We start from the raw sequence: 57,671 nt of genomic DNA, 5'->3' as shown, positions 1-57,671 counted from the left end.
CGGTGTGCAGAGACACTGCTTTAGGGTTAAACCCCGCTTTACCAAGAATTTAACCGTCTGAAAAAAAATAAGTTTCTGTATCTTAGACGGCATTATTTTCTCTGTATGTATATAATGGTAAATATACTTATCCTTACCGGAACCTTTATCACCATGGAGGCGTGGGCATGGTTTTCTCATAAATATCTTTTGCACGGGCCGTTATGGTTTCTCCACCGCTCGCACCATCGCGCCCGTAAAAGCTGGTTTGAGTGGAACGATCTCGTTTCTCTTATCTACGCAGCAATCGCTGCCGGCCTGATTCTCAAAGGTGGCCCTACAGGCAGCTGGCATTTGTGGGTGGGCATCGGAATTGCCGGTTATGGAATATTCTATTTTCTTTTCCACGATATGATTATCCACCAGCGGATCAGATTCAAACGCAATTTCAGGAATGCGTATATCCGCCGGTTGATCCGTGCCCATAAACAACATCACAGGCACGGCGCTAAAAATCCCGGAGAAGCTTATGGCTTTCTCTACGCACATAAAAAATATTCAGTAAAATGAAGGTAAAAAAAGGCGTCATCACCGCCGCTGCGCGGGGAGCACGGTTGTACCCCGTCGCGGATACCGTGCAAAAAGCCATGCTCCCATTTGTTGACAAAGACGGCGTAACCAAACCCGTGATCCAGATCATTGCCGAAGAAGCGCTGGCAGCCGGAGTAGAAGAAATCTGCATTGTATGTGCACCCGGAGATGAAGACCGGTATTTACAGGCATTCCACTCTCTCAGGGAAAATCTGATCCGGGCATATGAGGGTATAGATTGGGCAGAAGCTGAAGTTGCGCATATTTCAGCCCTACTGGAGTGCCTGAGTTTTTCAGTCCAGGAAAAAGAAGGCGGATACGGGGATGCGGTATTATGTGCCGAAAAATTTGTCGGAGATGAGCCATTTTTACTGCTATTGGGCGATCATTTTTACCACTGTATGCATGGTACGAAGCGCTGTTCTCAACAATTGATCGCTGCTGCAGATTTTTCCAAAGGGATTTCCGTTTCTGCCGTAAATGCTACCTCCGGCCATCTGATCAATCACTACGGTACACTGGCAGGAAAGCCTACCGGCGAGGCGGGTTTGTTTCAGGTCGAGCGTATCGTCGAAAAACCCTCCCTCAGCTTCGCTGAGGTCGAACTCATGACCCCAGGCCTGCGGATGGGATATTTTCTCTGTGTCTTTGGCATGCATATCCTTCAGCCAGATATATTCAGCATCCTTCGAAACCAGGCACAGACACTAACCGCTGGCCAGGAACTTCAACTCACCCCTGCCCTACAGGTTCTGGCCGACAAAAAGCTCCTGCTCGCCAGCGAACTCAAAGGCACGCGTTTTGACCTGAGCGATTCCTATGGCTTGTTTCAGGCGCAACTTGCCTTCGGACTCGCCGGGCAAAATCGCGACGAAATCATTAATTATGTGGTTCAAATACTGGGAGAATCTTCACGCAGATCATGACAAATCCATTTCTGGAAACCATTGTCAGTAATGACAGGGAAAAGCAAAACCAGTCGTTTTTCAGTCTGGCCGCTCAAATGCCGCTCCCGCAATTGCTGCAATCCCTTGCCGAAGTCGATCAGTTTCGTATGCATTCGGAAAGCCTTTACCACCGGGTAAGGGCGTGTCTGTTTCTATATGCCGGATACCGGTTTTTTGTGCAGGAACACCCGGACTTGCCCCGGACAGGCAACCTGCCGTCTGAAGGTTTTGCGGATCTCCTGCAAAGAAGATTTGAATACGCAATTACTGCATTTCATCGCGATGCCGCAGATTCGGGGATGAATGGCAACCTAGCCAGTGGGCTGGCTGAAGCCTATCACCATCTCTCTTTCCAAATTCTGAGTGATCAGGTGCGCAAAAGTGTAAGGGCCAGCAAAGGCAACCAATGGCTGTTTCGCGGGGGCAATATCGCCGAACACCCGATACGCTTTCATTCGCTCTTATTGAAAAGGGAGGGAGACAGACATTTTTTCCCCATACTTACCGAACATACCCCGGTGCGCCTGGATCTGAGTCACAGTTGCTGGTCTGATATTTTTTTCCTGGGAATGGACTATCCCGAAGGTGCCCGGGTCATAAATATTTCGGTAGATCTGGGCGTGTTTGGCAGAGATCGCGAGGTAAAACCGCCAATCTCTACGCACATACGCGTGATTGCAGAACCCCTGATCCGGTTGACAAGCATTGACCTCAACACTACCAGGGATATCACCGACCTTAAGGACCTGTTCAACTTTGGCAACGACTACCTGTCCCTCCTGAAAGCCGGCATCATTGCTTCCGGACTGATCCCACCTTCCTTTGAAAGTACCGGGCAATGTTTGAAAGAAATTTTGTCAAAAATTGTGGGAACAGGGCTGGGAATAGAACTCGTCACCAGCGTCAACGATATTCCCAAAGGTTCGCGGTTTGCCGTTTCCACCAACCTGCTAGGTTCCATTATTTCAGTACTTATGCGTGCCACCGGTCAGACTCAGTCGCTCGAAGGCGGGCTCACCGAGGGAGAAAGAAGGATGATTGCCTCGCGGGCTATTTTGGGAGAATGGCTGGGAGGATCAGGTGGCGGATGGCAGGATTCGGGAGGGATATGGCCCGGAATCAAAATGATCAGTGGTACCCTCGCCAGCGAAGGAGATCCGGAGTTTGGCATAAGCAGAGGATGCCTGCTTCCCCGCCACAAGGTGATTACGTCCCCCGATCTTCACCCAGACATGGAAAAACTACTCACAGAAAACCTGCTGCTTATGCACGGCGGTATGGCACAAAATGTAGGACCTGTGCTGGAGATGGTAACCGAAAAATATTTACTGCGCGCCGAAAGAGAATGGAATGCAAGAAAATCCGCTGGCGGCATCTTTGATTCTATTCTCTCGTCATTAAAAACCGCTGACATTGGCGCATTGGCAGCAGCTACCACCCGCAACTTTGACGGACCGATCAAAGCCATCATCCCCGCCGCTACCAATGCCTTTACGGAAAGGGTTATTTCGAAAGCAAAAACAGAATTTGGCAATGACTATCTGGGTTTTTTAATGCTCGGAGGAATGTCTGGCGGGGGAATGGGCATGTTTGTGAAAACCAAAAATCAGCAGGCAGACAAAGTCAAATTGTTGGAAATCCTGCGGAAAACCAAACAGGAATTTGCGCCCGGATTGCCATTTGCCATGGAGCCGGTGGTGTACAATTTTTCGGTCAACAATCAGGGGTCTTTCGCTACTTTAAAGCATGGCAATTATGCCCTGATGCCTTCGATCTATTACAATATTCATGTTTCAGGACTGGTCAATGGAGAGCCTTCGGCAATTCCATTCAACCGAAAAGAGGAATTTGACTATTTCACTACCGTAGCCAATCCCGATACGGAAGTTTTGCCTTTATTGCGCACGATGGTTAGCAGCCTCTTTAAGGTCAATACCACTACGAATAGCAAAGGCTCTGCCGAGGATCACAAAGTTGCAGCAATCAAATCTAAAAATGGATTTGACGCCATTCAGCATGAAACGCTTCGGCGCGACATGATCCGTGGACGCATAGGTCTTGCCAGAAATCGTCTTCCGGCCGAAACGCTGATTGAAGATGTGGATAATTCATCGATAAGTGAATTGGAAAAATTGGACAGCCACTGCGCCGAAACAGGGGAAACGGCGATTCGGCAGCATTCAGTTGCGGTATTTTCGCTCGCAGGCGGTGCTGGTAGTCGCTGGACGCAGGGAGCGGGAGTCATCAAAGCGCTGAATCCATTTGTCGAAATTGCAGGAAAACACCGAAGCTTTCTGGAAGTTCATCTGACAAAAACTACCGTTACCGCAGAAAAACTGAATGCGCATATACCTCATATAATCGCGACCTCTTATCTTACACAGGAAGCTATCCGCGACGAATTGTTGCGTACCGGTAATTTTGGTTACAAAGGGCATACATACCTTTCGGCGGGAAGATCCATCGGGCAGCGGTTTATACCCATGGAACGCGATCTGAAATACCTGTGGGAAGAAACGCCTCAGGAAATGCTCGATGAAAACAAACAAAAAGTCAAGGATGCAGTCCGAAATACTTTGGTGCAATGGGCTACCGAAAAAGGAGAAGGAAACGACTATACGGAAAATCTGGCGGAGCAACGGCTCAGTCCGCTGGGACACTGGTATGAAGTATCCAATCTCCTCCGAAATGGTACGCTCAGCAGAATGCTGAAAGAGATACCTTCGATCAAAACGCTGATGCTCCACAATATCGATACGCTGGGTGCAGATCTTGATCCGCGTGCCCTGGGTTATCATCTACAATCGGGCAATATGCTTACGTTTGAAGTGGTCCCCAGAAGAATTGAAGACCGGGGAGGAGGGCTCGCCACCGTCAACGGGAAGGTTCGGCTTCTCGAAGGCCTCGCCCAGCCGGGTGAGGATGATGAACTGAAACTCAGCTATTACAATTCTATGACCACCTGGATTGACATAGACCAATTGATGGGGTGGTTTGGGCTGAACCGCGAGCAACTCCTTTCGGGAAAAATGGATATTGACACGATTGTCAGAGATCATGCCTGGAGGTTGCCTACGTACGTCACCATCAAAAATGTGAAATATCGCTGGGGACATGGGCAGGAAGACATATATCCCGTCGCTCAAATGGAAAAACTTTGGAGCGATATGAGTTCGTTGCCCGATGTTACCTGTGGATTTCTGGCAGTTCCGCGCAAACGCGGACAACAATTGAAAGATCCTGCGCAACTGGATGCATGGATTACCGATGGCAGCAAGGAGTATATTTCCCGTCTGTGTGGCTGGGAAAAAGAATAAACATCAATGAAGGAACTGGCCTTCCAGTCTTTCGTAGATGGATTTTCTGTCAACCAGGCGGGCAGATAGTGCGGCGATCTGGCCGGCAAGCAAAAAATAGAAAATCGCAGAATGACGGTCTGTCATTTCCAATACAAGGATAGATGCGGTAAAGGGTGATCGGGTAAGGCCTGTAAGAAAGCCAATCATAGATACCAGAATCAGTACTTTATTGTCTTTATCCAGATTCATCAATCCCGTAAGCAGCTCGCCTATGGCAGCGCCGGTAGAAAGCGAAGTAGCAAATACTCCACCGGCAATACCGGTACAGTAAGAGATTATCGCTCCAAAAAACCTGCTGAGGATCAGCCAGATAGAACCTTCATTTTGCCCTTCAAAGAGGATCCGGTTCATGACTTCTTTTCCAGGGCCATAAGCGACATCTTTACTGAAGTAAATGATTGCAGCGAGCGCAAATCCGGACAAAACGATAAAGATGATATGCGCACGCGGTGTTTGTAGCCGCCGTTTCCAATAGACAATTTTCAGAATGATTTTGGCTTTATAAGCGCCTGCGATTCCGGTAATGGCACTAAATAAAATCACATATCCAATCATACTAAACCCACCTACGGTTATTTTGGGATAACCGAGATAGAGGTACGGGCCCAGGAGCCATTGGGCGGTCATTCCTGAAAAAATGACGGCATAAAGCAACGACGATTTAAAAGAATTGAGATGTGACTTGGCCAGCTCTTCCACGGCAAATACAATTCCGCCGAGGGGAGTATTAAAGGCAGCCGCAAGTCCGGCAGAAGCTCCCGCTATCAGCATACGGGATCGGTCAACTTTGGGCCAGTCTTTTGGAAGAATCTGATGAATCATAAAAAAGATTGAACTGCTGACCTGAATAGTTGGCCCCTCCCTGCCGATTACTGCGCCGCCGAGCAGGGCGACAACGCTGCTGACAATCTTCGTTAAAAACGCTTTTCGCCCCAGAAGATATCCTGCCGGAATTTTTTTTGTATCGCGTTTGGAATTAAGGGCAGCCATAACCTGCGGAATACCACTACCGGCTGCGGCTTTCGAATATTTCTGTACGATCCACCAGGCAGTCACTAATGCAATGGGCGTAATAATGAAAAACAGCCAAGGTACATTCGTCTTGATCGAATGTAACAAGACTTCTATTACATTAAAAATCTGAGCGTATAACACTGCGGCGGCGGCGGTTAGAATAGCGCCTGCCACGAAAGGCAGCGATCTGAGGCTTGCGTTGATAAAGGACTCGTCGTATTGTCGCTTGCTCAAAAAGCTACGAAGAAAATCCAATATCCACCTGGTTGTATTCGTCAGTTTAGTCCACATGTCGTGGCAAAGATGAAGATTTTTTAGGGGGAATTCATCTTTTAAGGCTAAAATATGATCATTTTCCTATGGAAGTTGAAATTTTCTCATCGGAATCGATCCAGCCATCAGAAAGCCGGATTATGCGGCTGCCGTACGTGGCATTTTTTTCAGAGTGCGTAACCTGAATGATGGTAATACCTTCCTGATTGAGTTGACGAAACAATTCCATAATTTCTTCTCCCTGACGGGTATGAAGATTGCCGGTAGGCTCATCGGCCAGCAACAAATCTGGTTTTCCAATTATCGCCCGGGCCACGCCTACCACCTGCTGTTGTCCGCCGGAAAGTTGATGCGGGAATAAATCTTTTTTTGCCACCATCTGAAACCTGTCCAGCATTTCGGCTACCATACTTTTCCGCTCTCCCGATTTGATCTTTTTGTACAAAAGAGGCGTTTCAATATTTTCATAGACCGTCAGTTCGTCAATCAGATGGTATGCCTGAAATACAAAACCAATATGATGTTTGTGAATTTCCGACTTTTGCCTTTCGCCCAGTTTGTGCGTAGCCATATCCCGGAAATAATACTCCCCTTCAGAAGGCTGTTCGAGCATACCCATGATATTGAGGAGCGTAGATTTTCCCGCCCCGCTGGGGCCCATGATGGTGACAAATTCTCCTTCTTTGATTTCCAGGTTGATATTGCGAAGGACATAGGTCTTTTGCATACCCGATTTGTAATACAGAGAAAGATTAGATAGCTGGATCATATCAGGATAGATAACAGATTATATATGCGGCGTAGAAACAAAAAATGCCGCAACAAATGTTCCACGAAAGTAATGATTTGTATATGAATGCATTACAAATTACAGCTTTAGGAATAGAATATAAAATGTTTCAGGTTGAAACAAAAAGGTGTTTCAGGATGGAACAGTAGGAGTCCGGTCGGAAGAGAGTTTTTTAAATTTACGTTGTAAATCTAAAGTTCAACTTTACTTTTACAACCAGGCACCTGAATCTGAGGTAAAGTCCCACGAAAAAATCCAATAAAAAAACTGCGCTTCCATAGGGTTTCTATGAAAGCGCAGCTAAGAAAAATTCAGCCCTGCTACAAATGAATCACTTCATCATAAGCTGCAGCTGCTGCTTCCATTACCGCTTCTGACATCGTCGGATGCGGGTGAACAGCTTTAATAATTTCGTGGCCGGTAGTTTCGAGTTTGCGTGCTACAACGACCTCTGCGATCATGTCGGTCACGCCTGCACCCACCATGTGTGCGCCGAGGAATTCGCCATATTTCGCGTCAAATATCACTTTCACAAAACCATCTTTTTTGCCTGAAGCAGAGGCTTTTCCGGAAGCGGAGAAAGGAAATTTACCAACTTTTATTTCGTAACCGGCATCTTTGGCGCCTTGCTCGGTATAACCTACAGAAGCAACTTCCGGCTGGCAATAGGTACAGTTGGGGATATTGTTGGGATCCATCGGTTCGACATGCATGCCGGCAATTTTTTCCACACAAATTATCCCCTCATGCGAAGCCACGTGAGCCAGTGCCGCTCCGGGGATCATATCTCCGATCGCGTAGATATTAGCTACATTGGTGCGGTAATACTCATCTACCACAACCAGCCCGCGATCGGTTTTAATACCGAGGTCTTCGAGGCCGAGTTTTTCGATATTCGCAGTGATACCCACAGCAGAAAGCAATACATCTGCCTCAATTTTTTCTTCGCCTTTTTTGGTTTTGACTGTAGCAACCACACCTTTTCCAGAGGTATCTACAGAAGTTACCTCCGCGCTGGTCATGATATTGTAACCGGCTTTTTTATAGATACGCTCCATCAGCACAGAAACTTCACTGTCTTCACGGGGAAGGATACGATCCATAAACTCGACGACCGTAACTTCGGTGCCCATGGAGTGATAAAAGAAAGCGAACTCCATACCGATAGCACCGGAGCCAACCACAATCATCTTCTTGGGTTGTTTGGGCAGGGTCATGGCTTCGCGGTAGCCAATGATTTTTTTGCCATCCAGCGGCATCGCCGGCAGGTTGCGAGAACGAGCACCTGTAGCAAGAATGATATGGGTTGCTGTGTAAGGAGTAGTTTTACCGGCCGCATCCGTTACTTCGACTTTTTTATCAACCGTCAGCCGGCCATTTCCGGTGAGGACATCCACTTTATTTTTGCGAAGGAGGAAATTCACCCCTTTACTCATGCCATCGGCAACCCCGCGACTTCTTTTTACCACTGCGTCAAAGTTGTGGCTGACTTTCTCTGCTTTCAGGCCATACTCTTCTGCATGGTGCAGATAATTCATCACTTCTGCACTTTTTAGCAGCGCTTTGGTGGGGATACAACCCCAATTCAGACAAATACCGCCGAGCGATTCACGCTCTACAACGGCGACTTTCATGCCCAACTGGGATGCCCGAATCGCAGCTACATAACCGCCGGGGCCACTCCCAATAACGATAAGATCATAACTATTTGCCATATTTCTAATTATCCTTTTGTTCCAGCGGGCAAAGTTAGGAAAAATGTTGGATTGACAAGCACGGGTTTACTACCTTTAGGCCATCAATTGCTTCTGTATGCTCAAACATTTGTATATCAGGAATTATGCATTGTTTACGGAAACCCATGTCGATTTTCCCGCAGGGTTGAATATTCTTACGGGGGAAACCGGTGCGGGTAAATCGCTTCTGATTGGAGCGCTGGGTTTGATTAATGGTAAACGCGCCGATAATTCTGTAGTCTTCCGCACAGACGACAAATGTATCGTGGAAGCCCGTTTTGTCCATCTCAGCCCTTTTATCTGCCAACAGCTGAGGGGAAATGATGAATTTGATCTCGAAGATGATGAAGTGCTCATCCGAAGGGAAATACGCCCAAACGGAAAATCCCGCGCTTTTATCAACGATACCCCGGTTTCGCTTCAGACGCTTCGCGATGTAAGCGCTGTGCTTATTGACCTCCACAGCCAAAATGAAAGCTATTCTCTCCTTTCTCCTGACAGACAAATGGAACTGGTAGATGCCTATGCAGGCTGTGAGCCTTTGACGGTAGATTTTGCCGCCAAACTACGGGAAAGTCAGTCTTTGCAACGCGAAATCAGAGAACTGGAAGCGAAAGAACAACTGGCCAAACAACAACTTGACTATTACCAGTTTCAGGCCAAAGAGCTCGAATCAGCCGGTATTCAGGAAGACGAAGAAGAAAAACTCGAACAAGAACTCAACCTCCTTCAGCACGCCGAAGAAGTGCGCGACGCATTGGGCGGAGCCATCGAGCTCCTCTACAACCAGGAGCTTTCGCTTTACAACCAATTGAGCGAAGGAATGGAACCGCTGCGCAAAATTCGCTCTGTGAGTACCGCCATCGGAGAAGAAGTCGAACGCCTGCTCGACGTCCTTAATACGCTCAAAGAATCTTCTTTCACGTTTCAGGATTTACTCGAGACCACAGAGTCAGATCCCGAAAGACTCGCATTCATTGAAGAGCGACTGGCAATCTATCACAAATTCAAACTCCGTTACAACGCCCGCAACGGCGCTGAACTTGTACAAAAATACCGCGAATTTGAAGCGAAAATCGAAGAATTTGGCTCGCTCGAATCGACCATTTCCCAGAAAAAACTGACACTAAAAAAAATCCATGCCAGCCTGATAGAAACCGGATTGAAAATCGAAAGTGCAAGAATGGCAGCGAAAGCTCCGTTGGAAACACAGATTTTCAGTTTACTCAAAGAAGTTGGGTTCGAAAAGTCCCGCTTTGAAATTGTCATCGAGCGCAATCGCTCCGCAGATGGCGAGTTGGTCGTGGAAGGAGAAACCCTGAAAGCAAGTCCGGGAGGCATCAATAAAGTATGGTTTATGCTTCAAACCAACCCCGGCATGCCGGCGGGACCACTCGCCCAGATTGCGTCCGGTGGGGAAGTTTCCCGGGTTATGCTGGCATTAAAAGCCGCATTAGCAGACAAATCCGAATCTCCGGTATTGATTTTTGATGAAATCGACGCAGGGATCAGCGGAGAAATCGCCCATAAAGTGGGAGAAGTCATGCACAGGCTGTCGAAACGTTTTCAGATATTATCCATTACTCACCTGCCCCAGATCGCAGGCAAAGGCGACCAGCATTTCCAGATTTCCAAAGAAATCAAAGGCGATACCACCACCTCCACCGTTACCCGCCTCAACCATGAGGAGCGTATCAACGAACTGGCAAAAATGATTAGTGGAGATAAGGTGTCAGAAACCGCCTTGCAAAACGCCCGGGAACTTATCCGTACCCAAGATTAGGTGCTATTCCGGATATTCGTACCCGTAGATTTTCGCAATTTTCTTTTTAGACATTTTTTCTGCTGAAACTGTCATATATACAGCCTCCAGCGGCATATCACCTCTGCGATTGACAGGCACTTCGGCGATTTTATCCACCACATCCAGTCCCTGAATTACCTGTCCAAATACTGTATATTGCCCATCGAGGTGTTTACAGCGGCTGGGATCGTGAACGATATAAAACTGACTGCCGCTGGACTCGCGTTTGGGATTAACCTGGTCAGGCTGACGGGCGGCTGCCAGCGCACCTTTTACATGTTTATATTTACTTACAAACTCAGCCGGAACCGTATATGATGTACCGCCCATCCCCACTTTGGAATTATCGCCCCCGGGTTTGGAGTTGGGGTCCCCACCCTGGATCATAAAATTTTTAATCACTCTGTGAAAAGCCGTGCTATCAAAAAACTTTTCTTCCGTGAGTTTCAGAAAATTAGCCTTATGCGCCGGGGTTTCGTCGTAAAGCACAAGAAACATATCCCCCAGTCGGGTAGAAATCTGGAAGACATAGTCTTTCTTCGAAGGTTTTTGTTTTTTTTCCTGAGCAAAAATTAAGATCGGCATCGCCAGGAGACAAAAAAAGATAAATTTCCAGGAGTTTTGCATGGGTTTTGGGTTTCAATTACTAATTCAGGCGTGAAAATATCAAAAACCCATGGTTAAGAAAACATACAATCGTATATTTCCCTACGTAAAAAAGAAAAAGGAGTATGCGGAGAATTACGTTTGGGCTAACCATAATCTTTTTGGCTGGAGTCTGGAGTTGTGGCAATCCCGGAAAGGGTGCCAATAGCCCGGAAGCCCGTACAGAGTTGGACCTGCTTTCATCCAGTGATATTTATGTAGGAAATAAATACCTGCGAATGGCAGAAAAGATTGCCCTGCTGCTGGAGGAATGTGCAGCAATAGATACCGATCAGGACGCGATGACCCATTTCCGGGATTTCGCTGCCGACAATGAATTTGCCCTGGATGCCCTCACCGACGAGTTTGACAAATGGCAGAAAAATATAGATGACGAAGAAAAAATGATTTTTGTCATGAAACTCCGCACTCAACCCTTCGCCGCAAAGCTGCGGCGGCTGGAACCTGCCTTCCGAAGCAGGATCGCTTACGACAAAACCTTTGTTGCTGAGTACGATGCGCTCATGGACCGGCTGGAAATCAGACGGTGAAAGAGCCATTTTCAGACTAAATGGGTGGAAGATCTTCACCCGCTGATCCACTCTGTTTCGCCCTGCAAATAGCTTATATGAAAAAACTATCCTTACTCGCACTTTTTGTTTCTCTCCTCGCCTGTCAGGCTGTAAAAGAAGAACAAACCACAGACGTTCAGGAACCTGAATCCAAACCCGCCTTCCGCTTCGCGGAGGATATCGCTGCGTTTGAAACCGAAGACCAGGCGCATCCTGTACCAGCTGATGTGATTGTCTTTACCGGGAGTTCGAGCATCCGAAAATGGACGACCCTGTCCGAAGACCTCGCACCTGCCCAGGTGATCAACAGAGGGTTTGGAGGTTCGACTATGCCCGAACTGATCCACTATGCCGACCGCATCGTATGGCCCTATAAGCCGAAGGCGGTATTTATTTATGAAGGCGACAACGATATTACTTCTGAGGCTGTTACGCCTGATTCCATGTTCCGCACATTTCAGGAGTTTCACCACCTGGCAAAAGAGCATATTCCGGGTACAAATCTTTACTTTATTTCTATCAAACCTTCTGTCGCCAGAAAAAATCTATTTGAAAAAGCCAGCCAAACCAATGCGCTTGTCAAAGCTTACTGCGAAGCCAATGACGACCTGACCTACGTAGATGTCGTGTCGCCGATGCTCAAAGCTGATGGGGTAGTCCGAAGTGATATTTTTGTCCAGGACAGTCTCCATATGAATGCCACTGGTTATGAACTCTGGACTGAAGTAATCCGTCCGCTGGTGGCAGTGGAGAAATGAGCATTTCTGTGTCATAGGTGTTTTCAACATAGGGAAGCAAGAAAAAAGTCACCCAGACCGCAGGATTTATCTGCAAAAGGCATCTGAAAAAAAATCCAGATAATTCGCCCTTATGAGAATGAATCAATTATTTGTCCTGCTATTTGTTTCTTCTGCATTTTTTTTCTCCTGCAAACCTGCTCAGGAAGAAATTTTAGAAGAAATCCCGGTTGAAATCCCCCCTACTGACGCCGAAATTTTGAGTCGCTACCTGAACCTACCGGCTACGTCTTACAACTATGCACAGGTCACTCTTCCCCAGCATTTTAATGCTCCCCCGGTGCGAAATGCAGATAATACTCCTGCCAACAACCGCATCACCGACGCAGGAGCTACACTTGGAAGGGTGCTTTTTTATGACAAAAAGCTCTCTTTCAACCAGACCAAATCCTGTGCTTCATGCCATGCGCAGGAACATGCATTTGCCGATCCTGTCGCATTAAGCGAAGGATTTGCGGGTGGGCTTACGGGCAGAAACTCCATGGGGCTTTCCAATGCCCGCTTTTACCTCAACGGCCATTTTTTCTGGGACGAACGCGCCAATACCCTCGAAGATCAGACCCTTATGCCCATTCAGGATCATGTGGAAATGGGCATGACGCTCGATAGCCTTACTGCGAGATTACAGCAACAACCCTATTACAAAATTCTTTTCAAAGAAGCCTTTGGCGATACCCTCGTTACCAGCGACCGCATCTCGCTTTCACTTTCGCAGTTTGTCCGCGCCATGGTATCCTACCAATCCAAATACGACAATGGGCTTAACCAAATCACTGGTCCCCCGGCACCCGGCCAGGCTATTCCCGGCCTGACAGCGCAGGAAAATCTGGGGCTGAATATTTTCAGAGACCCCGCACGGGGTGGATGTGCAGGATGCCACGCAACCGACCTGTTTTTTGGCGCAGCACCTTTCAACAATGGCCTTGACGCAGTCATCACAGACCTGGGGTTGGGAGCTGTCACCGGCAATCCGGCAGATAATGGAAAATTTAAAGTTCCCTCCCTTCGCAATATTGCACTTACCGGCCCCTATATGCACGACGGGCGATTTGAAACACTGGAGGAAGTAGTTGAACATTACAACAGCGGCGTACAACTGAGCGAGACGCTCGACCCCCGCCTCACGGCTCCCGGAGGAGGCCCCAACCAACAACGCCGGGCCCGGAGGCTGAATCTCACCCAGACAGAAAAAGATGCACTGGTAGCGTTTATGCATACACTGACAGACACCGTTTTTGTCGCTGACGAAAAATTTGGAAATCCATTCCGATAAAATCATATTCTTTGTGTTTTCGCTGATTTGCACCTAAATCCATCAGGAAAACCAGAGAAATTTTCCGAACTTCACACCATGAAAGAATTCTGGAATAGCCGGTTTGGTGCTGAAGAATATGCCTATGGCGAAGCACCGAATGTGTTTTTCAAACAACAACTCGATGCTTTGCCTCCGGGCAAACTCCTGATGCCAGCCGAAGGCGAAGGCCGCAACGCTGTTTATGCCGCAACCCGTGGCTGGCAGGTGACGGCTTTTGACATCAGCGAAGAAGGCCGAAAAAAAGCCCTGCGACTTGCAGCAAAAAGAGGCACTTCCCTCGAATACCTGATCCACAGCTTTGGAGAGGCAGATTTCCCAGAAATGTTTGACTGCATCGGCCTGATTTATGCCCATGCGCCGGCAAACCTGCGACCTGTCCACCACCTAAAGGCAGTCTCCTTTCTACGACCAGGCGGAACCATTATCCTCGAAGGCTTTTCCAAAGCACAACTGGGCAAACCCTCCGGAGGGCCACAGGATATTTCCATGCTTTTTTCGGAGGAGGAATTGAGAAAAGATTTCTCAGGGCTGGCGAACCTTGAGATCTGGTACGAAGAGACCTCCCTCGACGAAGGCGCATATCATAAAGGAGAAGCTTCCCTCATTCGGCTGGTGGGGAAAAAACCTCTTTAGGCGCGTAATCTATCGAATACAACCTGTAGCGGTCATTTCTGAATATCAGGGTGAGATGGCAGCCATTTTCCTCAAAAAAATCACGCTCAGCCTGCGTTTCCATCCAGTCATTGATCAGGAAATGTGACATGTTTTTCTGCATAAAAAAGTCCCACATGATCTCCGGAGGCATGTAGCCGGGAAACATGGAGGTTTTACCGGCATAAAGCGCAAGGGCGCGGGGTTTGTGAAATAATATCCGGACATCTCCCGGCAGTTCTTTCCCGATAAAGGAAAAAACCTCTGTGGCAACTTCCTGTTGTGGGCCTGATATGATGGGGCGAAATGTTTTTTGGTAAACGGATACGACATCAGGAATATCAAACAGTAGCAAAACTGTAAAAACCACTGGCCCCATATATTTTTTTATACCTGTTTTGCCGGCGAACCATTCTATACCCGCCAGTATATAAAAAAGGAACATTGGTAAAACCGGAAATAAAAACCTTGCTCCTTGAAAATAGGGGTAAATGCCCAGCATGGCGATATGAACGAGCACTATCAGAAATGGAAGGGGAAAAGTTCTCAGTTTCAATATCAATCCTCCCAAAAACAATAAACCAGCCATTGAGGCCAGAACAATGGAAAAAACATTTTTCCCTGCCGGAAAGACAAATTCACCCAAAGAAATGCCGTATTGTTTCAGGTTTGTCATACAATAGTCCACGGGAGAATGCGCCAGGATCAAATCCACATAGGATCCTTCTGAAGGTGAGGGGAAAATCATTTTCTCTACAATAAAATATAAGCATAAAGCGATAACAGTCGTGATTCCTGCGTTTGAAAAGGTTGTTTCCCAAAGATTTTTACCCGGTTTTTGCAAAAGCACTCTTGTTCCAATTATCGCAGTTTCCAGCATAACCGCTCCCACCAACACTATGCCCATGGGTCTGATTAGAATGGCAAAACCTGCCAGCAATCCAGTTCCCACGGTTTTATATTGACCTTTCCCATACATCCAAAACGCTGTTGCTACAACCAGAAACCAGGTATAGGGAATCTCGGAAAGCACTTCTGCCTTAAAATGCAACACCCACGGATGATAAATAAGCCATAGGACACCTGCCAAAGTAAAGAATACAGAAAACGATCGGCTCAAAAAGTAATAAACACCTAACCCCAGTAAACACAACAAAAAAGTCATATAGTATTGAAACGCCAGCATATTATTCCCAAAAAGCGCATATAACGGGGCTAGCAGCAGAGGGAAACCCATCGGGTAAGCCGCCGGCCCGATGATTCCTTCTTCATTGAGAATATGACCTGTTTCAGAAGGTGAAATACCGACAGTAACATTTTTGGCCTGATGAATATACTGCGCAAAGTCATCACCCCAACCGTGATAACCGGTAAGGTTGATGAAAAAAAGCGGTAAAAACGCAATAAGTAGCAGCAGCCAGATAACCGTCCGATTCCAGGAAAATGTTATCGGTTTCATGGCATTGGGTTAAGTGGTCTATATTTATACAAGCGCAGACCAAAATACCCTCATTTGACAAAAAAAAAACACTTTATAACAAATCCGGTCTCCTTTACAATGCCTCCACCGACACAAACTCCCAATCCAGGTTTTTCTGTACCGGATCAAACGTAAGTAACATCGCCTGATCCTCCGGGTCAATATCATTACTCAACCCTTTATTCAGCCCGCAGCCCAGATACCAGATGCCCTCCGCAGAGCGGTATTCAAACGATTTGACCCTTTGCCCAAAATCACCTGCCAGGCAGATCACCTGCACCCCACGGGCCTGAACTGCCTTTAGTCTGGGTAAAATATCGGGCATAAACTCACTCCCGTCCTGACAAAGACTTTTCCAGAAGGGTTTGTTTCCATTCGCAGTTGCCCACATATCCTGCCCGACGACGGCATCTCCCCAGATACAATGATGTGTCAGCAAAACCAGATGAGAAGATGCTTCGATCGTATCGAGTACCATAGTCATCAGGTCGTACTGCTCCTGAAGAAGTGCGCAGTCGGGTTGTTCAAAATTGGTATTCAGCACCAAAACCGTAAGTCCCTGATCGGTAGCGGTGTAAAAAAGATCGCGCCCGGTGTAGCCGGTAATCCATTCGGTATTTCCATTGCGCACGTCGTGATTGCCCACGGCCCAGTGGGTGCGGGGGTCGCCAAGGCGGAAGTGGCGGTTGAGATATTTGAGGGTCGAAAATTCCTCTGTTGTCTCCGAACACATATCGCCTCCCAGCCATATCTGGTCGTATTGTTTGTAATTGACTTTTTCCAGCCGACGATCCATACGGTCGCGTTTCTGGTAGGTGTGGCCGAGGAAAATGATGGTTTGGGTTTCACCGGGAATCGGAGCTTCGTAAGCGCAGCCGGAAAAGATAAGTATTAATAAACAATAGCCTAAAACGCTTTTAAATAAAAACCTTTGCGTATCTGCGCCTTTGCGAGATTCAGAAAAAAATCTTCCGATATTTTTTATGAAGTAATCCACATCAGTCATTTTTCATGGAAATTTAGGTAATACAACCCAAATATGACTTCCCCAAAAGTGCAAAAATAATTCCCCTTACAATTCACCCATTTTCTTTATATTTGTTATATAGTGTATTTAACCAGCACATTTAAACACAATCCTTATGAAACATTCTGTTTTCCCCTAATTCTCCTTTCGCTGATGGCCTGCACCGAAGACAGGTTCCTTCATCCCACCGGCCCGACAGATACTCACCGCAGGAGAAAATAACTTTTCCTGAGACGCACTCCCTTTAAATCAACCATATGTATAAAAAAATCCTAAAAAATATCGGATTTGCAGCTATCGTACTGCTGCTGCCAGCGACCTCTTCTCTATATGCCCAGGCCCCTCATCTGTTTTTTACCCAGACTGACCTATGGTTTGCCGGAGCCGCGGAGGAAAATATTTCCGTTTCGTTTCAATATGAACATAAGTTCAAAATATATCCTAAAGGATGGATTTCCTCCCTGGGGATAAGTTCGGGGTTAGCACTCACCAGTTCACCAGACTCCGATCGTTTTGTCCGAGACGGTTACCTTCTGGTACCCCTCTATTTTACTATGCAAACCGGACATCGGTCTCACCATGCACATCTGGCTGCAGGGGGGCGTTTTATTATGCCCTCGGAGGATGACTACCTACCGGCTTTTGTACCCATTCCCCTGCTGGAATTATCATACCGCTTTGAGCCGCCGCAGGGAGGCATTATGCTGCAAGGGGGAATGGGCATTTCCATCGTGGGAATCCTCGCAAGCGGGGGCGTAGGCTGGGCGTTTTGAGGAGAGGGGTGTTGAGGCGGAGTGATTTTTCGTCTGGATCTTTAATTCCAGTGTTATGTATAAACAATTATTACTACAGAGTGCACTCTTCACCTATCTGTGTTTGATGGGTGTTGAAATTCTTCATGCTCAGATGAAAGGAAAGAGCGCCATTGGCGTGGATATAGGATGGTATCCGGGGCTAAATCCCTTGACGGGCATTCTCTATGAGCGCCAATTAGGATATGCGGATCGGCAGGGGCTTTCCTTTCGCTTTCGCACGGGCATCTACCTCGGTCTGGAAGAATTAGGCTACGATAATGCGAAAATAGGGATACCCACAGTTGTTACTTTGCTTACCGGACGGAATTTCCACCACTTTGAGTCGAGTCTCGGTGTCATTTGGACACCGGGTAACCGAAATGAATATTTGCCCCCCCTCTTTCCGGTTGCCGAAATAGGTTATCGTTATATGCCGCCTAACGGAGGTTTTGTTCTCCGGACAAGGGTGGGAACAACTGGTTTGGGAGGCGGTATTGGCTGGGCTTTCTAAGGATATGCTTGGGAGTGGGATTTGTAGCGCTATACAGTGCGACACGGGTATTTCTTTAAAAAGAACTCTTTATGTATAAAAAAATCCTAAAAAATATCGGGTTTGTGGTTATCGCGCTTTGCGGTACCGCTTCCCTGTGTGCCCAAACCCCGAATCTGTTTTTTGCGCAGACCGACGCATGGATTGCTGGATCAATGGAGGATGGTACTATTTCCGTTTCGATTCAATATGAGCATAAGTTCAAAATATATCCTAAAGGATGGGTTTCTTCTTTGGGAGTAAGTTCAGGGTTGACACTCACCAGTTCTGAAGACATCGATCGTTTTATCCGAGGCGGATTCTTTCAAGTACCCCTCTATTTCACCCTACAAACCGGGCATCGGTCTCACCATGCACATCTGGCTGCAGGGGGGCGTATTATTTTGCCTTCGGAGAAGTTTGGAGGATATGTACCGCCCTTTTTACCCATTCCCATGCTGGAATTATCGTACCGCTTTGAGCCGCCGCAGGGAGGTATCATGCTGCAAGGGGGAATGGGCATTTCTATCGTGGGAATCCTCGCAAGTGGCGGTATTGGTTGGGCGTTTTGAGGGTAGACAGGAGGGGGGGATTGGTTGCTTTGCGTGGTAAAGAGACGTTATCATAAATCATTAATAGTAATCTCCCATACAGGTTATCGTAATAATCGTATTTTTGCAGGGAAAAGTAATGTTTTATGATCGTAAGGCAGCCCTCCGGTGATCCTTTACAAATAAAAAAACAATCACAACTGACTACCGGACTGGTAGCGGGTGGTTTGTTGGCGGTATTTGTTTTGCTGCTGGCTTTCGGCTCGGGCAATCGCGCTGCCGGAAAAAAATCTATTCAGGTTTTGCCGAATGTCCCGGATACTATGGTTTCACCTGCCATATCCTCCCCCGATCCCGCTGCTTTTCAGACGCTGGCCATACAGGTGGACTATAAGGGTATGCAGAAACTTCGTCAAAAAAAGCAGGAAGCCATCGAAAAGGGTGTGCTGATGAGCAATGATGAGGACTGGGTGGACGGCGTATTCAGCGAAGGAGAAAGCCTCGTACCAATCAAAATGCGGCTCAAAGGCGACTGGCTGGATCATGTCCGTGGCAAAAAACAATCCTTCCGCATTCAGGTGAAACAGGCCCACTCGTGGAACCGGATGCATACATTTTCGGTACAGACGCCGCTCTCCCGCGATTTCCTCAGCGAATGGGTATATCACCAGTGGCTGCAAAGCGAAGGACTGCTCAGCACGCGGTACGATTTCATCCGGTTTACCCTCAACGGCGAGCCGCTGGGCGTATATGCCTACGAAGAACATTTTGAAAAACACCTGCCCGAGTACAACCACAGGCGCGAAGGGCCGATTGTGCGTTTCGACGAAACCGCCGTATGGCAGCACCGCCAGCAGGATTTGGAAAACGGCCGCCCGGTAGGTACGACCGAGGGTGGCTTTCACGCCTTTGAAGCTGCGGATATTACCCCGTTTCAGGAAGGGAGAACAGCCAAAGATACAGTCCTGAAAAAACAGTTTGAAGTAGCGCAAAAACTACTGTTTTCATTTAAATACGGACTAAAACCTGCAACAGAAGTCTTCGATATTCCCAAAACTGCCCGCTATTTTGCCCTGTTGGATGTGGCGCATGCCTGGCACAGCCTGATCTGGCACAACCAGCGATTTTATTTTAATCCCCTGCTGGAAAGACTGGAGCCGATCGGGTTTGACGGCTATACCATGGACGGAGAAATGCGCTGGATGATGCGCCCTTTTCTGGGTTATCAGGCCAACCATAAAGAAGGCTATTTTCTTGGCGACCTGCTGCTCAATTTATTTGATGATAGCACATTTACCCGCACCTATATTCACGAACTGGAAAGACTCAGCGACACCACACGCCTGAAAACATTTCTCACCAGACTCGAACCAGAAATAGCCCGAAGGGAAGAGTTTTTGCGGCAAGATTTTCCCGACTATACCTACAACCGCAGATTTTTGAAAGACAATGCAAAAAACCTGCGGATGTTGCTCTACCCTTTTGACGAAACTGCAGTAAGTATTCGCACGCAAAACAAAACCCAAGACCGGCAAATGCTCATGGCCGCAAATAAACACGGGCTGCCCTTGCAATTGGTGGGGACAGGAGAAAAATCAGAGCGGATGACTGATACCTTTGCCCGGCCTACCATGCTGCCGGCCTTTATCTATGAGTCAGCCCCGGACTACCATGCATTTGAAGCGAACATCAAAGCCAAATATGTATTTTTTGCCCTTCCGGGTATTGATTCTCTATTTTCTGCGGCCATTTCTCCGTGGGAAACCCCGGGAACTTTTATTCAGCCCAACAGACTTTCACAGGATTTAATACTGGACACCACCCGCTTTTATCAGGTCAAAGGGAGGGATATCATTTTTCCGCCGGGCGACTTTACCGTCAACAAACATATATTGATTCCTCAGGGGTATAGAGTATATTTTTCGCCCGGGCTCAACATGAATATGATCAAAGGCTCTGCCTTTATTTCCCGGTCACCGGTATTTGCCTACGGAAACGAAACACAACCTATACAGATCAAATCTTCAGATGGTTTGGGCCAGGGTATTACCATATTGCAGGCCGGAGAGCAATCCGAACTCAATTTTGTAGCTTTTGAAGGACTCAACACGTTGAATCACGACGGCTGGCAACTGACAGGAGCCGTGACATTTTATGAATCACCTGTGCGGATCAACCGATGCAGTTTTGTCAACAACCATTGTGAAGATGCGTTGAATATAGTCCGCACGGAGTTTGAAATCAGCAACAGCTATATCAATCGCACCGCATTTGACGGGTTGGATGTAGATTTCTCTAAAGGGAAAATTGTAAGCTGTGAGTTTACCAATATCTCCAATGACGGCATGGACTTCTCAGGAAGTATCATCGATGTAGTTGACTGCCAGGTGATCGGCGCCGGGGACAAAGGGATCAGCATAGGCGAAGAGTCTCAGGTATTGGTTCAGTCAGCGAAAGTGGCAAATGCAACCACCGGAATTGCCGCCAAGGACTTGTCCAAGGCAGAGGTACGGCTATTGATACTGGAAAACTGCCAGACAGGAATTGCCGCCTACCGCAAAAAACCCGAATACGGCCCGGCAGAAATTGAGGTAAAAAAATACGAGGCGAAGGCAGTAAACCACCTTCACCTCATCGAAAAAGGTTCCCGTCTGATACTGGAAGGAAAAGAAACGGGCGGACTGTAAATCAGTCAGCGACCTCGACAATCATTTCCACTTCCACGGCGATATTGGAAGGCAGGGCACCCATACCAACGGCAGCCCGGGCGTGTTTGCCTCTTTCTCCAAATACCTCCACCATAAGATCGGAGTATCCGTTTACCACTTTGGGCTGATCGGTAAAATCGGGGGTAGAATTGACCATGCCGAGCACTTTGACGACCCGTACCACTTTGTTGAGGTTGCCGAGTTCGGCTTTCAGCACAGCGAGCTGATTGATACCAGTAATGCGGGCAGCTTCATAGCCTTGCTCAATGGTCAGGTCAGCGCCGAGTTTTCCGGTGATATTGGTGCCATCTGCTTTGAGCGGGCCTTTGCCGGCGAGGAAGATCAGGTTACCCGTGCGCACCGCATTTACGTAGTTGGCGACGGGTGCGGAGGGAGTAGGAAGCTCAATTCCCAATGCAGCCACTTTGGCTTCGGGATCATATCCAGGTTCGACCTGCGCTTTTTCCGCAGTTTGAGGTTGGCTTGGCTGCGGATTACAGGCAAAAAGGATAAGTATGGGGAGTGTAAAGAGTAGTTTTTTCATATACCAAAGATGAAAAAAATTTGCAGTTAATAGAACATATTTACAACTTTTGATAACTTGGTCTGAATAGACAATGAAAAACATCAAAACGATACTCATCTGGACTGTTTTACTATTTGCTACGCAGACATATTTTGCACAGCAGGATAGTGTTAAGACTACAAGCGACTCGACAAAAAACGACTCACTGAATGCGTTAATTCTCAACGACTACATTAAAAAAATTGCAGAAATTGAGCAACAGCGGATAGCAGATTCGATCCAAAAAGCTGACCTGGAGCAAAAAATCAATTCTCTTACCACCACCGACAATCTAAAAAAAGAAGAACTTCAACAAAAACTTCAGGCACTCAATGAAAAGGAGGCGCGAAGAATTGCGCAAAAAAAGGCCCAAATTGATTCCTTGCGGCATACAGCGAAGGGGTTCCCTGTAATCGGATTTTTCGATGATACACTGTTTATGGTGTATAGCAAACTGGCGAGCCTTTCTGCAAAAGACCGGGCAGAAATCATTACCCGGCGAATTAGTGATTTACCCGATAATTTTTTATTCAAGCCGGATTCTCTATTTATCGAAGAGTCAGAAACCACATTTGATATCTTATCCTCCAATGGCCCTGTCATGAGCATTTGTGAAAATGATGCCATTTGGGAAGATACCACTATGCGCGCACTGGCTCATACTCGCAGGCAAATCATTGCAGATGCCGTGATGAAGTATAAGCAGGAGACAAAACTCACCACCATTTTGAAAGAAGTGGCGTTGGCACTGCTTGTAATACTCATTACAGGGGTAATTATCTATTATATCGGAAAATTTTCACAATGGATATCGAGGCAGGTAATCGGCCAGAAAAACCGGCTGATCAAAGGAATAAAAATCAAAAACTATACACTTTTTGATGCAAAAAGGCAGGTGAGTGCAATTCTGACACTTATCACCATTGTAAAATGGCTGGTATATCTGTTGGTGATTTATGTGGCAGTGCCCACGCTGTTCGGCATTTTCCCCTGGACCAAAAATTTTGCAGAAACCCTGTTTGGTTATATCCTGAATCCTGTCAAAAAAATTGCAATGGATTTGTGGGGTTACCTGCCAAATCTCATCACGATTATCATCATCGTTGCGGTTTTCAGGTATGTGCTGATGTTTGTTAAGTTTCTGAAAACGGAGATTGAAAAAGAAAATCTGCAACTCACCGGGTTTTATCCCGATTGGGCAAACCCCACGTACCAGATTGTGAGAGTATTGATTTTTGCTTTTATGATTGTGGTCATTTTCCCCTATTTGCCGGGAAGTGATTCACCGGTTTTCCAGGGAGTTTCTGTATTCCTGGGCTTCCTGTTTACGTTTGGTTCGGCAGGCTCTCTTTCCAATATCGTCGCCGGGCTTGTGTTGACTTATATGCGACTGTTTGTCATCGGAGACAGAGTAAAAATAGGCGAAGTCGTGGGAGATGTCATCGAAAAATCGCTATTGGTAACGAGAGTAAAAACCATTAAGAATGAAATCATATCGATCCCCAATTCTACGGTGATGAACAGCCACACCATCAACTACAGCAGTGAGACGCATCAGGATGGATTGATTATTCATTCTACCGTAACGATCGGCTATGATGTACCGTGGAAAGACATGCACCAGATTCTGATTGACGCTGCCCTGAAAACTGAGCTCATCCTAAAAGATCCGCTGCCTTTTGTTCTCCAAACCAGTCTGGACGATTTCTATGTCTCATATCAGATCAATGCCTATGTCAGGGATGCAAATAAACAGGCGCAAATTTATTCTGACCTCCACCAGAATATTCAGGATGTATGCAACGAAAGGGGTGTTGAAATCCTCTCCCCCCACTACCGCGCAGCCCGCGACGGCAATATGATCACTATACCCGCCAGCTATTTACCCAAAGATTATAAGGCGCCAGGATTTCAGATTAAGATTGACAAAGAGAACGAAAAATAGGGAAAATCACGAAAGCATATATGAAGGAGTTTTTGAATTACACTTTACTGGAGATTGGGAATTACCATATCAGTGTTTTTTCCATCATTCAGATCATTATTTTTTTTCTGATTGTATTTACATTTCTCCGAATTATCAAAAAAGCGGTCTACCGGGTAAAGAAGTTTGACCTGGCCAAAAAGTATGCGATCTACAATTTATTCAAATACTTCACACTGGTCTTTTCCAGTGTAGTTGCCATGCAGATTTTGGGGTTTAACCTCTCGGTTTTGGTCGCAAGTTCGGCGGCTTTACTGGTAGGCATTGGCTTAGGTCTTCAAAATCTTTTCAGCGATTTTGTTTCCGGCATTATTCTCCTGGCCGACAATTCTGTTAAGGTGAATGATGTAATACAAGTCAACGGGCTGGTGTGCAGGGTACAGGAAATCAACCTCCGCACCACAACTGTTCTTACCCGCGATGACAAGTTTATCATTCTGCCAAACACCCAGCTCACCGGCAACCAACTCATCAACTGGACACACAGCCATCTTGCATCGCGGTTTGAGGTAAAGGTTGGTGTGGATTACGGCTCGGACGTAAGCCTGGTGATGCGACTGCTGAAAGAAGCTGCTGAAGCACAGATGGGGGTACTGAGGGAGCCGGCTCCTTTTGTCAGGTTTGCAGATTTCGGGGAATCATCACTCAACTTCACTGTCCTTTTCTGGGTGGAAGAAGTGTTTCGGGTGGAAACAATTCAGAGCGGGGTAAGGGTAAAAATATTCGAATTGTTTAAGCAAAACGGTGTTCAAATACCATTCCCGCAGCGGGTCATTCATATGAGCAAATAAATAAATGGAAGAACAACTTCTCAAAATCATTGACAATCTGGCTATCGGCAAAATCGCAGCCATAGGAATTGGAATTGTCGCTATCTGGCTAATCATCAGAGTAGTACAGAAAAACCTGTTTTCCAAAATCAAGGACAACGACAACCGGTACCGCGCAAAAAAACTCAGTAATTTTACCGGCTATGCTTTGACCATTATTTTATTCACGATTGTATACAGCGATAAACTGGGCGGATTTACTGTTGCATTAGGCGTCGCCGGGGCAGGAATCGCTTTTGCTTTACAGGAAGTTATTGCCTCATTTGCGGGGTGGCTTACCATCATGTTTGGGGGATTTTACAAATCGGGAGACCGCGTGCAGTTAGGCGGAATCACAGGTGATGTGATGGATATTGGAATTCTGCGAACTACTATTATGGAAACCGGTCAGTGGGTGAGCGGAGATTTGTACAATGGCCGAATCGTACTGATTGCCAACAGTTTCGTATTCAAAGAACCAGTGTTTAATTATTCAGGTGAATTTCCTTTTCTATGGGATGAGGTAAAAATTCCAATCCAGTTTGGCAGCAATTATGAAAAAGCAAGGGAAATTATCATTCAGGCCGGAAAAGATATTGCGGGCGATTTGTCTGAAAAATCCCGGGAAAAATGGAGCACATTGCAAAACAAGTATCGGCTGGAGGATGCACAAACAGAACCAATGGTTTCGCTTGTTGCCAACGACAATTGGGTGGAATACACCCTTCGGTACGTAGTGGGATACAAAAAAAGAAGAGCGACCAAAACCGAACTTTTCCTCAGACTTCTAAAAGAAATTGAAGCGACGAATGGAGAAATTAAATTTGCTTCTGCAACTTTCCAGTTAGTCGATTTGCCTGAAGTGAACGTAAAAGTGCAGCAGGCGCCGAAATAATTCAACGCCTGCTTCTTCTTATATTACATTTTTGCAGCAGCAGCCAGAATATCTGTCAGTCTGCGGGCAACGGTTCTTTCTTCACCCGGATTGAGCATCCAGGTTGTAATACCAATAGACTCATTATCGCCTACGGTCTCGATGGAAGGATGTCCGTTTTGTAAGGCTGCACGGGCATCCCTGGGCGTAATTTTCACCTTTGCCTGATCCCAGCTCACGCGCAGAGATGGCACATGATTGGCGATTTCCGGAACATGAATTTCCGTGGTTACCCCGGCGACCGTCTTAACCGAATCACTGATCAGTTTCACCTGCGTATCCCACATGTCCCAGTCTTTTTTATGGTCGCGGGCGAGGAAATTTTCGACAGCAATCAAAAGTCCCAGGATTTCCTCTTTGTTGACTTTATTGGTCCGGGCGACGGTATCGCCTCTTGGCGGAGCACTGAGGCGTGCAGCCTGAATCAAATCTTTGCGGCCCAGGAGTAATCCGGAACTTTGCGGACCGCGAAGACCTTTTCCGCCAGAAAATGCCACGAGATCAAAACCCATTCCGGTATATTTCCAGAGGTTTTCTACCGGAGGCACATCCGCAGCACAGTCAATAAAGGTAGGAATGCCATACTTTTTACCGATTTCGATAAATTCCTCGTGTTTTACCTGCCCGTTGGGATTGGCGTAATTGAGAAACCACATCATTGCCGTTTTCTCATTGATGGCTTTTTCCATCTCCTTGCGGGTCTCCACTTCAATCAGTTTGACCCCACAATTGCGAATCGCATGGTCATAACCCACACGGTGTGATTTCTGAATGATGACTTCACTTTTCATCCCTGTGAGGTCATTGGGGATTCGGGAAGCTTTTTCCTGATCCATGCCGGTAAGCACACCAGCCGTGCCCAGAGTAATTGCAGAAGCTGCACCGGCTGTAACCATAGCTGCTTCACATTTGAGCAGGCTTGCCAGGCGTTCACCTACACGGTCCTGGAGTTCATCCAGATTCACATACTGAAGGGAAGCGAAGGATATAGCGTCCAGAACTCCTTCACGATACAGAGAGCCTGTCATCGCTGTATAGGTGCCCGCAGCATTGATAAACGTGCGGATTCCCAGTTCTTTAAAATAGTCCCTCGCAAATGTTTTTACAGGTTCTGCCGGGCTGGCATATAGTGCTGCGCCGCCGAAAAAACCACCTACAAATGGCAATGCTGCCATTTTTTTTAGAATTTCTCTTCTGTTTGCCATAATCAGGAAACTATTTAAGGGATGCGATACAGTCAATTTCTACCAAAGAGTCGCCAGGTACGCCGCCATAAGTGGCCACAGTAGTACGCACAGGCGGTTTGTCGCCAAAACGTCCGCGATACACTTCGTTCATCCCATGATAATCATTGAGGTCATGAAGATATACATTGACTTTCAGCACCTTATCCATGGAAGAACCATTTTTCTTCAGCTCTTTTTCCAGCTCGTTTAATACATGATCTGTATGAGACTTGATATCGCCTTCAAAATGCGCCCCTTTGCCGGCGATAAACAGCAGATCGCCAAAAGCTACTGCACCGGAAAACAAGGGTTTGTCCTGATGATACGTAATATCTGAAGCGATTTTTTCTTTGGGAGCATTACTGACCGCAGCACTTACAGCACCAAAGCCAAATACGCCGGCAAGTGTTGCACCAATTTTGCGAAATGCCGAGCGGCGGGATGTTGTTGATTCCATAGGAATTGAATTATTGGGTTATATAAAAAATAATATAATTGGCTAATTATCAGGGTTTCCAGATCGGACTGGCAATACCGTTAAGGTCATATACGACGTCTCCTTCTCTGACGGTAAGTTCACATATCAGTTTGGAGTCGCCTTTGTATTTAAATCCTTTTACATCGATGAAACCAAAGTCGCCTTTCTGAAGATTCAGTACAGCAATATCTGCGGGTGCGCCCGGGCTAAGATTGCCCAGCTCAGGCCGGTGAATGATATTGGCAGGATTCCAGGTTGACATCTCCACGACTTCCTGAACCGAAAGGCCCAGCGCGAGGAATTTGGACATAATATTGGTCATATCCTTCATCCCGCCATTCATGCTGCCAGTGTGAAGGTCGCTGCTGATGGAATTGGGCTTAAATCCCTGCTGTACGCCGGGTACAGCCTGTTCCCAAAGAAAACTTCCGCCTCCGTGCCCGACATCAAAAATGATCCCTTTTTTCTGTGCTTCCAGCACAAATGGGCGCAATTTTCCTTTGTCGTCCACCACAGCTTCACGTCCTCCTACATGGCCATAACAATGCGTAAAAATATCGCCCGGGCGAAACACTTCCATGTATAGCTTTTCGATCGAAAGCGGGGGTTGTGCACTTCCGAAGTCCACCATCACGGGAATATCGGCGAGTTTGCCTGCCTCCACTGCGCGCTCGGCGGGGGTCCAGTCATGCCCCACGTAATGAGCCAGCTTAATGCCGACAATGTATTCGGGATATTGCCGGGCAATCATCGCCGTAAGCTTGGGATCCATATCGGCGAGATCCTGCTCGCGGGGCCCTCCCGACATGCCGTCTCCGACGATATTGAGGAAAACCAGTACACGGGTTTTCGATTTGTCTATCGTCTGGTTTTTATAGGTAAGAAAATTGCGCCAGCCGGGGCTTCCGGCGTCCGCGACGGTAGTGACACCCGCCCGCAGGGTAAATCCGTCCGGAGGAAGGGCTGTATAGCTGTTTCTCAGGTATCGATCCTCTTCTGTTCCCCAGAAATTGTGCGTATGGATGTCAATCAGGCCAGGGGTAACATACAGACCTTTGGCATCTACCACTTTTTTAGCTTTGCCAGCATCGATATTTTTCTCCACACGGAGAATTTTTCCGTCGGCAATAGCCACATCCATGATCTGGTCGATTTTATTTTTAGGATCAATCACATGGCCACCTTTAATCAGCAGATCGATCTCCTGGGCCTGCATAGCCATGAAGGCCAGTAATAAAGCGATAACTAGTAGTGTTTTTTTCATATAGGATAAATGTTTGTGGAAAGCGGATAATATATAAAATGTAAATCAGGGTTTGTGACTCATTACCCATGAACGGCCGGGAATCTCAGCCCGAAAGGTTTCCAGACAGCCCCTGTCCTGAAGAGTAATATAACAGGATTTTCCGTCGGGTCCGCCAAAAGTAATATTGGAAGGTTTTTTTCCGGTAAGCGTCACCTCATGCAGCAATTCGCCCGAAGGAGAAATAATCGCCACTGTCCCCTTTCCGTGCCGGGTAATGTACAGATTCCCTTCCGCATCACAACGCATGCCGTCCATCCCGAAGTCGGGAAACTCAGTCAGCAAACGTTTATTACTGATATTGCCTTCGGGAGAAAGGTCATATACCCATACTTTGCGGGAAACACTTTCATTGACATAGAGCCTTTTTTCGTCAGGACTTACTTCTACCCCATTGGTGGTGCTCAATCCACTTTCGAGTAAAACAACCGACCCGTCAGTGTCGATTCGCCAGAGATTACCTGTACTTTCTTTCCAGTTGGGATCGCTGGCAAACAATACTCCGGCAGATGTAATGGCAATATCGTTGGGCTGATTCATGGTCGAATCGTGCGCATACACGGAAATCGCTTTGGTCGCAGGGTCGATTTTCAGAATATTATGCTGCGGATAGTCAGCAATGTACAACATTCCGGCCTGATCAATGCGGATACCATTTCCGATGCTCCCTTCCGGAAGATGGACAAACACTTCGGCTTCACCCGTTGGACTGACTTTCCCGATCGTACCCTGCTCGGCAAAGTTGACGACATAGAGATTTCCGTCTGTGTCGGCAGCAGGGCCTTCAATACCCGAAGTAAAACCACCTTCGGCAGTAAAATCGGAAGCCAGATATACCGGCGTTTTTTCTTCTTCAGGTGCTTCTGTGCACGAGCACATCCACAAAGAAGGCAATAGTAGTAGTAAGTAGCAATATTTCATGGGTTGGGATTTAGATTTCAGGTAAAAGATAGTATTTTCCTGAAAAAAACCACAACCCCAACGAAGTATCTATTATTCAAAATACTCAAATGCATCAATAATGTCGAGGTACACACCGTCAAAACCGGATGCCAATACCTTGTCCAAATAAGCATTTGCATCTCCCATTATCACTGCCTGCCAGCCTGATTCCCAATATCTTACCTTATAATTCCCCTTCCACTGAGGATTTTCTTTATCCAGCCATGAGGGGGGCGAATTTTTCCATTCTGCCTGCCAGTAATAGCGATAATCCTCGGCTTCACCTATACTCATATAGGAAATGACCAAACGTTTGCCCCCATTGGCCTTTATCTTCAGCTGTTGGATTTCTTCAGTCGTGTAGGTTTCCTCTCCGTCAAAAAAGTAATCCATAATGATAGCATCGTAATTGGTTTGCTTCAGCGCAGTGATAAATGCTGTGCGGGAAACAAAGTCCCCCGGATTGATGATATAGAGGAAATTGCGGGCCTCGCCCAGATGGTTTACCGCTCCCTGATGCTCATTGTAGGGAGAGGACGGATAATCGGGAATGACATTCAGGTCGCGCTCCGGAGCGGCAAAAGATATATATCCTTTTGCCTGATTTAATGTATAGGAGTCGTCCATTTTTTCGGGCGTGTGGCAATAGTCTGTTGTGAGAACTTCGACATTATGCTGCTCAAAAATGTCGAGAAATCCGGTCAGATAGGCCCGGTCATCTGCTTTGGTTTCCCGATTGTCGGCGTCGTAGCCGTAAAACAAATCTTCCCGGCCCGTACCGTCGATGGCGGTCAGATAATCCATGGCAGGGCTTCCTGTAGGTGTTCCGTCCAGACTGACGATCTCCTGACCGTTTTGGGGAATGATAACAAAATCAGGATTGCGGGTTTTGGCATACTGGCTGATGGCAATCACAAAGTCGCGCATTTCCTGGCGAAATTCGAGATTGTCGGGGATAGGGTTTCCACTGTCTCCACAGGCAGAAGCAAACAAAATAGTAAGGAATAGTCCGGTTATTTTTCTCATAACCGAAAAACGAATTTTTTCCCGAACTATTCTACCGATTTTTCAGCCAGCCGGTGATGCTCATGCGGGGTCTTTCAGTTTTTGAATTTTATCCAGCCAGTCTGAAAAATGTTTACAGCGGTTTTTTTGCAATTCTAATCCTTCAATTCCGGCAAGAACAGATCCCACACTTGCCTTATTCCCTTCATATTCGGGTATAAGCGAAATGATTCTTTTAGAAGGTGCCGTTGTAGCCCCTGAATTAATTTTTTCCGGATTATTTTTGTAGTCTGCGAGCAGTTTTTTTAGCTCCTCAACTTCTTTCCCGGCCTCAATATACTCTAATAGCAGAACTTCGGGATTGGCCAATAGAAGGGCTTCAAATTCATGTAGTTGGATATAAGGAATAAACTTATGATAGGAGATATCTTCGAAAAATGTTTTCTCCAGAAACTCAACTTTACGGTAGGGGTCCGTTATCTTAAGAGATTCTTCATATCCGGGGAAATCATTTGGGAGCGCATATAAATCAAACATGGTAGTAAAAAAAGGCTGTCTTACCTTTTCTTCTGCCATCCATCGAAGAAGATCATTTTTTGCACGGAGATAACTGGAAAGCCCTCCCTTTTTATTCTTTTTTCGGCTTGTGATCACGCAACGGCTGTCCACAATTATACCCATAGGTTCGAAATATGGGAACAAGGTATGTTGGGCAAATTCCCGCTCTGCCTGACCTTCTGCAAGTATGTTCAGATAAATGTAATCTTTCATGGCTGCCCCCCAATCACATTTTTCTCCCATAATTCGCTCAGACTATACTCTTCCAGCCATGCATGAAGTTTATCTGCACTTTTCCTTTCAAAAGTAGTAGAGTCAGTAACGTGATTTCTTTCTACAATTACGAGATTATCCAAATCAAATTCATCTACAAGCCCTGGCGACTGGGTTGCAATTACAATCTGGACATGTTTTCCCGCTGATTTTACCATGCCTGCAAAATAAGCAATCGCAGAAGGATGAAGTCCTAATTCCGGCTCATCCAAAATGATAACACTAGGTAATAATTTTTGAGGTTGCAGCAGTAAGGCCGCCAGGCACATAAACCGAAGCGATCCGTCTGATATTTGATGAGGCCCCATCAGGTATTGGGAGGAGCTTTTATCCCGCCAATTAAGGGTAATATAATTTTTGTTACGCTCGCCAGGTGTTAAATCAAAATCGCCAAACTGAGGCATTACCTTCTGGACATAACGAACAATTCTTTCGTAATAAGGCAAAGTCTCCGGGTTATCTTTAAGTCTGAAAAGAAAAGCAGCCAGATTCCCACCGTCGCTATTCAGATAATGATTATCCTCAATATAGCCCTGTCCTCTCACTCTGGCATTCATGGAGGTATCGTGGAAATGGAAGACCCGACAGTTGCGAAGCAATTTTAATATAACCGAAGCTGTTTGCCTGTTATTTTGACTCTCTGTTGGCCTTTTTACATATTCCAGTAAATCAGACTCTCTTACCCCTGGATTGAGTTGTAAGATATGGGGCTTGCGGGAAGCAGGCTGATAAGAAATAAGCTCTTCTGTAAAAATCAAAATATCTCCTGCAGCATGGGAAAGCCGGAACATATACTGATCATTAACATCCTCGCCTTCAAACTTTATTTGGGCAAATATTTCGCGTGTTTTCTTACTGCCAAAATATAAGAAGGAATCTGCATACCCTCGCTCAGCAATAAAATTCTGTAAAGCGCCTGTCATCATATAATTCAGCATGCTGAAAAAAGAGACCAAGTTACTTTTTCCGGCACCATTTGCACCCAGTAAAATGGTAATATCCCCGAATTCCAGCGATGTGCCGGAAATGCTGTCAATAGACTTGTAGCCTTGCAGGTGGATTGACTTTAATTTCATCGCGCCAAATTCAGATTAGGTTTCCACTTGTAAAAATAAAGATTTTTTATATCCCTCCCCCTACCGATTTTTCAGCCAGCCGGTGATACTCATGCGGGTTCTTTTGGCTTCTAGCACTTCGTGCTCAATTTCGTGTGCTCTGAAAAATACGGATCTGCCGCCGATGGGGCTGATTTTTTCTTCTTTTTCGGTGTAAAGCACAAGTTGACCGCCGTCATCGTCTTGCCAGTCTTCATTGAGGTAGGTAATCAATGAAAATATACGGCCCGAATCGGAGCGAAACTGATCCTTGTGGCGGCGGTAAAAACTCCCTTCCTGATACAACGCGTAGTGAAATTCAAAACTACGGATACCGGTATAGCAGGTATAGTTGAGATATTGCACAAAATCTTTTACCTGCCTGAGGAATTTACGTTCAGTCTCATTGGCAGTCTCGTCGTCAATCCAGGAAATAAGATCGCTACGCACCGACTTATTGCGGTGCAATACATTGCGGTTGCCGACACCCGCTTCATGCATCTGCCCTTTTTTATATCTTTCGAGTAAATGGCTTCGGAGGGAGACAACCGTTGACGGATCAATAAAATGATCCACCATTCCATAACCCTGATCGAGAATCCCTTGAACCAATGGCTCGTACGGGTCCTGCATAGGTTTTTTTATAAAGTACTAAAACTCAGCACTCTTAGGGGCACGGGGGAATGGGATCACATCCCGGATATTTCCCATACCCGTTACAAACAAAATCATCCTTTCAAAGCCCAGTCCGAAGCCGGCATGCGGAGCCGTACCAAACTGCCTGAGCTCGAGGTACCACCAAAGGTCATGGGCGGGAATGTGCATTTCTTCCATACGGTTTTTGAGCACATCCAACCTTTCTTCCCGCTGGGAGCCACCGATCAATTCACCGATACCCGGAAACAGGACATCCATGGCGGCAACCGTTTTGCCGTCAGGATTGACTTTCATGTAAAAAGCTTTAATATCTTTTGGGTAGTCCCGGACAATCACGGGGCAGTTAAATTCTTTTTCCACGAGGTAACGCTCGTGCTCTGCCTGAAGGGCTTTGCCCCATGCAACCGGGTATTCAAACTGACCTTTTTTATAGGGTTTGGACTGGAGAAGAATATCAATTGCTTCTGTATAGGTAATTCTTTTAAAGTCATTTTCCGTAACAAAACGCAGAGTATCGAGCAATCCCATCGGGCGGCGGTCCTGCGCTTTCATATTTTTTTCTTCCTCTGCGACTCGTTTGTCGAGAAAATCGAGATCATCGGCGCAGTGTTCCATGGCATAACGGATAACATATTTTACAAAATCCTCGGCCAGGTCCATGTTCTCGTTGATTTCGATAAAAGCCACTTCCGGTTCGATCATCCAGAACTCCGCCAGGTGGCGGGTAGTATTGGAGTTTTCAGCCCGGAAAGTAGGACCAAATGTATATACCTTGCCCAATGCCATAGCGCCAACTTCTGCTTCCAGCTGCCCGGATACAGTGAGGTTCGTTTCTTTTGCAAAAAAATCCTCTTTCCAGTTGATTTCTCCCGATTCCGTACGGGGCGGATTTTCCAGGGGAAGCGTAGTCACCCGAAACATTTCGCCCGCACCTTCCGCATCACTCCCCGTAATGATGGGCGTATGCATATAAAAAAACCCGCGATCATTAAAATATTTGTGGACAGCAAAAGCCAGCGCATGGCGGATACGAAACACCGCACTAAAAGTATTGGTGCGCATGCGCAGGTGCGCTTTTTCCCTTAAAAATTCCAGGCTGTGTTTTTTGGGCTGCATCGGGTAAATAGCCGGATCAGCATTGCCAAGAATGGTAATTTTTTCAGCCAGTACTTCAACGCTCTGGCCTTTGCCCTGAGAGGCTACGAGTTTACCGGAGATTTCCAACGCTGTACCCGTGTTGATACTTTTGAGCGTAGCTTCGTCAAAATCGTCAAACTCAACGACAATCTGGATATTATTAATTGTAGAGCCATCATTTAAAGCGATAAACCGATTGCTGCGAAAAGTGCGTACCCAGCCTTTAATGAGTACCGTTTGGTTTTCAGGGGCGGTTGTCAACAGGTGTTTGATTTCTGTCGCCTTCATGATGAGTCTCTCGTTATTGGTTAATAAAAAAAATCAGGACGCAAAGTTGCGTCCTATATCGTTATCAGTCAAGTTGTAATCGTGATTATTAGACCGGAAGAAAAGAAAGAATCGTTACTCCTGATCAGAGATGATAAACACATCTTCACCCGGACGTTTCATATAGTACTTTTCCCGGGCATAACGCTCCAACTCTTCCATATTACTAAACAGCTGGTCTGTCTGATAGTCAATTTTTTCAATTGCTTCCCGGTAATGTTGTTCATCTGCTGCCAGTACCCGGATTTGTTCGGCCATGCGATATTGGGAGATCAGATTATACCGGTCAAAGAATATCATCCATACGGCAGCAAATACGAACACCAGAAAATACTTGGAGGTAAGTACGCCTGTTACTCTGGTAAATATCTGCTTAAAAAATTGCGCATGAATACTCATAGAACAAATATATACTCCATCATTCAGGATGCAAAAGATTTTTTAAAATAATTATACACAATTTGATAAATATATTCTTTTTTTGATCAAATACGTTACAACTGAAAACCTTTAATTTCTAACCTCATGTGTTTTTTGCGATTTTTTGCAGCGCTAATCTTCTTTTATGCCAGTACGGGTTTGGCTCAGGATAGCTTAAAATTTCGAAACGGGACATTATATGTTGGGGAGGTGAGCAATCTGAAACCCAATGGAAAAGGCGTTTTCCTGACACCAAAACTCGATACGATCTACTATGGACATTATGTCGACGGGAGAAAATCGGGCGATGGCAAATACTTTTTTTCCAACGGGAATATCTATTCGGGGGAATGGACAGATGACCGCATGGAAGGAAAGGGAAAAATTGTTTTTTCAAATGGCGATGTCTATGAGGGGGATTGGAAAAACGACCGCCGGCATGGGTACGGTGTTTACAAATATTCCAACGGGGATGTGTATGAAGGAAATTTTATCGACGGCATGCGCCATGGCACGGGTAATTTTACCTCAACCGCAAAGTCTTATGTGGGAGAATGGCAAAATGGCCTGATGCATGGCAAAGGCATCGAAACCATCCGATCGAGCGATCATACAGAAGAATACAACGGAGAATTTGTCAACGGCAAGTATCAGGGATACGGCTCATGGCAGCATAATAAGGACAGTATTGTGACTGGATACGAAGGCAACTGGGCCGAGGGCAAGCGTATGGGTCAGGGTATCTACATCATCAAAGGTCGTAGAATAGAAGGGGTCTGGGAAGAAAATGCGCCTTCAGGGACTGGCCCTACAGGCAATGGCTCCTGCACCACGGAAGAAGGTACTTACGAAGGACAATTTTCCCGGGGATTTTTTAATGGAATAGGCACCATGCGCTACAACAATGGGGATGTATATGAGGGAGACTGGGTTCGGGGCCAAAAACAAGGATTTGGGAAATATTCCTATGCTGACAAGCGCATATATGAAGGCGAATGGCATATGGACCAGTACAATGGCAAAGGTACCATCACCCAACCGGACGGAACGACAGCCCAGGCTACATTCCGAAACGGTAAGGTGGTGGAAGAATAGCGGTATTTTACCAGAACAGTACTTTCCGTACATCGACGAGATTCCCGCCATTGCGAATGCGCAGGAGATATGCACCGCTGGCATTTTCCCGCATCGGTATTTTTGTCTCTGTCTGCTGCCAGTTGAGCGGGGCCAGATAGATCAGCCTGCCCTGCATGTCAAACAGTTCCAATGTTCCATCTTTCCTGTAATCAATCAGGTTATAGGTAATCGTAACCGTGCCTGAAAATTTGTCTACCCAGGACTCCCCGGAAGATCCTTTGGGAGGGATCGCGCCTACCGTAGGCCATGCGCAATAATCGGTGAATGTTTCCAGATCGTTGATATTGTAGGAAAAACCAAACATTCCGCCACCAGATTGCGGAATTCCCACGGAGGTGCGGTTCAGGACAGAGGACTTGCTCAGAAAAATATCAAATCCGGCCGCACAGGTATTGTATTCTTCACTGAGAATACCCAATGCGGCATCTGCCCGCACAGCAATTAATCTGCGTAGATTTACTACCCCTTGCAGAGACTGGGTAAAATTCCCCACAGCCACAAAATCTTTTCTCCCGGGAAAATACGCAATGTCTTCCAGTGTTTCATCGCGGTCGTAATCCGTGATTTCTGTGAGGTTGCTATAATTGTGCGACCAGATGACTTTTCCAAAAGAATCTGTTTTTAGCACAAATCCCCTTTTACGCCCGGTTACCGGCAAGGTAAAAGTGCCTGCAACCAGAAAACCGGCATCCTTGCCAGAGTTTTCATCTGCATAAGTAGTAATCCCATTTCCGATTAAAGATGCCCCGCTTGCCGATTCGTACTTATTGTAAAACAACAGGCCGCCCATATCATCTACACCCATGATATACATAAAAGATTCTCCGGTTGTGGCGGTCGCAAGACCTGTAATGGCAAAATACCCATCCGAATGCCAGACAATATCGCGAGGTTCATTGGTCATCATATTATCAGAGAAAGAATACGACCAGACTTTTCCCAGATTTTTGTCGAGGCGGAGCAAGAGCGCCTGCGGGGAAAATTCGTCATAGACCCCCAAAGCCAGGAAACCACCATCAGGAGCCCCGATAATCTTTACCGGGCGGTCTGTAGTAGCAGTATTGAGCGTAACACTGCCTGTCGCAGCGCCTTTGGCATTCAGGCGATTGACCATCATATCCGTGTTGGGTTTTGCACTGCCGACGGGACCAGAAAGTGTGAGGATGGATTCATCCGCATCGTTGTAGATCACAGATTCAAAACTATAGTTTGACTGCATGCGGGACCAGAGTTCTACCCCTTTAGCATTAAGCATCGTGAGGGTTCGTTCACTCCCTCCCCCCAGAAAGACGTTCTGAACGCTTGCCCCGCCGACATAGTAGTTGCCATTGGGATCGATGGCGACAGAGCGCCCCACTACCCCATTTGTGCCATTGGGAAAATTGGTGTAAAGCAGACGGGAAAGCAGGATCTGGCCGGTATTGTCAGCTCTCATCAGAAAAGCACCGGCAGAAAAGAGGGGCGCAGAAGCTTTAAAATCACCGGTCATGACATATTCAGATGTGCCGGGAATGGCAATCACTTCATGTACCGAAAATTTCATGGGATCCGCATTGCCGCGAAGATCCGTATAGCTTTTAAAGGATTGTGCAGAAGCAGAAGGAGATAAAAAGTAAATCAGGAGTATTAAACAGGTAGTAAAAACACCCTGCCAACCCGATAAAGATGGGCTGTTAAATGGCCGGTTCATAGCATATATTTTTAGGTTCATAACTGCATTAATTCACGCAGTAAATTTTCCTAAAATACATTATTTAAAAAATACTATTTACCGTAAATACTGACACAAAAATATTACGATACATCGACACTATTGCCCGGTTCTTACATTTTTGAGAAAGAGGTGGTTCATCGGATTTCCGGTCAATCCCGTAATACCAGACCGGAGCAGGCGGAAACTTCTGTCGTAGTACAGAACGATTACCGGCGATTGTGCCATCATGAGATTTTCCATCTGCTGGTATATAGTGGCGCGGGCGCTGTCATTGGTTTCGGTCATGGCCAGGCGGTATAGTTGGTCAAAACGAGGTGAACCAAAGTGTGTGGTATTGGGTCCGTCAGGTGCAAAGTTGGGTGAATAGAACAGCGAAAGATAATTTTCACCATCGGGGTAGTCCGCAATCCAGCTGGCCCGCCAGAAATGGATCCTTGTATTGTAGATTTCTTTCCTGAGTGCTCCGCCCTGGAGATTCTGAATTTCGAGTTTTACGCCAATGTCTTCCAGCGATTTTTGAATAAACTCCGAAATATGGGCATATTTGGCGGTGGAGTTGAGCACCAAAGGCGGCAGTCCCTTACCGTCGGGAAATCCTGCTTCAGCCAGCAGGCTTCGGGATTTTGCCGGGTCAAAAGCATAGCCCGGAACTTTTGCAGGGTCAAATCCCGGCATACCATTGGGGATAAAGCCCGAATTGCCGGGGTATCCCATTCCATTTAGCAAATATTTGACCAGCCTTTCCCGGTCAATGGCATAATTGAGTGCCTGACGTACCCGCACATCCCGCAGGGGATGCTCTTTCAAAAGCGCTAATGTAGTATCGATCTGAATTCCAAGATATTCGGTATTGAGCTGAGGGCTCAGTACGACCTGGTATTTTTCACTGTAAGCGGGTTTTACGGTTCCATCGGGGTTGAGCACTTCATCTTTATAAGCGTTGTCGAGGTCTCCGATAAAATCGAGTTTTCCCTGAATAAACTCTATAAAAGCAGAAAGCCTGCTGGGAATAAATTTTACGCTCACGGCATCCAGATAAGGCAGTTTTTGTCCATTCTCCGATTCGAAGTAAAAGGGATTTTTATGAAGAATCAGCTGATTTCCTTCTTTCCAGCGGTAAAAACGAAAGGGCCCTGTGCCGACAGGGTGACTGCGAAAATCATCTCCATAAAAATCGACGACTTCTTTGGGAACCACATATCCGTAAGGCATCGCCAGCAAACCCGGAAATGGCGGAAATGGCCGGTTGAGGCGAATCACAAACGTACTATCGTCGGGAGCAGCAAAACCAGAAATAGATGCCGCTGCGCCCGATTCATAAGCTTCAAGGCCTTCAATTTTTCCAGAAAATATCCACTTTCCGGTAGAGGCTGTTTGGGGATCACAAATACGGGTAAAGGAATAAACAAAGTCCCTGGCATTGACCACTCGCGTACTGTCAGGGCCAAACGCCGGATGTTGATGAAAAAAAACATCGCTTCGAAGGGAAAACCGGTATTCTTTTCCACTATCGGCGATTACCCAACTTTGGGCGATAGCGGGTTGCACAACCAGGGCACTATCCAGGCTGATTAAACCGTTAAATAACTGAGCAGTCATCCAGATGGGTGCCCGGCTTCGGGCATAGGCAGGATCCAGCGTATTGAGTCCTTCGTCCAGATTCATCCGGAAAACCTGCTTATCCACATGGTTATCCACAGCATTTCCACAACTTATCCACATAAGTGGGCAAAAAATTGAGGTTATGCACAGGAATATTATGGTTCGGTGGATTTCTCTTTGGTACAATGTCTTATATTTGTGTCGTCCAAAGATAGGATAATATGGGAAAAATTATTTGTCTCGCCAATCAAAAAGGTGGTGTAGGGAAAACCACCACTGCCATCAACCTCGCAGCCAGTCTGGCCGCGCTGGAGTACAAAACGCTTTTGGTGGATACAGATCCACAAGCCAATGCTTCGAGCGGTGTAGGTACAGATATGGAACAATCTGAGGAAAGTATCTACAGTTGTATGCTCTCTTACCTTCCCGAAGAAGATGGAGAGATCAACAGTGAGGATATGGTCCATATCAGGGACATTATCATTGAGACGGAATTTCCGAATCTTCACCTCGTCCCTTCCAATGACAACCTCGCAGGCGCAGAAGTAGAAATTGTGGAAGAAGGCAACCGCGAATACCTCATGAAGCAGGTACTTGCAGAAGTGAAGGATGAATACGATTTTATTATTCTGGACTGCTCTCCTTCTCTTGGGCTCATTACGATCAATGCGCTTACTGCCGCCGACTCCGTCATCATCCCTGTACAATGTGAATATTTTGCACTGGAAGGATTGGCAAAACTCCTGAACACCATTCGCCTGATTCAGCAGGGACTCAATCCTGATCTGGAAATTGAAGGTATCCTCCTCACAATGTACGACCCTCGTCTCAACCTCTCCAATCAGGTAATTGAAGATGTGCAACGCCACTTTCAACACCTGGCATTCCAGACGGTTATTCACCGCAATACCCGCCTGAGTGAGGCACCTTCCTACGGACTTCCGGTACTGGCTTTTGATGCCCGCAGCAAAGGTGCCATCAACTATGTCAATCTGGCTAAAGAAATTCTGGAAAAGAACGAGCTTCCGCTTACCAAACAAAACGTGGCCGTTCCTAATTGATTCCGGCACATAACGATGCCCTATTGATGGGTGTCAAACTGAATGGAAATCGCTGCTCTCGGTACGTTATAGTAGGTCGTGCCGCCAACATAACTTTTCCAACCGGGATTGACCGTATAGTAAACGCCCGCACCCAGCGAAACCGGAAGGTTTTTTAACGGGTATAATACTTTCACTCCCGCCTCCAGCATCGTGCCAAAACCGGCATCGGTGTCTCCCATAAGTTCGTCTTCCCACTCACTCACTCTTCTCCCATCGGGTGTGATGCGGTTCTCTCCTGTCAGAAAATAACCTGCACCCATAAACCCTGCACTCACCGGGATCTCCAGCGTGAGTTTTCCAACCGGAAATACAGGGGCTGCCATTGCCCCGAATGCGCCGTGGTCTGATCGCAACTGAAGCGTGGTTTGCCCTTTATAATTGACTCCCTCTGGCAATACCAACGGGAAAGTATGTGGATTGACCGGTCCGCTTCGTGAAAAATAATTTACGCCTACCTTCAGGTGGTTGTGCAATAAAAGCAGTCCTCCCGTCCAACCTACGGTGCGACCGATATCGTCATTGTGAAACATAACACCCGCCTCCGCACTAAAAAACCAGCCTGCCTTTGGCGGTGTTTCTGTCTGGGCAAATATCATCGTACTTGTCAAAAGAAAGATATAGACTAAAATGATGGATTTCATAAGATTAGATTTTGATTAAGTGGAGAAATGAATACCGTAGGTACATAAGTTCAGGGGTTAAGCACATGCGCATTTGAAGCTTTAGCGCCAATATTCCAGCGCAATCCCGCAGATGCAGACCAGAAAAACTTTTCCGCATCTCCCCCGGCTCCATAGCTTGGGCCAAATGGGGATTTCGCGAAAAAGGTGAGCTGTTTGTTGATTTTCCACGTGCCTCCCAGCTGCAGTACGCCTGACTGAATCTGCTCCTCCAACACTACCGGGCGAAGCTGATAGACTACAGGCAGCAAAACGCCTGACTGGAGAGAAAACCGTTTGCTGAAAACAACCGTAACCAACAACCCCGGATCGAGAGTAAGCGCGGTGGAATTCTTAAATTCGTGGAGAAACTCAGGTGTTTCCGGCGCTTGCATAAACCGCAGGCCGGTTTTGAGCGCAAGGTCTGCCCGAAGTTTGCCCTGATTGTAGATACAATAAGTCAGGGGAATTTCGACGATGGTTACATTCGCATCACTTACTTTTCGTGCATCAATAAACCGGTAGCGATATTCTCCCGAAAAAACACTTACACCAGCACGGAACCGCGCCCCAAATGCATGGTGTAAAGCCGCCGAGCCAAAATATCGGTCAGACCGGGAATGCCCAAGGGAAACGTCGAAAAGTGTACCCTGGGCAAATGTATTTACCCCGCAAAGAAATAAGCAGAGAAACAAAGTCGAGAAAAAAATTTGCTTGTGCATCTTTGGTTTCTTTAAATGGTTAAACATAACCAGACAAAGATGCAGCCCGGAATCAGCCCGGGTCATTGATTTGAGTCAAGAAAAATACAAGGCTATTTTTTCGAGAGCCTCTTACGGATACGGCTCAGCGTTTCAGGTTTTATGCCCAGATAAGAAGCGATGTAATAATGCGGGATGCGGACCAAAAGCTCCGGACGCTCTCTCAGCAATTTTTGATACCGGGTTTCGGGGTCATCCACTAATAGGGAGGCGGTTCGCATCTGGCTTCCCACCACAATATTTTCAGCCAAAAGTCTTCCAAACCGTTCCATTTGAGGAATATGGTCATATAACTTCCGCATATGCGCATAACTGATCACCGTCAGTTCGCTGTCTTCAATAGCATCTATAGACTGGGTACTGGGTTGCCGCGATACAAAACTGCCAAAAGAGCTGACAAATGCATTTTCTGTAAAAATATATCCCGTGATTTCCATTCCCTCATAGGTATTGTAAAAATACCGCATACAGCCCGTATCGATAAACCACGCGTGACGGCAAACCTCTCCCGCATGCAGGAGGATGGTTTTTTTGGGAATAACTATTTTCTCCAGGCCAGACTCTATCAAGGCCCATTGCGCTTCATCCAGCGGAATGAATTTTAAGAAATAGGATTTTATTTGTTCATACATATACCGTTATCTGTTTCGGCTAAATCTCCCATTCCACAAAATACATATCGATCATTCCCTTGTGTTTGGCTTCCACCTTCCCCCGGTAATGGCAGATAAACTGCGTTTGAACCCGTTCATAGGTGTCCTGTGAAATATTCACCCGGCCTACTTCGCCGGCGGTTTCCATTCGCGATGCAGTGTTGACCGTATCTCCCCATATATCGTATGAAAACTTGCGGATCCCCACTACCCCCGCAATGACCGGGCCCGTATGAATACCCAACCTTGCCTGAAAAAATGGCTCACCAACAGCCTGTTTACGTGCATTTTCAACTTTCATAAACTGCTGGATCTCCAAACCCGCCCTGATTGTATTTGCCGCATGGTCAGGCTCCGGCACGGGAATTCCTCCTGCACACATATAGGCGTCGCCAATGGTTTTAATTTTCTCCAACCCATACTTGTCGATGATGTGGTCAAATGCCTCAAAACAGGTGTGCAGTTCGCGAACCAATTCGCGGGGCGTCATCTGTACAGATAGTTTGGTAAATCCCTGAAAATCGACAAACATAACCGTCACTTCCTCATAACTACGGGCTTTGGCTTTCCCGTGAAGTTTGAGTTCCTCTGCTGTTTCTCTTGGAAGAATATTGAGCAACAGCTCTTCCGAACGCTCTTTTTCTTTAGCAATCACACGGTTTTTGTAAGACAACTTCCGGTTGAGCAACGTCTGAAGCCGCGAACGATAGACCATAGAGCCGCCAAAAATAGCCAGAATCAACAGCACCCCGATGATAATGACGCTATTTCTTCGAAATTTTTCATTCTGCAGTTCTGATTCTTTTTTGAGGAGATCGATCTGCTGCTGTTTTTTTTCGCTTTGATATTGAATATGCAACTGTGCAACCTGTTCACTTACCTGGGCATTGGTAACACTATCCCTGACAGCAGTTGCTTCCCGAAGATAGAAATAGGCGCGCCGAAAATCCCCCAGTGAATCATACACAGCGGCAAGGCTGGTAAGTGCATAACGCACATCGTCTTTCAGTCCGGTTTTCCGGGAGATTTCCAGGCCTTTTTCGAGATATTCGATGGCACGGAGATAACTGCCTTTTTGCATCAGCGTCGTGCCAATATCGTTGTAGCCATCGGCTAATCCTTCCTGGTCATTGAGCTTTTTCTGAATATTTATCGCCTCAAAAAAATAGTCAAGTGCCTCATTATAATTTCCCTGCCGGCGGTAAATGCTCCCTACATTATTATAGTAATCGGAGATGCCCGCCTCATCTCCCAACTCCTGATACAGAGCCAGTGACCGGACATGGGCTTCCATTGCTTTGTCATAAATTTCCTGCTTGCGCCAGGCACGACCAATAACATTATAGATATCAGCTTCCCTTTGTTTGTCTTTCAAAGCCTGGGCGATAGCCAGGGCTTTCTGGTAATTGATCAAAGCATTGGAAAAATCCAGCAGGTCAGCTTGCAAGATTCCCATACCGTAATATGATTCGGCAATGGCAACACTGTCTTTTAATCGTTCGCGAATCCGCAAAGCCACGACCATGTTATCCATCGCTTCGGGGTAGTTGGCATAACGCCAGTGCACATTAGCGATATCATAACTTGACTGGGCAAACCCCAGACTGTCCCCCAGCGAAAGATAGCGATTTCGGGCTTCCAGATGCCAGGACAAGGCATCCTGATAATTGCCCAGATACCAACTGCAGGTACCCATACGGGAATAAGCATGAGCTTCGCCAGAAACGGATCCAACAGAGTCTGCCATAGTCTGTGCAAAGACAGCTGCAGATAAAGCAGCCTGCGGATGATTGCGGCCCAGAGAATCTGAAAGTCGGTTGAGATACAGGACCGATTCTTCACTGTAGGGAAGACTGGAAAGTTTTTCAGGCAGACTGTCAGGTACAATCTGTCCCATGCCAGTAGTGATCAGCAAACTGTTACAGAAAAGAAAAAATGCAATCAGTGATTTATTCTGCCTGCGCATCAGAAAGGAGTTTTCAATTTCAACTTCGCGATAATTTCCGGATTTTGAAACCACATGTAAGAAAACTTGCCATCTAATTTATCAAAAACCACACTTACACGCCCCCATTCACCCTACACGTTTGAAAAGCATAGTTACACAGTTGTTATTTTCCCATTCACGGTTATTTCATACACTCGAACATATTTTACACACTGACGTTCAGACAATTGTAACAGAAACAGACAAAACACTTAACACATACAGATATGAAAACGATAATAAAATATTTCCTGACCCTTAGCATTGTAACGATGGTAAGCTTGTCATACGCTCAGAATAGCAGCAGTTACAGTGATGCGATCATCAAAGCCCAGCAAGAGTTGGTGGAGCTGAGAAGCATGGACAAACGCATGATGAGCAAAATGGAGAAAAAAGCCTGGAAGCGGAAAAAACGCGCACTCGAATCCTTTGTAAACACCGAACTTGAACGTGAGCGTTTGGCCAAACTTCCCAACAGCCCATTTTATTACGGAAATCCTTATGCATACGGAGGCACGGGTTTTTACGGAGCCTATTACAACCGCTACCCCGTATATCGCAGACCGGTAGTAATCGTAAAACAGCAACCTGCGCCCATCGTCTGTACCCCCACGCCCCGCAACAGTAGCAGCAATGGATACCGCAGACAGGCAAGAAGATAAAAGTTGAGTAGGTGAGTAGTAGTAGCAATCGACTGGTACGTGAGCAGTCCCTTAACCGGGACTGCTTTTTTTGTTCTCGTTATTCTGTTGGAAGCCCCAGTTCGGTTCTAAGGCCCAAATCGGCGTTGTTGTGTTTGGTCCAGTAGTCTGTCATCATAGTTTTTTTAGCTGTAGCGCGCGTGGTAAGCTTTTGTGCAGAAGGGCCCCAGCCACTGACATAGGATTCTTCCCATCCCGTGATTTTGTAGGGAAAAACCTTTTGGAAATGGATCACCAGTTCGCGACCCTCTTCGGGATAATAAATCGAATAATCCATCATTTCCCCATTTTCCGTGAGGTTTAGTTTAGCCAGCCGGGGCTGAATATCTTTATGTCGCAGCCGGCTGAAAAAGCTACCGGGAATGAGGGTAACTTCTCCTGTGGGCAAGTTTTTAGGGGAAATGCGGATACGGGTCCACAATTCATCTTCGAGGATGTGTTTTTTGATTGAAAAGTCCTCATCTCCTTCTGATTCAAAGTAGGAAAGGCCGGTAAGGCGATATTCATTTCCGGACAGATTGAGTTGGGTAAATGCATGCCCACACCATTCCTGAGAAGACATGGTCGTCTTAAGGGTATTGGGAAAAGCTTTCAGATCTACCGGTGTAAACACCGACTGCATCATCGAATAAGGATAAATACCTGTATTAAACTTTTTCGTCAGGTTAAGTTTCATGATCGGTACCCTGTCATTGCCGGCCTGAGCGGGATCGTCGAGTTTTACCTGTTTTTTTGCAGAAAAATCTTCCGTTACAAAAATCAACACAGCATTTCCCGAATGAATTTCTCCATAGCGGGCCTGTTCGAGGTCGTAGCTGGTAATTTCAGCTTTCCCCTGATACCAGTAGTTTTGGAAGTCGCGGTCGGAATAAATTTGAGCTACCGCGTGAATCCCATCGGTTTTATCACTGTGTTGACAGCCAGGGGATATCAAAAAAACCAAACAGCCAAGTAAAATCAATTGAGCTTTCATATTATCATCTATTAATAGTCGAAGTGTATATATGTACGATCCACAAATAAAAGAAAGGTAGATATAAAAACTGCTGACATCCGTCACTTATAGGACAAAGGCAAAAACATTCCCAATTTATTTGTAAATTTATTCATGCAAGCCCTTTGTATGACTCATAATATTCCATATTTGTTTGTATTAATCATAAGTTTCTGGTTTGGCAGTTTTCCTGCTGACGCTTTTTCGCAGCATCAGGAAGATCCCGGCGCCCAGGCGTTTGAGCATGCACAAATGGGAGAATACGCTGAAGCCTTAAAACTTTACGAAATAGCCATCACGATAAACGACAAAAACGCCAACTACTTTTATTACAAAGGGGTTTGTCATTTTGAGTTGCAACAGTATGCGGAAGCCATTGACGCATTTTCGCAGGCGATACGTATTCACCCCCGACGGGCGGATTATTACAGCAACCGGGGCAAAGCCTGTTTACGCGTCGAACAATTTGAGGAAGCCATAAATGACTTCAGCCGGGCCATACAACTGGACCCATTGCAGGCAGAATTTTATTACCTTCGGGCCACAGCTTATTCCGGCGATAAACAATACGGGAAAGCGCTCAACGATTATGATATTGCCATTGGAAAAGACAGTAGGGTTGGGGAATATTTTCTCGGGAGGGGAGAATGTTATCTGGCATTAGGGCAGGAAGCGCAGGCCTGCGAAGATTTCCATCAGGCAGTGAATAAACACGCATTCAATGCAAAATTTCAATATGAAACCCATTGTTTGAAGAACCTTTCTCCTAAACCCTGACATACAAATAAATTTACCTTTTTTATGAATTACCGATATACCCTTTTGTTTATCACTGTATTTACGGCTATATTTTTTATCCGATGTAAAACCCATGAACCCACTCCCCCTGGAGAGGAAACCGAATCTTCATGGGAAGTCATTCAGCAACAGATTTTTGAGCCCCGATGTGTAAGTTGTCACGCAGCGGGTACCACGTATTCTCTGGAGTCAGATCTGGTTCTTACGGCTGATGAAGGATATGAACAGCTTGTGGATCGCGTTCCCCACAATGAAGCAGCTCAAAAAGATGGACTCCTTCTTGTGGGAAAAAAAGGGCTGGAAAGTCTGTACACCAGTTTTTTGTGGGAAAAAATCAACGCAAAAGAGCAGGAACATTTTTACAATGACCATACGGAATACGGCGATATGATGCCATTGGGAAGTCCTTTTCTGACCAATGGAGAATTAGCTTTCATCCGCGAATGGATACTGGCAGGAGCACCTTCAGAAGGAGAAGTCGTGAGCCTGGACTTGCTGAAAGATACAACAAGGCAGCCACTCTCAGACCTGAGTTTTACAGCGCTCACGCCTCCGGCTTCAGGTTTTCAGCTTCATCTGGGACCTTTTGATGTGATCCCCAACTATGAAAGAGAGTTTTTTTATTACAATCCATTGAATAACAGCCAGGATGTTTTTGTCAGGCAGGTAGAGGTTTCCATGCGCCCGGGCACACACCATTTTATTTTGTATGATTTTCCGTCAGGCGCAGCCAAACCTACGCCAAATACTTACCGGGACTTGAGAGATCCATGGGGCGGATATATTCTTCCGACTGTCATATCGATTCAGGATCAGGTATTTTTTTACGGAACACAGTGGCGGTTGACCAACTATACCTTTCCTGAAGGAGTTGCCTTACGCCTGAAAGCCGGCCACGGGCTGGACATGAATTCCCATTATGTCAACCGGAGCAACGATACAGCAACCGGAGAGATATATGTAAATGTTCATACCGTTCCGCTAAATGAAGTTACTCACGTAGCCGAAAATATATTCCTGAATAACGATAACTTTGAGCTGCCCCCCAACCAGGTAACAACCATCAAAAAGACCTATACCTTTAATGAACGAAGGCATATATTTTTACTTTTCTCCCACGCGCACCAACACATGACTGAGTTCCGTATTTTTGGTGTTGGAGGCAGTGTCGATGGAAAATTGCTGTATTACACCAACGACTGGGAACACCCCCCCATGCTGGAAATGGATCCGCCACTGGTATTGGAAGCCGGTCAGGGACTTCGTGCAGAAGCGACTTATAACAATACAGAAAATAAGACCCTCCGGTTTGGTTTACTTAGCCAGGATGAGATGATGATAGTTTTTGGCGCCTACTATACCGATTAAAAAAATTGGGAATCGATTTTCGTTGAAAAATCAAAAAATATCACTTAGATTTTCACCCGTTCAAAACCACCTAACTTTTCCTTAGATGAAACAAACCATTACCTTAACCATGTTAATGCTGCTATTTGGATGGGCATGGACTCAGCCTATCAGCAGTTTCCCCTACGTTCAAAATTTTGATGCCTTTCCCACGGGCGCTCAGGGATCTGGTGCAGAGCCCAACCCCGCGGTTTTCCCTGACCAATGGGTCAATGACATTGCCGGTGACGGCGCGCAGGACTGGTACGCAGTAAAAGGCTCTACGCCATCTGCCAATACCGGGCCGACCAACGACCATACCCTCGGTAATGCAACCGGCGTCTATCTGTATGTCGAAGATTCAGGCAGAGACAATGACTCGGTGACCATCTTCACGCCTTTCTTCAATCTTTCCGCTCTCCCCAATGCACGTCTGGCTTTCTGGGTGCATAGCAATGCAAACGTTGCCAGTGCCGCATTCGGAGCTGACAGTAGTTTCAACGACCTGAAAGTTGATTATTTTAATGGTTCTGTTTGGACTACTATCGACTCTACCGGGGTACTGGGAACCGGTTGGACGGAAAAAATCCTCTCACTCAATGGCCTTCCTCCGATCGTAAGGTTCCGCTTCCGGGTCAATAACAACAACTACGGGGACTTTATTCACGATATTGCCATTGACGACTTCTCGGTTTATGACCAGCCGGTAATAGATGGTGGAATTATCAGTGCTGGGATTACCCTTACAGCACCTGCGGGTTATACGCTTGCTCCTCCGTCACAGGGTGCAGTTTATTCTCTTTCAGGTACAATCCAAAACCGTGGTTTGCAGACACTTACAAACCTGGTCTTTAAAGGGAGCTTTGGTTCTTTTGCAGACAGCGTAACGCTTGACTCTTTGCAATCTTTCCAGTTTGCTTCAGCAGCTTTTGGTACCCCATTCGCACCGACTGAGGGGGGAGTAGGGTCTTTTACCCTTACTTCCGCCGAAAATGACACCTTCCCGCTCAACAACCAGAAAAGCGTTGCGGTCGTCGATTCCGTTTTTGCCAGAGATGACAGTACGGCAAATGGTGGACTGGGTTTTACAGGATCACAGGGAGTTTTCGGACTTATGTTTGAGTTGACTCAGCCTGATATTCTGACTTCCACTTCATTTTTCCTCAATAGTTCTACCATTGGGGATACTCTCCGGGTACTACTTTATGGCTTTGGAAATGATATCCCCGGCGAGCCCGACACCTCTGCAGTTCTTGACTCCACGGTATACTGGCAAATTCCTTCCAGAGGCTGGCATACCCTCGGATTTACCTGCCAGAATGAGCTCCCGGCAGGAAAATACTTCATCGCCTGTGAGCAATACAATCTCAACAACCTCGGTTTTGGGTATGACTTTGATGGTCTGGTGCCAGGTACGGCTTTCTTCGGAGACGGCGTTACCCGTTGGACCTTGCTGGAAGCTGCGGTTCCTACCCTGGCATCGGCATTTATGATCCGCATGAATTTTGGCCCCGACCAGAAAAATGTAAGCCTCACCGGTCCTACCGATCGTATTTGTATCGGTGATTCGATCACGCTGAATATTGGAGGACCACTACCAGGAACCTGGACAGTTGCGCCCCCTATGGATTCGACCTTCAGCGTTACCCTGATTGATGGCAATGGCTGTTTCTCACTGGATTCGTTCAGGGTTCATGTCAATCCGATCCCGACTCCGGCAGTAGCTGGTGATTCGGCAGTTTGTGAAGGCGCTACTGCCACGCTGACTGCTTCGGGAGGAGACGTATATGAATGGAGCACAGGAGAAACGACAGCCAGCATTACGCCTACTGTAACAGGACTTACGACTTACTTTGTAACAGTGAGCGACTCCATAGGTTGCGATGCGCAGGATAGCATTTCCGTTGATATCATACCAGCGCCGACCGTATCGATTGTACTGGATGAAGTTGCCTGGAATGGCCTATCCAACGGCGTAGCTACTGCAACGGCTGGCGCAGGCACAGGTCCTTACACCTACGCATGGAATGACCCCAATGCACAGAGCTCTCCCACAGCTTCAGGCCTTGCTCCCGGCACCTATGCGGTAACGGTTACTGATGCCAATGGCTGTTCGGTTGTTGACTCTATTGACGTAACAGAAGCAGCTACAGGCATATCAGATCTGATTGACGAAAATCTGATCGAACTTTATCCTAACCCTACGGCTGGAAACTTTACAATCAGCAACCTCGAAGTATTTGGCTTGAATACTTCTCTGGTTATTAAAATTGTGAATGTAAATGGCAGCGAAGTTGCCCGTTGGGGTCAGAAAGGTCAGAACGAAGTGAATGTCCAGCTCTCCGCCGAACTTCCCGATGGAATTTATATGGTAGAGATTTCAAGTGGCGAAAAACACGCGGTCAAGCGACTGCTTATTGCAAAGTAGTAACTTTACTTGCTATATGATCTAAATAAAAAAAGCGGGTTTTTACACCCGCTTTTTTTATTTGGTTTCCATCAGCTCTACGCCGACCCATTCATCGCCTACCCCGTTGTTGAGGTATTCAGCAGATTTGCTGAGATAATAACCCGCGGCGGAGTCGCCGGGATTGAGCTTCAATGTATCCTTAAACCCTGAAATGGCAGCGTGAAAATCTCTCCGGTAATAGGCATTGAGTGCATGCTCAAAGGCATCCCGACTCCCCCATTTAAGGGTAATTTCGCCCTCCGGATCACCATCAAAAAATTCGTAAAATCCGACAGTCTGCTTTTTCCCTTTCACCTGCACCTTTCCCAAAAACCGATAGTTAAACTGCGAAGGATCATTGAGCTTCTGAAAAGTCGCTTCACTGACCAGCATATTCACCTTATAAAACTTTGTCAGGCCTTCCGTACGTGAAGCAGTGTTGACGGTATCAGAAATCGTGGCTGCATCTATCCGCAACTCATCTCCGATAATCCCCATTACCAATGGCCCGGTATGTAATCCCATGCCAACCCGGATGGGCTGTCGCCCCTGTCCCACACGTTCCCGATTATAATTAAATAAAGCTTTTTGCATCTCCACTGCGGCCAATACAGCTTCATCTGGCGTCTGGAAAATAGCCATAATCCCATCGCCCAGATATTGGTTTACAAACCCTCTGTGTTTCTGAATAATTGGCCCCATTCGCCCTGCATATGCATTTACAAACCGAAAATTATCTTCCGGTGTCATCCGTTCAGACAAGCTGGTATAATCCCTGATATCAGAAAAGAATACGGTTACTTCTTTATGCACCAGATCTCCCAGTTTTACATCCGTAATACTTTCGTAGCCCAGGGAGCGGAGAAACTGATTGGGAACGAATCTGGAAGCAACGGAATTAAACTGATAAAGGTTGATATGGGTTTTGATACGGGCCAGAAATTCGTCGCGGGTAAAGGGTTTAGGCAAATAATCATTCGCACCAGAAGAAAATCCCTGCACAAGGTCTGCTACCTGGTTTTTTGCTGTGATCATAATAATGGGCAACTCTGAGGGCAGGAATTTCTCCCTGATTCGCTGACAGACGACAAATCCTGACATTTCAGGCATCATGATATCCAGCAGTACCAGATCATATTTTTTCCCGGACTCCATCGCACGCAACGCTTCTTCGCCATTGATGGCAAGGGTAACTTCATAACGGGGGTCAGCCAGATGGTTTTTTACCACCTGAAGATTTACAGGCTCATCATCGACGATGAGTACACGTATCGGCTGGTCCTTATATTTTCCATTAGTTGCAACAGGCGCAAAAGCAGGATCTGAATGGTTTCCGGCAGGATCATGACTGAAGCTCTGATAGACAACCGGCTGGGTAATTAACACGGAAGGCTGAAACTTTTGTTTGGTTCCAGTTGCGACTGGCAGGGTAAAATAAAAAACAGACCCTTCTCCAATCTGAGATTCTACCCAGATTTTACCGCCATGAAGTTCTACCAACTTTTGCGTAATACTCAGCCCCAGTCCCGTTCCGGCATAGCTCCTTTTTGCGGATCCGTCAACCTGCACAAACTCCTGAAAAATTGCACTGTGTTTTTCCGCAGGAATACCGATCCCGGTGTCGCTGACAGAAATTTCGATCATATTATCTTTTTGTGCAGCGTGAACAGCAACCGTACCATGAGGGGTAAACTTAATCGCATTGCCGACAAGGTTGTGAAGAATTTGCAACAGCCGGTCTTCATCGCCATCTACCGGAGGAAGATCGTCAGGCACCCAGTCAACCAATTCCAGATTTTTCCCTTTTGCCAGGGTAGTATTAATCTTAAGCACTACTTCCGTAAGGGTATGGACATCTACGGGCTTTTTTACAAGCTGAAGTTCGTCATTTTTCATTTTGGCAAAATCGAGCAGATCATTGACGAGGTTGCTCAACCGCCTTCCAGAGGAAATAATCAGCCCCAGGCTTTCCTTTTGTTTTTCAGCCAACTCGCCATTTAGATTTTCACGAAGAGATTCTGCCAGCCCGATAATACCATGTAACGGCGTGCGGAGTTCATGCGAGGTATTTGCCAGAAATTGATCCTTTAGCTGGTCGATTTGCTGGAGTTTTTCGGCTCTTTCTTTTTCCAGTCGCGTTACCTTCTTCTGTTGAATATTTCTGTACCACTGCCAGAAGCCAAGCAGAATCAAAAAGAATATTCCGCCTCCCAGGAGGATGTAATTTTGCTGTTTTTGTTGTTTTTCGATTAACAGGGCATTCTCCGCAGACTGTCTTTCCAGTTCGGCTGACTCCTGCGCCAGCCGGGCGATTTCGAGCTCTTTGGTAAGGGCAATTTCTCTGAGTGTATCCAGCTGATGCAACGCCATATCTCTTTCCTTCCCGGCCTGATCTGCAAGGCTGAGGGTTGCCTTTTTTTCCTGAAGAAAACGCGATTCCAGGTTTTGCATCTGGGTTTTCGCTTCTTCCTGGATCCGGTTATTTTTGGCAGAAAGGTACAGTTGCTGGTACTCTTTCATCTTGTCGGTTTGCCCGAGATTTCCATACAACTGAGCAATTGTTTGCCACGTGGTGGTTAAAGATTCCTGATCACCCGTGCCTGAAAAATAAGGGAGCGCCGCTTCAAGTCGTTCTATCCCTTTAGCCGTTTTCCCTCTTTCATGCCAGGCAAGCCCGGCATTCACTTCAGCCTCTCCCATTCCTTTGAGGTAGTTGAGTTCTTTGGCCAGTTTCAGTGCATCCTCTGCATATTTTAATGCATCGCGTGCCTTAGCTGTGCGACTGGCGGCTGAAAGTGCGTTGAGAATATCAACTCTTTGCGGATTTGAAGCAGTATTCGCAAGGGATTGTTCCAACTGACGAACGAGGTCCGCCTGAGGATACAAATAACAAGTAACACTCAGAAAGAGTATAAAAAGGGGAATCAGACGTTTCATAACATAGAATAACCGAATGTTCGGAAATCAACGCTAAATTACCATTTTTCTCCGGGATTTATGCCCCGGTCGCTCCCAAAACTTAACCGTTTACGCAAGAACTTTGGGCAAAATTTATCTTGATAGTGATATTATTTTAATTATTTCCTTTTTTGGTACAATGAAAAACCTTGCATTCCCCCTAATCGTCCTTTGCCTTCTGGGCTCAGCCTGCCAGCCGGCAGCAGAAGTTTCGTCAACTGTTGAAGTGCAGCAGTTTATCTACGAAACAGCACCGTTTCCTTCCTGCCATGCCTCCACTTTGGCGCAATTGCCCGGCGGCCAGATCGTTGCCGCATGGTTTGGGGGCACGCATGAAAAACATCCCGACGTGGGTATCTGGTTTTCGCGAAGAGAGGGAGAATCATGGTCAACACCCGTAGAAGTTGCCAATGGCATCCAGTCTGACACCCTGCGCTACCCCTGCTGGAACCCCGTGCTTTTTCAGCCGTCTTCAGGGCCATTGGTACTTTTCTACAAGGTTGGCCCCAGCCCCAGCGAATGGTGGGGGATGTATATTTCGTCGTCTGACGGTGGTAATACCTGGACACAACCCCAAAGACTTCCCCATGACATACTCGGTCCCATTAAAAATAAGCCCATCCAGCTTGCAGATGGCACCATCATTTCCCCCAGCAGCGATGAAGCTGGCGAAAAATGGACTTCTCATGTGGAAATCAGCCACGACGCCGGCAAAACCTGGGAACGCACTCCGCCCATCAACAACCCCTACGAACTGGAAGCCATTCAGCCGACTTTGCTGACCTTTGCCGATGGCACGATCACTATGCTCTGCCGTACCAAACAGGGAAAAGTGGGTACCAGCAGTTCTGCGGACCAAGGTGCTTCATGGCTTCCCATGATCCTCACCGATATCCCCAATCCTAACTCCGGCATTGACGCCGTTACGCTCGCTGACGGCAGACATGTGCTCATTTATAACCCTACCATGCCTCCCGAAGGCAAATGGGGTGGCCCCAGAACCCCACTGGTTGCAGCTATTTCCGCTGATGGTATTCACTGGGATGAATGGGTCGTACTGGAAAATGAAGAAGGCGAATATTCTTATCCGGCTGTCATTCAATCCCGCGATGGAAAAATTCATATCACTTACACCTGGAAACGGGAGAAAATCAAATATGTAGTCCTTCACACAAACTAACCACCCTGTTCATGCAAAAACCAACGATCACCCGTACTGTCCACCGAATGCCTAAAGCAGGCTCTGTTGCCGCATTGACACTTACAGAGGAGCAACTTGATCCTCCCGCCAGGCAAGAAGTCAGGGTAGCAGTTAAAGCTGCAGGACTCAACTTTGCCGATATTTTTGCCATCGCAGGTCTGTACAGCGCCACGCCCAAAGGAAGTTTTATTCCCGGACTTGAATTTGCCGGAGTCGTAGAAGAAACGGGTGCAGATGTAACCGATCTCAAACCTGGCGACCGCGTCATGGGCGTAACCCGGTTTGGGGGATATGCCAGCCATATCAACCAGGATCCCCGATATCTGATTCCACTTCCTGATAGCTGGGACTTTGCCGAAGGTGCGGCCTATCTCGTACAAGTGCTCACCGCGTACTACTCCCTCGTGCCCCTCGGGGCGCTGGAAAAAGATATGACCGTGCTCATTCACAGTGCCGCAGGCGGTGTCGGCATCCTGGCCAACCGCATTGCAAAAAAACTGGGCGCCTATACCATCGGCACAATCGGAAGCCCCCATAAAATCGACCTGCTGAAGGAAGAAGGTTACGATCAGTATATCGTAAGGGAAAAAGACTTCGGACAGCAACTCAAAGCAGCCCTCGGCGACCGTGAACTGAACCTTGTGCTCGAATGTATCGGAGGAAAAGTGCTTCAGGCGGGTTTTGACCAACTGGCACCTATGGGACGCATGGTGGTGTATGGCTCTGCTCAATACGGCTTCCCGGGAGACAAACCCAACTACCTGAAAATCATGCGCCTTTACCTTACACGCCCCAGACTGGATGTACAAAACATGACCGACAAAAACAAGTCTGTACTGGCCTTTAACCTCATCCACCTGTACGAGAAGGTAGAAGTCATGCACAAAATCCTTTCAGAAATCCAGCCCATCGACATAGGAAAACCTTATGTCGGGCATCGTTTTCCATTCGAAAAACTCAAAGACGCCGTAAGCCTGTTTCAAAAAGGACAGACAATGGGTAAAGTTGTCTGCGAATTATAAATCGAGCTTTACGCCTGTCTTTTGGGCAATTATTTCCAGATCACGCACCACGGCTTCAATTACGGGGATGCCGGTAACTGATCTTTCTGCCATCGCTTCGTGCTCAGGGTCACCGGGGATAATCACTTTTTCAAATCCGGGCTGCGGGCGCGTGGCGCGCATGGTTTGCACCCAGTGGTCTATATTCTCCTGAAACTCATTCAGGTCGCGGAAACTTTCAATGTCCCAGGCTCCGAAAAAGTGGCCGATCCCCTTCCCTACCCCGCCGGGCGTGAAGGGCGCTTTTACCGCAAAAGGCGGCACAAACGGCCCCCAGTTGGCGCCGCTGAGCACGCCGGTGAGTATGTCCACCATCGCAGAGAGGCAATACCCTTTGTGCCCACCGAGATCAAACGATGCGCCCAGCGGTAGTAACGCCCCTCCCTCGATCATATCGAGGGGATTGGTACTGATATAACCTTCAGTATCCATGATCCAGCCTTCGGGAACCGGGCGGCCTTCGCGCCAGGCAATTTCGATTTTCCCGTAGCTGACAAGGCTGGTGGCAAAATCAATCACTACCGGTGGTTCGTCTTTCCCCGGAAAGGCAATGGCAATGGGATTGGTTCCCAGCATTCGTTCCGCACCCCAGAGCGGCGTTACGGCTTTGGTGGTATTGGTATTGGCCCAGCCGATCTGGTTGCGGTGCAGCGCCTGGACAGGGTAATATCCTGCCGCGCCGAAGTGGTTGGTATTGTGTACAGCCACCCAGCCTGTGCCGCATTCAGCGGCTTTATCCATGGCGATTTCCATGGCTTTGGGGCCCACGACGAGGCCCATTCCGTTGTCGCCGTCAACGTTGGCGGTGGCTTTTCGCTCGCGGGAAATACGGATGTCAGGACGAGGATTGATACGACCGATTTCCAAAAGGCCGCAATAGGTGCTCAGCCGCGCTACGCCGTGCGAATCAATGCCGCGAAGATCGCTGTATAACAAAACTTCCGCCGCCAGGCGGGCATCTGGTGCGGGTATTTTGTAAAACTGAAAAACTTCGGCAGTAAAGTCTTCCAGTGCGGAAGGGGAAAAAGTATGATACAGGGGCATTGCTGTGAAATTGGATCGGGTTTCTTGATGATTACCAGAATTGAATTTCAACTGAAATTCCCGAAATTCCATGCGAAATCGTATCTTTAAGCAAATAGAAGCTATGGGCGAACAAAAGCTGGATCGGTATTACACGCTGGACGAATTTGTTCTTCTGGAACAGGCAGCGCCGGATGTCCGGTATGAATA

51 protein-coding genes (2 of these 51 cut by a window edge) are annotated in these 57,671 nt (G+C 46.8%); 25 read left to right on the top strand and 26 right to left on the bottom strand.

Annotation, left to right across the window (positions count from 1 at the left end; all coding sequences use genetic code 11):
• The 4 genes in view from R3D00_12220 to R3D00_12205 are tightly spaced (at most 52 nt apart) and all read left to right on the top strand, a layout consistent with a single transcriptional unit that may run on beyond the window.
• Positions 1-53, top strand: partial view of a transglycosylase SLT domain-containing protein gene (locus tag R3D00_12220; protein ID MEZ4773941.1) — the final stretch only. Its footprint begins 1,081 nt before the window's first position; only the last 53 of its 1,134 coding nucleotides appear in the window; its start codon lies beyond the left edge, outside the window; the stop codon is at positions 51-53.
• A 52-nt stretch (positions 54-105) separates the two neighbouring features.
• Entirely contained in the window at positions 106-549 is a 444-nt protein-coding gene (locus tag R3D00_12215; GenBank protein ID MEZ4773940.1) for a sterol desaturase family protein, read from the top strand.
• A complete protein-coding gene (locus R3D00_12210; protein MEZ4773939.1) occupies positions 546-1,496 on the top strand; it encodes a sugar phosphate nucleotidyltransferase in 951 nt (316 codons plus the stop codon). Before R3D00_12215 ends, R3D00_12210 begins: the two co-directional genes overlap by 4 nt.
• Positions 1,493-4,834: a UTP--glucose-1-phosphate uridylyltransferase gene (locus R3D00_12205; GenBank protein MEZ4773938.1), complete on the top strand. Its 3,342-nt coding sequence runs from the start codon at positions 1,493-1,495 to the stop codon at positions 4,832-4,834. Before R3D00_12210 ends, R3D00_12205 begins: the two co-directional genes overlap by 4 nt.
• A 3-nt stretch (positions 4,835-4,837) precedes the next feature.
• On the opposite strand, the gene R3D00_12200 is transcribed toward R3D00_12205, so the two are convergent.
• The 3 genes from R3D00_12200 to lpdA all read right to left on the bottom strand — a co-directional run bounded on the left by R3D00_12200 (position 4,838) and on the right by lpdA (position 8,668).
• Positions 4,838-6,181 (bottom strand): chloride channel protein, encoded by a 1,344-nt coding sequence (locus R3D00_12200; protein MEZ4773937.1) that lies wholly within the window; start codon positions 6,179-6,181, stop codon positions 4,838-4,840.
• Positions 6,182-6,239: 58 nt separating this feature from the next.
• The gene (locus R3D00_12195; GenBank protein ID MEZ4773936.1) at positions 6,240-6,932 is read right to left on the bottom strand and encodes an ABC transporter ATP-binding protein; all 693 of its coding nucleotides are present in this window, start codon (positions 6,930-6,932) and stop codon (positions 6,240-6,242) included.
• A gap of 341 nt (positions 6,933-7,273) precedes the next feature.
• Positions 7,274-8,668 (bottom strand): dihydrolipoyl dehydrogenase, encoded by a 1,395-nt coding sequence (lpdA, locus tag R3D00_12190; GenBank protein ID MEZ4773935.1) that lies wholly within the window; start codon positions 8,666-8,668, stop codon positions 7,274-7,276.
• 97 nt (positions 8,669-8,765) lie between these two features.
• Between lpdA and recN the strand changes: the two genes are divergently transcribed.
• Complete coding sequence (gene recN, locus R3D00_12185) at positions 8,766-10,472, top strand: DNA repair protein RecN (GenBank protein MEZ4773934.1); 1,707 nt, start codon at positions 8,766-8,768, stop codon at positions 10,470-10,472.
• 3 nt (positions 10,473-10,475) lie between these two features.
• Here the strand turns inward: recN and R3D00_12180 are convergent, their stop codons facing one another.
• Positions 10,476-11,120, bottom strand: coding sequence for a peptidylprolyl isomerase (locus R3D00_12180; GenBank protein MEZ4773933.1), 645 nt, complete (start codon positions 11,118-11,120; stop codon positions 10,476-10,478).
• Positions 11,121-11,224: 104 nt separating this feature from the next.
• On the opposite strand from R3D00_12180, the gene R3D00_12175 reads away from it, so the two are divergent.
• The 4 genes from R3D00_12175 to R3D00_12160 all read left to right on the top strand — a co-directional run bounded on the left by R3D00_12175 (position 11,225) and on the right by R3D00_12160 (position 14,455).
• Positions 11,225-11,689: a hypothetical protein gene (locus tag R3D00_12175; GenBank protein MEZ4773932.1), complete on the top strand. Its 465-nt coding sequence runs from the start codon at positions 11,225-11,227 to the stop codon at positions 11,687-11,689.
• 77 nt (positions 11,690-11,766) lie between these two features.
• Positions 11,767-12,468: an SGNH/GDSL hydrolase family protein gene (locus R3D00_12170; GenBank protein ID MEZ4773931.1), complete on the top strand. Its 702-nt coding sequence runs from the start codon at positions 11,767-11,769 to the stop codon at positions 12,466-12,468.
• 112 nt (positions 12,469-12,580) lie between these two features.
• Entirely contained in the window at positions 12,581-13,780 is a 1,200-nt protein-coding gene (locus R3D00_12165) for a cytochrome c peroxidase (GenBank protein ID MEZ4773930.1), read from the top strand.
• A 78-nt stretch (positions 13,781-13,858) separates the two neighbouring features.
• Positions 13,859-14,455 carry a class I SAM-dependent methyltransferase gene (locus R3D00_12160; protein ID MEZ4773929.1) on the top strand — a complete coding sequence of 199 codons (597 nt, stop codon included), beginning with the start codon at positions 13,859-13,861 and terminating at the stop codon, positions 14,453-14,455.
• Here the strand turns inward: R3D00_12160 and R3D00_12155 are convergent.
• Complete coding sequence (locus R3D00_12155; protein MEZ4773928.1) at positions 14,424-15,932, bottom strand: hypothetical protein; 1,509 nt, start codon at positions 15,930-15,932, stop codon at positions 14,424-14,426. The two genes, R3D00_12160 and R3D00_12155, sit on opposite strands and share 32 nt — an antisense overlap.
• 94 nt (positions 15,933-16,026) lie before the next feature.
• Positions 16,027-16,950: a metallophosphoesterase gene (locus tag R3D00_12150; GenBank protein ID MEZ4773927.1), complete on the bottom strand. Its 924-nt coding sequence runs from the start codon at positions 16,948-16,950 to the stop codon at positions 16,027-16,029.
• A gap of 287 nt (positions 16,951-17,237) precedes the next feature.
• Here R3D00_12150 and R3D00_12145 point away from each other — a divergent pair, with 287 nt between their 5' ends.
• The 4 genes from R3D00_12145 (at position 17,238) to R3D00_12130 (ending at position 21,541) form a co-directional block, all read left to right on the top strand.
• Positions 17,238-17,753, top strand: a complete 516-nt coding sequence (locus R3D00_12145; protein ID MEZ4773926.1) for a hypothetical protein — start codon at positions 17,238-17,240, stop codon at positions 17,751-17,753.
• 55 nt (positions 17,754-17,808) lie between these two features.
• Positions 17,809-18,285, top strand: coding sequence for a hypothetical protein (locus tag R3D00_12140; GenBank protein ID MEZ4773925.1), 477 nt, complete (start codon positions 17,809-17,811; stop codon positions 18,283-18,285).
• A gap of 71 nt (positions 18,286-18,356) precedes the next feature.
• The gene (locus R3D00_12135; protein ID MEZ4773924.1) at positions 18,357-18,875 is read left to right on the top strand and encodes a hypothetical protein; all 519 of its coding nucleotides are present in this window, start codon (positions 18,357-18,359) and stop codon (positions 18,873-18,875) included.
• A gap of 125 nt (positions 18,876-19,000) precedes the next feature.
• The gene (locus tag R3D00_12130) at positions 19,001-21,541 is read left to right on the top strand and encodes a right-handed parallel beta-helix repeat-containing protein (GenBank protein MEZ4773923.1); all 2,541 of its coding nucleotides are present in this window, start codon (positions 19,001-19,003) and stop codon (positions 21,539-21,541) included.
• 1 nt (position 21,542) lies between these two features.
• On the opposite strand, the gene R3D00_12125 is transcribed toward R3D00_12130, so the two are convergent.
• Positions 21,543-22,106 carry a RidA family protein gene (locus R3D00_12125; protein ID MEZ4773922.1) on the bottom strand — a complete coding sequence of 188 codons (564 nt, stop codon included), beginning with the start codon at positions 22,104-22,106 and terminating at the stop codon, positions 21,543-21,545.
• Positions 22,107-22,179: 73 nt separating this feature from the next.
• On the opposite strand from R3D00_12125, the gene R3D00_12120 reads away from it, so the two are divergent.
• From R3D00_12120 to R3D00_12110, 3 genes are read left to right on the top strand one after another with little or no spacing between them, the layout of a single operon-like run.
• Complete coding sequence (locus tag R3D00_12120) at positions 22,180-24,072, top strand: mechanosensitive ion channel (protein MEZ4773921.1); 1,893 nt, start codon at positions 22,180-22,182, stop codon at positions 24,070-24,072.
• A gap of 20 nt (positions 24,073-24,092) precedes the next feature.
• Entirely contained in the window at positions 24,093-24,902 is an 810-nt protein-coding gene (locus R3D00_12115) for a mechanosensitive ion channel (GenBank protein MEZ4773920.1), read from the top strand.
• A 4-nt stretch (positions 24,903-24,906) separates the two neighbouring features.
• The gene (locus R3D00_12110; protein ID MEZ4773919.1) at positions 24,907-25,815 is read left to right on the top strand and encodes a mechanosensitive ion channel family protein; all 909 of its coding nucleotides are present in this window, start codon (positions 24,907-24,909) and stop codon (positions 25,813-25,815) included.
• Between the two features lie 23 nt (positions 25,816-25,838).
• On the opposite strand, the gene R3D00_12105 is transcribed toward R3D00_12110, so the two are convergent.
• From R3D00_12105 to R3D00_12060, 10 genes are all read right to left on the bottom strand, one after another.
• Positions 25,839-27,059, bottom strand: a complete 1,221-nt coding sequence (locus tag R3D00_12105; protein MEZ4773918.1) for an aminotransferase class V-fold PLP-dependent enzyme — start codon at positions 27,057-27,059, stop codon at positions 25,839-25,841.
• 10 nt (positions 27,060-27,069) lie between these two features.
• A complete protein-coding gene (locus R3D00_12100) occupies positions 27,070-27,537 on the bottom strand; it encodes a RidA family protein (protein ID MEZ4773917.1) in 468 nt (155 codons plus the stop codon).
• 49 nt (positions 27,538-27,586) lie between these two features.
• Positions 27,587-28,822 (bottom strand): amidohydrolase/deacetylase family metallohydrolase, encoded by a 1,236-nt coding sequence (locus R3D00_12095; GenBank protein MEZ4773916.1) that lies wholly within the window; start codon positions 28,820-28,822, stop codon positions 27,587-27,589.
• 45 nt (positions 28,823-28,867) lie between these two features.
• Entirely contained in the window at positions 28,868-29,740 is an 873-nt protein-coding gene (locus tag R3D00_12090; GenBank protein MEZ4773915.1) for an SMP-30/gluconolactonase/LRE family protein, read from the bottom strand.
• A gap of 114 nt (positions 29,741-29,854) precedes the next feature.
• Positions 29,855-30,829 carry an endo alpha-1,4 polygalactosaminidase gene (locus R3D00_12085; GenBank protein ID MEZ4773914.1) on the bottom strand — a complete coding sequence of 325 codons (975 nt, stop codon included), beginning with the start codon at positions 30,827-30,829 and terminating at the stop codon, positions 29,855-29,857.
• A gap of 60 nt (positions 30,830-30,889) precedes the next feature.
• Entirely contained in the window at positions 30,890-31,579 is a 690-nt protein-coding gene (locus tag R3D00_12080; GenBank protein ID MEZ4773913.1) for a DUF4276 family protein, read from the bottom strand.
• Positions 31,576-32,715, bottom strand: coding sequence for an AAA family ATPase (locus tag R3D00_12075; GenBank protein ID MEZ4773912.1), 1,140 nt, complete (start codon positions 32,713-32,715; stop codon positions 31,576-31,578). Before R3D00_12075 ends, R3D00_12080 begins: the two co-directional genes overlap by 4 nt.
• A 60-nt stretch (positions 32,716-32,775) precedes the next feature.
• The gene (locus R3D00_12070) at positions 32,776-33,366 is read right to left on the bottom strand and encodes a 2OG-Fe(II) oxygenase (GenBank protein ID MEZ4773911.1); all 591 of its coding nucleotides are present in this window, start codon (positions 33,364-33,366) and stop codon (positions 32,776-32,778) included.
• Positions 33,367-33,384: 18 nt separating this feature from the next.
• A complete protein-coding gene (gene asnS / locus R3D00_12065) occupies positions 33,385-34,815 on the bottom strand; it encodes an asparagine--tRNA ligase (GenBank protein MEZ4773910.1) in 1,431 nt (476 codons plus the stop codon).
• Positions 34,816-34,929: 114 nt separating this feature from the next.
• Positions 34,930-35,253, bottom strand: a complete 324-nt coding sequence (locus tag R3D00_12060; GenBank protein ID MEZ4773909.1) for a septum formation initiator family protein — start codon at positions 35,251-35,253, stop codon at positions 34,930-34,932.
• Positions 35,254-35,388: 135 nt separating this feature from the next.
• Here R3D00_12060 and R3D00_12055 point away from each other — a divergent pair, with 135 nt between their 5' ends.
• Positions 35,389-36,369: a hypothetical protein gene (locus tag R3D00_12055; GenBank protein ID MEZ4773908.1), complete on the top strand. Its 981-nt coding sequence runs from the start codon at positions 35,389-35,391 to the stop codon at positions 36,367-36,369.
• 7 nt (positions 36,370-36,376) lie between these two features.
• Here R3D00_12055 and R3D00_12050 read toward each other — a convergent pair whose 3' ends face one another.
• Together R3D00_12050 and R3D00_12045 are read right to left on the bottom strand one after the other, a co-directional pair.
• Positions 36,377-38,122, bottom strand: a complete 1,746-nt coding sequence (locus tag R3D00_12050; GenBank protein ID MEZ4773907.1) for a hypothetical protein — start codon at positions 38,120-38,122, stop codon at positions 36,377-36,379.
• A 99-nt stretch (positions 38,123-38,221) separates the two neighbouring features.
• Entirely contained in the window at positions 38,222-39,847 is a 1,626-nt protein-coding gene (locus R3D00_12045) for an ABC transporter substrate-binding protein (protein ID MEZ4773906.1), read from the bottom strand.
• Between the two features lie 101 nt (positions 39,848-39,948).
• Between R3D00_12045 and R3D00_12040 the strand changes: the two genes are divergently transcribed.
• Positions 39,949-40,788 (top strand): AAA family ATPase, encoded by an 840-nt coding sequence (locus tag R3D00_12040; GenBank protein MEZ4773905.1) that lies wholly within the window; start codon positions 39,949-39,951, stop codon positions 40,786-40,788.
• A 20-nt stretch (positions 40,789-40,808) separates the two neighbouring features.
• Here the strand turns inward: R3D00_12040 and R3D00_12035 are convergent, their stop codons facing one another.
• The 4 genes from R3D00_12035 to R3D00_12020 all read right to left on the bottom strand — a co-directional run bounded on the left by R3D00_12035 (position 40,809) and on the right by R3D00_12020 (position 44,869).
• On the bottom strand, positions 40,809-41,471 hold the full coding sequence (locus tag R3D00_12035) for a hypothetical protein (GenBank protein ID MEZ4773904.1): 663 nt from the start codon (positions 41,469-41,471) through the stop codon (positions 40,809-40,811).
• 50 nt (positions 41,472-41,521) lie between these two features.
• Positions 41,522-42,211, bottom strand: a complete 690-nt coding sequence (locus R3D00_12030) for a hypothetical protein (protein MEZ4773903.1) — start codon at positions 42,209-42,211, stop codon at positions 41,522-41,524.
• 92 nt (positions 42,212-42,303) lie between these two features.
• Positions 42,304-42,882, bottom strand: coding sequence for a Crp/Fnr family transcriptional regulator (locus R3D00_12025; GenBank protein ID MEZ4773902.1), 579 nt, complete (start codon positions 42,880-42,882; stop codon positions 42,304-42,306).
• A gap of 19 nt (positions 42,883-42,901) precedes the next feature.
• A complete protein-coding gene (locus R3D00_12020) occupies positions 42,902-44,869 on the bottom strand; it encodes an adenylate/guanylate cyclase domain-containing protein (protein MEZ4773901.1) in 1,968 nt (655 codons plus the stop codon).
• 248 nt (positions 44,870-45,117) lie between these two features.
• Here R3D00_12020 and R3D00_12015 point away from each other — a divergent pair, with 248 nt between their 5' ends.
• Entirely contained in the window at positions 45,118-45,552 is a 435-nt protein-coding gene (locus tag R3D00_12015) for a hypothetical protein (protein ID MEZ4773900.1), read from the top strand.
• A gap of 79 nt (positions 45,553-45,631) precedes the next feature.
• Here R3D00_12015 and R3D00_12010 read toward each other — a convergent pair whose 3' ends face one another.
• The gene (locus R3D00_12010; GenBank protein MEZ4773899.1) at positions 45,632-46,564 is read right to left on the bottom strand and encodes a hypothetical protein; all 933 of its coding nucleotides are present in this window, start codon (positions 46,562-46,564) and stop codon (positions 45,632-45,634) included.
• Between the two features lie 150 nt (positions 46,565-46,714).
• On the opposite strand from R3D00_12010, the gene R3D00_12005 reads away from it, so the two are divergent.
• The 3 genes from R3D00_12005 to R3D00_11995 all read left to right on the top strand — a co-directional run bounded on the left by R3D00_12005 (position 46,715) and on the right by R3D00_11995 (position 51,197).
• A complete protein-coding gene (locus R3D00_12005; protein MEZ4773898.1) occupies positions 46,715-47,362 on the top strand; it encodes a tetratricopeptide repeat protein in 648 nt (215 codons plus the stop codon).
• A gap of 24 nt (positions 47,363-47,386) precedes the next feature.
• Positions 47,387-48,751: a hypothetical protein gene (locus R3D00_12000; protein MEZ4773897.1), complete on the top strand. Its 1,365-nt coding sequence runs from the start codon at positions 47,387-47,389 to the stop codon at positions 48,749-48,751.
• Positions 48,752-48,836: 85 nt separating this feature from the next.
• Positions 48,837-51,197, top strand: a complete 2,361-nt coding sequence (locus R3D00_11995) for a T9SS type A sorting domain-containing protein (GenBank protein ID MEZ4773896.1) — start codon at positions 48,837-48,839, stop codon at positions 51,195-51,197.
• Between the two features lie 57 nt (positions 51,198-51,254).
• Here R3D00_11995 and R3D00_11990 read toward each other — a convergent pair whose 3' ends face one another.
• Positions 51,255-54,155 carry an ATP-binding protein gene (locus tag R3D00_11990; protein MEZ4773895.1) on the bottom strand — a complete coding sequence of 967 codons (2,901 nt, stop codon included), beginning with the start codon at positions 54,153-54,155 and terminating at the stop codon, positions 51,255-51,257.
• A 160-nt stretch (positions 54,156-54,315) separates the two neighbouring features.
• Between R3D00_11990 and R3D00_11985 the strand changes: the two genes are divergently transcribed.
• Positions 54,316-55,356: a sialidase family protein gene (locus R3D00_11985; protein MEZ4773894.1), complete on the top strand. Its 1,041-nt coding sequence runs from the start codon at positions 54,316-54,318 to the stop codon at positions 55,354-55,356.
• Between the two features lie 26 nt (positions 55,357-55,382).
• Positions 55,383-56,399 (top strand): zinc-binding dehydrogenase, encoded by a 1,017-nt coding sequence (locus R3D00_11980; protein ID MEZ4773893.1) that lies wholly within the window; start codon positions 55,383-55,385, stop codon positions 56,397-56,399.
• Here the strand turns inward: R3D00_11980 and R3D00_11975 are convergent.
• A complete protein-coding gene (locus R3D00_11975) occupies positions 56,394-57,482 on the bottom strand; it encodes an Ldh family oxidoreductase (GenBank protein MEZ4773892.1) in 1,089 nt (362 codons plus the stop codon). The genes R3D00_11980 and R3D00_11975 overlap by 6 nt on opposite strands.
• Before the next feature lie 70 nt (positions 57,483-57,552).
• On the opposite strand from R3D00_11975, the gene R3D00_11970 reads away from it, so the two are divergent.
• Positions 57,553-57,671: the start of a Uma2 family endonuclease gene (locus R3D00_11970; GenBank protein ID MEZ4773891.1), read on the top strand. The gene runs 499 nt beyond the window's last position; 119 of the gene's 618 nt are visible here — the first part of the coding sequence; the start codon lies at positions 57,553-57,555; its stop codon lies off the right edge, out of view.

This window comes from Bacteroidia bacterium (assembly GCA_041391665.1).
Classification (GTDB): domain Bacteria; phylum Bacteroidota; class Bacteroidia; order J057; family J057; genus JAGQVA01.
This window is presented reverse-complemented; position numbering and strand designations above follow the sequence as displayed.

What these genes read in the sequence shown, in the direction of transcription:
- R3D00_12020 (MEZ4773901.1), bottom strand. Translation starts at nt 44,869, where the DNA reads ATGCGCAGGCAGAATAAATCACTGATTGCATTTTTTCTTTTCTGTAAC.
- R3D00_12060 (MEZ4773909.1), bottom strand. Translation starts at nt 35,253, where the DNA reads ATGAGTATTCATGCGCAATTTTTTAAGCAGATATTTACCAGAGTAACA.
- R3D00_12200 (MEZ4773937.1), bottom strand. Translation starts at nt 6,181, where the DNA reads ATGTGGACTAAACTGACGAATACAACCAGGTGGATATTGGATTTTCTT.
- R3D00_12170 (MEZ4773931.1), top strand. Translation starts at nt 11,767, where the DNA reads ATGAAAAAACTATCCTTACTCGCACTTTTTGTTTCTCTCCTCGCCTGT.
- R3D00_12175 (MEZ4773932.1), top strand. Translation starts at nt 11,225, where the DNA reads ATGCGGAGAATTACGTTTGGGCTAACCATAATCTTTTTGGCTGGAGTC.
- R3D00_12075 (MEZ4773912.1), bottom strand. Translation starts at nt 32,715, where the DNA reads ATGAAATTAAAGTCAATCCACCTGCAAGGCTACAAGTCTATTGACAGC.
- R3D00_12115 (MEZ4773920.1), top strand. Translation starts at nt 24,093, where the DNA reads ATGAAGGAGTTTTTGAATTACACTTTACTGGAGATTGGGAATTACCAT.
- R3D00_12080 (MEZ4773913.1), bottom strand. Translation starts at nt 31,579, where the DNA reads ATGAAAGATTACATTTATCTGAACATACTTGCAGAAGGTCAGGCAGAG.
- R3D00_12195 (MEZ4773936.1), bottom strand. Translation starts at nt 6,932, where the DNA reads ATGATCCAGCTATCTAATCTTTCTCTGTATTACAAATCGGGTATGCAA.
- R3D00_12085 (MEZ4773914.1), bottom strand. Translation starts at nt 30,829, where the DNA reads ATGAGAAAAATAACCGGACTATTCCTTACTATTTTGTTTGCTTCTGCC.
- R3D00_12050 (MEZ4773907.1), bottom strand. Translation starts at nt 38,122, where the DNA reads ATGAACCTAAAAATATATGCTATGAACCGGCCATTTAACAGCCCATCT.
- recN (MEZ4773934.1), top strand. Translation starts at nt 8,766, where the DNA reads ATGCTCAAACATTTGTATATCAGGAATTATGCATTGTTTACGGAAACC.
- R3D00_12070 (MEZ4773911.1), bottom strand. Translation starts at nt 33,366, where the DNA reads ATGCAGGACCCGTACGAGCCATTGGTTCAAGGGATTCTCGATCAGGGT.
- R3D00_12095 (MEZ4773916.1), bottom strand. Translation starts at nt 28,822, where the DNA reads ATGAAAAAAACACTACTAGTTATCGCTTTATTACTGGCCTTCATGGCT.
- R3D00_12100 (MEZ4773917.1), bottom strand. Translation starts at nt 27,537, where the DNA reads ATGGAATCAACAACATCCCGCCGCTCGGCATTTCGCAAAATTGGTGCA.
- R3D00_12105 (MEZ4773918.1), bottom strand. Translation starts at nt 27,059, where the DNA reads ATGGCAAACAGAAGAGAAATTCTAAAAAAAATGGCAGCATTGCCATTT.
- R3D00_12015 (MEZ4773900.1), top strand. Translation starts at nt 45,118, where the DNA reads ATGAAAACGATAATAAAATATTTCCTGACCCTTAGCATTGTAACGATG.
- R3D00_12165 (MEZ4773930.1), top strand. Translation starts at nt 12,581, where the DNA reads ATGAGAATGAATCAATTATTTGTCCTGCTATTTGTTTCTTCTGCATTT.
- lpdA (MEZ4773935.1), bottom strand. Translation starts at nt 8,668, where the DNA reads ATGGCAAATAGTTATGATCTTATCGTTATTGGGAGTGGCCCCGGCGGT.
- R3D00_12125 (MEZ4773922.1), bottom strand. Translation starts at nt 22,106, where the DNA reads ATGAAAAAACTACTCTTTACACTCCCCATACTTATCCTTTTTGCCTGT.
- R3D00_12120 (MEZ4773921.1), top strand. Translation starts at nt 22,180, where the DNA reads ATGAAAAACATCAAAACGATACTCATCTGGACTGTTTTACTATTTGCT.
- R3D00_12210 (MEZ4773939.1), top strand. Translation starts at nt 546, where the DNA reads ATGAAGGTAAAAAAAGGCGTCATCACCGCCGCTGCGCGGGGAGCACGG.
- R3D00_12140 (MEZ4773925.1), top strand. Translation starts at nt 17,809, where the DNA reads ATGTATAAACAATTATTACTACAGAGTGCACTCTTCACCTATCTGTGT.
- R3D00_12130 (MEZ4773923.1), top strand. Translation starts at nt 19,001, where the DNA reads ATGATCGTAAGGCAGCCCTCCGGTGATCCTTTACAAATAAAAAAACAA.
- R3D00_12205 (MEZ4773938.1), top strand. Translation starts at nt 1,493, where the DNA reads ATGACAAATCCATTTCTGGAAACCATTGTCAGTAATGACAGGGAAAAG.
- R3D00_11975 (MEZ4773892.1), bottom strand. Translation starts at nt 57,482, where the DNA reads ATGCCCCTGTATCATACTTTTTCCCCTTCCGCACTGGAAGACTTTACT.
- R3D00_12025 (MEZ4773902.1), bottom strand. Translation starts at nt 42,882, where the DNA reads ATGTATGAACAAATAAAATCCTATTTCTTAAAATTCATTCCGCTGGAT.
- R3D00_12215 (MEZ4773940.1), top strand. Translation starts at nt 106, where the DNA reads ATGTATATAATGGTAAATATACTTATCCTTACCGGAACCTTTATCACC.
- R3D00_12155 (MEZ4773928.1), bottom strand. Translation starts at nt 15,932, where the DNA reads ATGAAACCGATAACATTTTCCTGGAATCGGACGGTTATCTGGCTGCTG.
- R3D00_12000 (MEZ4773897.1), top strand. Translation starts at nt 47,387, where the DNA reads ATGAATTACCGATATACCCTTTTGTTTATCACTGTATTTACGGCTATA.
- R3D00_12010 (MEZ4773899.1), bottom strand. Translation starts at nt 46,564, where the DNA reads ATGAAAGCTCAATTGATTTTACTTGGCTGTTTGGTTTTTTTGATATCC.
- asnS (MEZ4773910.1), bottom strand. Translation starts at nt 34,815, where the DNA reads ATGAAGGCGACAGAAATCAAACACCTGTTGACAACCGCCCCTGAAAAC.
- R3D00_12030 (MEZ4773903.1), bottom strand. Translation starts at nt 42,211, where the DNA reads ATGCACAAGCAAATTTTTTTCTCGACTTTGTTTCTCTGCTTATTTCTT.
- R3D00_11995 (MEZ4773896.1), top strand. Translation starts at nt 48,837, where the DNA reads ATGAAACAAACCATTACCTTAACCATGTTAATGCTGCTATTTGGATGG.
- R3D00_12145 (MEZ4773926.1), top strand. Translation starts at nt 17,238, where the DNA reads ATGTATAAAAAAATCCTAAAAAATATCGGATTTGCAGCTATCGTACTG.
- R3D00_12040 (MEZ4773905.1), top strand. Translation starts at nt 39,949, where the DNA reads ATGGGAAAAATTATTTGTCTCGCCAATCAAAAAGGTGGTGTAGGGAAA.
- R3D00_12160 (MEZ4773929.1), top strand. Translation starts at nt 13,859, where the DNA reads ATGAAAGAATTCTGGAATAGCCGGTTTGGTGCTGAAGAATATGCCTAT.
- R3D00_12135 (MEZ4773924.1), top strand. Translation starts at nt 18,357, where the DNA reads ATGTATAAAAAAATCCTAAAAAATATCGGGTTTGTGGTTATCGCGCTT.
- R3D00_12110 (MEZ4773919.1), top strand. Translation starts at nt 24,907, where the DNA reads ATGGAAGAACAACTTCTCAAAATCATTGACAATCTGGCTATCGGCAAA.
- R3D00_12005 (MEZ4773898.1), top strand. Translation starts at nt 46,715, where the DNA reads ATGACTCATAATATTCCATATTTGTTTGTATTAATCATAAGTTTCTGG.
- R3D00_12035 (MEZ4773904.1), bottom strand. Translation starts at nt 41,471, where the DNA reads ATGAAATCCATCATTTTAGTCTATATCTTTCTTTTGACAAGTACGATG.
- R3D00_12045 (MEZ4773906.1), bottom strand. Translation starts at nt 39,847, where the DNA reads ATGTGGATAAGTTGTGGAAATGCTGTGGATAACCATGTGGATAAGCAG.
- R3D00_11990 (MEZ4773895.1), bottom strand. Translation starts at nt 54,155, where the DNA reads ATGAAACGTCTGATTCCCCTTTTTATACTCTTTCTGAGTGTTACTTGT.
- R3D00_12180 (MEZ4773933.1), bottom strand. Translation starts at nt 11,120, where the DNA reads ATGCAAAACTCCTGGAAATTTATCTTTTTTTGTCTCCTGGCGATGCCG.
- R3D00_11985 (MEZ4773894.1), top strand. Translation starts at nt 54,316, where the DNA reads ATGAAAAACCTTGCATTCCCCCTAATCGTCCTTTGCCTTCTGGGCTCA.
- R3D00_12090 (MEZ4773915.1), bottom strand. Translation starts at nt 29,740, where the DNA reads ATGTGCTCGTGCACAGAAGCACCTGAAGAAGAAAAAACGCCGGTATAT.